Source organism: Tenacibaculum aiptasiae, assembly GCF_008806755.1.
Classification (GTDB): domain Bacteria; phylum Bacteroidota; class Bacteroidia; order Flavobacteriales; family Flavobacteriaceae; genus Polaribacter; species Polaribacter aiptasiae.
Map to the genome: position 1 here is coordinate 1 of NZ_WAAU01000031.1, position 57162 is coordinate 57162.

62 protein-coding genes (1 of these 62 only partly in view) are annotated in these 57162 nt (G+C 29.7%); 30 read left to right on the plus strand and 32 right to left on the minus strand.

Features of this window, described 5'->3' with window-relative positions:
* From F7018_RS16100 to F7018_RS16125, 6 genes are all read left to right on the plus strand, one after another.
* A partial coding sequence (locus tag F7018_RS16100) for a PorP/SprF family type IX secretion system membrane protein (protein ID WP_150901131.1) occupies positions 1-820 on the plus strand: 820 nt, incomplete at its 5' end.
* 66 nt (positions 821-886) lie between these two features.
* The gene (rluF, locus tag F7018_RS16105) at positions 887-1774 is read left to right on the plus strand and encodes a 23S rRNA pseudouridine(2604) synthase RluF (RefSeq protein WP_150901132.1); all 888 of its coding nucleotides are present in this window, start codon (positions 887-889) and stop codon (positions 1772-1774) included.
* A gap of 56 nt (positions 1775-1830) precedes the next feature.
* Positions 1831-2961, plus strand: coding sequence for a tRNA guanosine(34) transglycosylase Tgt (tgt, locus tag F7018_RS16110; RefSeq protein ID WP_150901133.1), 1131 nt, complete (start codon positions 1831-1833; stop codon positions 2959-2961).
* A gap of 15 nt (positions 2962-2976) precedes the next feature.
* Complete coding sequence (locus F7018_RS16115; protein WP_150901134.1) at positions 2977-4062, plus strand: LptF/LptG family permease; 1086 nt, start codon at positions 2977-2979, stop codon at positions 4060-4062.
* Complete coding sequence (locus tag F7018_RS16120; protein WP_150901135.1) at positions 4049-4948, plus strand: DMT family transporter; 900 nt, start codon at positions 4049-4051, stop codon at positions 4946-4948. Before F7018_RS16115 ends, F7018_RS16120 begins: the two co-directional genes overlap by 14 nt.
* 99 nt (positions 4949-5047) lie before the next feature.
* Complete coding sequence (locus F7018_RS16125; RefSeq protein ID WP_150901136.1) at positions 5048-6001, plus strand: acetyl-CoA carboxylase carboxyltransferase subunit alpha; 954 nt, start codon at positions 5048-5050, stop codon at positions 5999-6001.
* Positions 6002-6131: 130 nt separating this feature from the next.
* On the opposite strand, the gene F7018_RS16130 is transcribed toward F7018_RS16125, so the two are convergent.
* Positions 6132-6761, minus strand: coding sequence for a 7-carboxy-7-deazaguanine synthase QueE (locus tag F7018_RS16130; RefSeq protein WP_150901137.1), 630 nt, complete (start codon positions 6759-6761; stop codon positions 6132-6134).
* On the minus strand, positions 6733-7212 hold the full coding sequence (locus F7018_RS16135) for a RidA family protein (RefSeq protein ID WP_150901138.1): 480 nt from the start codon (positions 7210-7212) through the stop codon (positions 6733-6735). Before F7018_RS16135 ends, F7018_RS16130 begins: the two co-directional genes overlap by 29 nt.
* A gap of 116 nt (positions 7213-7328) precedes the next feature.
* On the opposite strand from F7018_RS16135, the gene F7018_RS16140 reads away from it, so the two are divergent.
* Genes F7018_RS16140 through F7018_RS16150 form a run of 3 tightly spaced genes read left to right on the plus strand, consistent with a single transcriptional unit; the run spans position 7329 to position 9872 of the window.
* Complete coding sequence (locus tag F7018_RS16140) at positions 7329-8852, plus strand: helicase HerA-like domain-containing protein (protein WP_150901139.1); 1524 nt, start codon at positions 7329-7331, stop codon at positions 8850-8852.
* A gap of 43 nt (positions 8853-8895) precedes the next feature.
* A complete protein-coding gene (locus F7018_RS16145) occupies positions 8896-9456 on the plus strand; it encodes a hypothetical protein (RefSeq protein ID WP_150901140.1) in 561 nt (186 codons plus the stop codon).
* Between the two features lie 47 nt (positions 9457-9503).
* Positions 9504-9872: a cupin domain-containing protein gene (locus tag F7018_RS16150; RefSeq protein ID WP_150901141.1), complete on the plus strand. Its 369-nt coding sequence runs from the start codon at positions 9504-9506 to the stop codon at positions 9870-9872.
* Here F7018_RS16150 and F7018_RS16155 read toward each other — a convergent pair.
* From F7018_RS16155 to F7018_RS16180, 6 genes are all read right to left on the minus strand, one after another.
* Positions 9869-10510, minus strand: a complete 642-nt coding sequence (locus F7018_RS16155; RefSeq protein WP_175578761.1) for a response regulator — start codon at positions 10508-10510, stop codon at positions 9869-9871. The genes F7018_RS16150 and F7018_RS16155 overlap by 4 nt on opposite strands.
* A 2-nt stretch (positions 10511-10512) precedes the next feature.
* Positions 10513-11103 carry a hypothetical protein gene (locus tag F7018_RS16160; protein WP_150901142.1) on the minus strand — a complete coding sequence of 197 codons (591 nt, stop codon included), beginning with the start codon at positions 11101-11103 and terminating at the stop codon, positions 10513-10515.
* Positions 11104-11164: 61 nt separating this feature from the next.
* Positions 11165-12850, minus strand: coding sequence for a tetratricopeptide repeat-containing sensor histidine kinase (locus tag F7018_RS16165; RefSeq protein WP_150901143.1), 1686 nt, complete (start codon positions 12848-12850; stop codon positions 11165-11167).
* A 1-nt stretch (position 12851) separates the two neighbouring features.
* Entirely contained in the window at positions 12852-13313 is a 462-nt protein-coding gene (locus tag F7018_RS16170; protein WP_150901144.1) for a hypothetical protein, read from the minus strand.
* A 105-nt stretch (positions 13314-13418) separates the two neighbouring features.
* A complete protein-coding gene (locus F7018_RS16175; protein WP_150901145.1) occupies positions 13419-14105 on the minus strand; it encodes a ZIP family metal transporter in 687 nt (228 codons plus the stop codon).
* Positions 14102-14827: a class I SAM-dependent methyltransferase gene (locus tag F7018_RS16180; protein WP_150901146.1), complete on the minus strand. Its 726-nt coding sequence runs from the start codon at positions 14825-14827 to the stop codon at positions 14102-14104. The genes F7018_RS16175 and F7018_RS16180 overlap by 4 nt, the downstream gene beginning before the upstream one ends.
* 111 nt (positions 14828-14938) lie before the next feature.
* On the opposite strand from F7018_RS16180, the gene F7018_RS16185 reads away from it, so the two are divergent.
* Positions 14939-16111, plus strand: coding sequence for a THUMP domain-containing class I SAM-dependent RNA methyltransferase (locus tag F7018_RS16185; protein WP_150901147.1), 1173 nt, complete (start codon positions 14939-14941; stop codon positions 16109-16111).
* A gap of 40 nt (positions 16112-16151) precedes the next feature.
* On the opposite strand, the gene F7018_RS16190 is transcribed toward F7018_RS16185, so the two are convergent.
* From F7018_RS16190 to F7018_RS16215, 6 genes are all read right to left on the minus strand, one after another.
* On the minus strand, positions 16152-16766 hold the full coding sequence (locus tag F7018_RS16190; protein WP_175578762.1) for an HAD family hydrolase: 615 nt from the start codon (positions 16764-16766) through the stop codon (positions 16152-16154).
* A gap of 112 nt (positions 16767-16878) precedes the next feature.
* On the minus strand, positions 16879-17652 hold the full coding sequence (locus F7018_RS16195) for a pentapeptide repeat-containing protein (protein ID WP_150901149.1): 774 nt from the start codon (positions 17650-17652) through the stop codon (positions 16879-16881).
* Between the two features lie 122 nt (positions 17653-17774).
* Complete coding sequence (locus F7018_RS16200; RefSeq protein ID WP_150901150.1) at positions 17775-18047, minus strand: HU family DNA-binding protein; 273 nt, start codon at positions 18045-18047, stop codon at positions 17775-17777.
* Positions 18048-18233: 186 nt separating this feature from the next.
* Positions 18234-19178 carry a methionyl-tRNA formyltransferase gene (fmt, locus tag F7018_RS16205; protein WP_175578763.1) on the minus strand — a complete coding sequence of 315 codons (945 nt, stop codon included), beginning with the start codon at positions 19176-19178 and terminating at the stop codon, positions 18234-18236.
* Between the two features lies 1 nt (position 19179).
* The gene (locus F7018_RS16210; RefSeq protein ID WP_150901151.1) at positions 19180-21066 is read right to left on the minus strand and encodes a RecQ family ATP-dependent DNA helicase; all 1887 of its coding nucleotides are present in this window, start codon (positions 21064-21066) and stop codon (positions 19180-19182) included.
* Positions 21059-21601, minus strand: a complete 543-nt coding sequence (locus F7018_RS16215; RefSeq protein ID WP_150901152.1) for an AAA family ATPase — start codon at positions 21599-21601, stop codon at positions 21059-21061. The genes F7018_RS16210 and F7018_RS16215 overlap by 8 nt, the downstream gene beginning before the upstream one ends.
* A 108-nt stretch (positions 21602-21709) precedes the next feature.
* On the opposite strand from F7018_RS16215, the gene F7018_RS16220 reads away from it, so the two are divergent.
* The 5 genes from F7018_RS16220 (at position 21710) to F7018_RS16240 (ending at position 26863) form a co-directional block, all read left to right on the plus strand.
* Positions 21710-21991 carry a DUF493 family protein gene (locus F7018_RS16220; protein ID WP_150901153.1) on the plus strand — a complete coding sequence of 94 codons (282 nt, stop codon included), beginning with the start codon at positions 21710-21712 and terminating at the stop codon, positions 21989-21991.
* Position 21992: 1 nt separating this feature from the next.
* Positions 21993-23600 carry a peptidylprolyl isomerase gene (locus F7018_RS16225; RefSeq protein ID WP_150901154.1) on the plus strand — a complete coding sequence of 536 codons (1608 nt, stop codon included), beginning with the start codon at positions 21993-21995 and terminating at the stop codon, positions 23598-23600.
* A gap of 3 nt (positions 23601-23603) precedes the next feature.
* Entirely contained in the window at positions 23604-24461 is an 858-nt protein-coding gene (locus F7018_RS16230) for a peptidylprolyl isomerase (RefSeq protein WP_150901155.1), read from the plus strand.
* Positions 24424-25806 carry a peptidylprolyl isomerase gene (locus tag F7018_RS16235; RefSeq protein ID WP_246175228.1) on the plus strand — a complete coding sequence of 461 codons (1383 nt, stop codon included), beginning with the start codon at positions 24424-24426 and terminating at the stop codon, positions 25804-25806. Before F7018_RS16230 ends, F7018_RS16235 begins: the two co-directional genes overlap by 38 nt.
* Positions 25807-25909: 103 nt before the next feature.
* Complete coding sequence (locus tag F7018_RS16240) at positions 25910-26863, plus strand: AAA family ATPase (RefSeq protein WP_150901156.1); 954 nt, start codon at positions 25910-25912, stop codon at positions 26861-26863.
* 63 nt (positions 26864-26926) lie between these two features.
* On the opposite strand, the gene F7018_RS16245 is transcribed toward F7018_RS16240, so the two are convergent.
* Together F7018_RS16245 and F7018_RS16250 are read right to left on the minus strand one after the other, a co-directional pair.
* Positions 26927-27814, minus strand: a complete 888-nt coding sequence (locus tag F7018_RS16245) for a 3-hydroxyacyl-CoA dehydrogenase family protein (protein ID WP_150901157.1) — start codon at positions 27812-27814, stop codon at positions 26927-26929.
* A 37-nt stretch (positions 27815-27851) separates the two neighbouring features.
* Positions 27852-28811 (minus strand): Gfo/Idh/MocA family oxidoreductase, encoded by a 960-nt coding sequence (locus F7018_RS16250; RefSeq protein WP_150901158.1) that lies wholly within the window; start codon positions 28809-28811, stop codon positions 27852-27854.
* A gap of 130 nt (positions 28812-28941) precedes the next feature.
* On the opposite strand from F7018_RS16250, the gene F7018_RS16255 reads away from it, so the two are divergent.
* On the plus strand, positions 28942-29583 hold the full coding sequence (locus F7018_RS16255) for a protein-L-isoaspartate(D-aspartate) O-methyltransferase (protein ID WP_150901159.1): 642 nt from the start codon (positions 28942-28944) through the stop codon (positions 29581-29583).
* A 53-nt stretch (positions 29584-29636) separates the two neighbouring features.
* On the opposite strand, the gene F7018_RS18570 is transcribed toward F7018_RS16255, so the two are convergent.
* The 9 genes from F7018_RS18570 to rlmD form a co-directional block, all read right to left on the minus strand.
* On the minus strand, positions 29637-29798 hold the full coding sequence (locus F7018_RS18570) for a hypothetical protein (protein ID WP_175578764.1): 162 nt from the start codon (positions 29796-29798) through the stop codon (positions 29637-29639).
* Positions 29799-29816: 18 nt separating this feature from the next.
* The gene (locus F7018_RS16260; RefSeq protein ID WP_150901160.1) at positions 29817-30677 is read right to left on the minus strand and encodes a substrate-binding domain-containing protein; all 861 of its coding nucleotides are present in this window, start codon (positions 30675-30677) and stop codon (positions 29817-29819) included.
* Positions 30678-31547 (minus strand): nucleoside phosphorylase, encoded by an 870-nt coding sequence (locus F7018_RS16265; protein WP_150901161.1) that lies wholly within the window; start codon positions 31545-31547, stop codon positions 30678-30680.
* The gene (locus tag F7018_RS16270) at positions 31548-32492 is read right to left on the minus strand and encodes a DUF1835 domain-containing protein (RefSeq protein ID WP_150901162.1); all 945 of its coding nucleotides are present in this window, start codon (positions 32490-32492) and stop codon (positions 31548-31550) included.
* Between the two features lie 149 nt (positions 32493-32641).
* Positions 32642-32965 (minus strand): translation initiation factor, encoded by a 324-nt coding sequence (locus tag F7018_RS16275; protein WP_150901163.1) that lies wholly within the window; start codon positions 32963-32965, stop codon positions 32642-32644.
* Positions 32966-32969: 4 nt separating this feature from the next.
* Positions 32970-33917, minus strand: coding sequence for an isopenicillin N synthase family dioxygenase (locus F7018_RS16280; protein ID WP_150901164.1), 948 nt, complete (start codon positions 33915-33917; stop codon positions 32970-32972).
* A gap of 60 nt (positions 33918-33977) precedes the next feature.
* On the minus strand, positions 33978-34676 hold the full coding sequence (locus F7018_RS16285; protein ID WP_150901165.1) for a DUF6048 family protein: 699 nt from the start codon (positions 34674-34676) through the stop codon (positions 33978-33980).
* Complete coding sequence (locus tag F7018_RS16290) at positions 34657-35151, minus strand: DUF6452 family protein (protein WP_150901166.1); 495 nt, start codon at positions 35149-35151, stop codon at positions 34657-34659. Before F7018_RS16290 ends, F7018_RS16285 begins: the two co-directional genes overlap by 20 nt.
* Positions 35152-35157: 6 nt before the next feature.
* Positions 35158-36609 carry a 23S rRNA (uracil(1939)-C(5))-methyltransferase RlmD gene (gene rlmD / locus F7018_RS16295; protein WP_150901167.1) on the minus strand — a complete coding sequence of 484 codons (1452 nt, stop codon included), beginning with the start codon at positions 36607-36609 and terminating at the stop codon, positions 35158-35160.
* A gap of 137 nt (positions 36610-36746) precedes the next feature.
* Here rlmD and F7018_RS16300 point away from each other — a divergent pair, with 137 nt between their 5' ends.
* From F7018_RS16300 to rocD, 3 genes are all read left to right on the plus strand, one after another.
* Positions 36747-37292: an RNA polymerase sigma factor gene (locus F7018_RS16300; RefSeq protein WP_150901168.1), complete on the plus strand. Its 546-nt coding sequence runs from the start codon at positions 36747-36749 to the stop codon at positions 37290-37292.
* 4 nt (positions 37293-37296) lie between these two features.
* Positions 37297-37680, plus strand: coding sequence for a DUF6768 family protein (locus F7018_RS16305; RefSeq protein ID WP_150901169.1), 384 nt, complete (start codon positions 37297-37299; stop codon positions 37678-37680).
* A 140-nt stretch (positions 37681-37820) separates the two neighbouring features.
* A complete protein-coding gene (gene rocD, locus F7018_RS16310) occupies positions 37821-39065 on the plus strand; it encodes an ornithine--oxo-acid transaminase (RefSeq protein WP_150901170.1) in 1245 nt (414 codons plus the stop codon).
* 60 nt (positions 39066-39125) lie between these two features.
* Here the strand turns inward: rocD and F7018_RS16315 are convergent, their stop codons facing one another.
* Together F7018_RS16315 and F7018_RS16320 are read right to left on the minus strand one after the other, a co-directional pair.
* Positions 39126-42098: a DEAD/DEAH box helicase gene (locus tag F7018_RS16315; protein ID WP_150901171.1), complete on the minus strand. Its 2973-nt coding sequence runs from the start codon at positions 42096-42098 to the stop codon at positions 39126-39128.
* 173 nt (positions 42099-42271) lie between these two features.
* Complete coding sequence (locus tag F7018_RS16320) at positions 42272-42988, minus strand: RDD family protein (protein WP_150901172.1); 717 nt, start codon at positions 42986-42988, stop codon at positions 42272-42274.
* A gap of 119 nt (positions 42989-43107) precedes the next feature.
* On the opposite strand from F7018_RS16320, the gene F7018_RS16325 reads away from it, so the two are divergent.
* Genes F7018_RS16325 through F7018_RS16350 form a run of 6 tightly spaced genes read left to right on the plus strand, consistent with a single transcriptional unit; the run spans position 43108 to position 49261 of the window.
* Positions 43108-44073 (plus strand): stage II sporulation protein M, encoded by a 966-nt coding sequence (locus tag F7018_RS16325; protein ID WP_150901173.1) that lies wholly within the window; start codon positions 43108-43110, stop codon positions 44071-44073.
* Positions 44066-44950 carry a hypothetical protein gene (locus F7018_RS16330; RefSeq protein WP_150901174.1) on the plus strand — a complete coding sequence of 295 codons (885 nt, stop codon included), beginning with the start codon at positions 44066-44068 and terminating at the stop codon, positions 44948-44950. The genes F7018_RS16325 and F7018_RS16330 overlap by 8 nt, the downstream gene beginning before the upstream one ends.
* A gap of 4 nt (positions 44951-44954) precedes the next feature.
* Positions 44955-45686: a DUF4129 domain-containing protein gene (locus tag F7018_RS16335; RefSeq protein ID WP_150901175.1), complete on the plus strand. Its 732-nt coding sequence runs from the start codon at positions 44955-44957 to the stop codon at positions 45684-45686.
* A 4-nt stretch (positions 45687-45690) separates the two neighbouring features.
* Entirely contained in the window at positions 45691-46914 is a 1224-nt protein-coding gene (locus F7018_RS16340; RefSeq protein ID WP_175578765.1) for a DUF4350 domain-containing protein, read from the plus strand.
* Positions 46915-46925: 11 nt separating this feature from the next.
* Complete coding sequence (locus F7018_RS16345) at positions 46926-47927, plus strand: AAA family ATPase (protein WP_150901177.1); 1002 nt, start codon at positions 46926-46928, stop codon at positions 47925-47927.
* 2 nt (positions 47928-47929) lie between these two features.
* The gene (locus tag F7018_RS16350; protein ID WP_150901203.1) at positions 47930-49261 is read left to right on the plus strand and encodes a DUF58 domain-containing protein; all 1332 of its coding nucleotides are present in this window, start codon (positions 47930-47932) and stop codon (positions 49259-49261) included.
* A gap of 44 nt (positions 49262-49305) precedes the next feature.
* On the opposite strand, the gene F7018_RS16355 is transcribed toward F7018_RS16350, so the two are convergent.
* The 5 genes from F7018_RS16355 to F7018_RS16375 form a co-directional block, all read right to left on the minus strand.
* Positions 49306-50034 carry a YggS family pyridoxal phosphate-dependent enzyme gene (locus F7018_RS16355; RefSeq protein WP_150901178.1) on the minus strand — a complete coding sequence of 243 codons (729 nt, stop codon included), beginning with the start codon at positions 50032-50034 and terminating at the stop codon, positions 49306-49308.
* 46 nt (positions 50035-50080) lie between these two features.
* Positions 50081-50797, minus strand: coding sequence for an AAA family ATPase (locus F7018_RS16360; protein WP_150901179.1), 717 nt, complete (start codon positions 50795-50797; stop codon positions 50081-50083).
* Between the two features lie 163 nt (positions 50798-50960).
* Positions 50961-51275, minus strand: a complete 315-nt coding sequence (locus tag F7018_RS16365; RefSeq protein ID WP_150901180.1) for a CCC motif membrane protein — start codon at positions 51273-51275, stop codon at positions 50961-50963.
* A gap of 15 nt (positions 51276-51290) precedes the next feature.
* The gene (locus F7018_RS16370; RefSeq protein ID WP_175578766.1) at positions 51291-51584 is read right to left on the minus strand and encodes a DUF2752 domain-containing protein; all 294 of its coding nucleotides are present in this window, start codon (positions 51582-51584) and stop codon (positions 51291-51293) included.
* An 8-nt stretch (positions 51585-51592) separates the two neighbouring features.
* Complete coding sequence (locus tag F7018_RS16375) at positions 51593-51916, minus strand: YbaB/EbfC family nucleoid-associated protein (protein WP_150901181.1); 324 nt, start codon at positions 51914-51916, stop codon at positions 51593-51595.
* A gap of 140 nt (positions 51917-52056) precedes the next feature.
* Between F7018_RS16375 and F7018_RS16380 the strand changes: the two genes are divergently transcribed.
* The 5 genes from F7018_RS16380 to F7018_RS16400 all read left to right on the plus strand — a co-directional run.
* Positions 52057-54153: a S9 family peptidase gene (locus F7018_RS16380; protein WP_150901182.1), complete on the plus strand. Its 2097-nt coding sequence runs from the start codon at positions 52057-52059 to the stop codon at positions 54151-54153.
* Between the two features lie 120 nt (positions 54154-54273).
* A complete protein-coding gene (locus F7018_RS16385; protein WP_150901183.1) occupies positions 54274-55272 on the plus strand; it encodes a PLP-dependent cysteine synthase family protein in 999 nt (332 codons plus the stop codon).
* 19 nt (positions 55273-55291) lie between these two features.
* Positions 55292-56131 carry a helix-turn-helix domain-containing protein gene (locus F7018_RS16390; protein WP_317132399.1) on the plus strand — a complete coding sequence of 280 codons (840 nt, stop codon included), beginning with the start codon at positions 55292-55294 and terminating at the stop codon, positions 56129-56131.
* A 95-nt stretch (positions 56132-56226) separates the two neighbouring features.
* Positions 56227-56625 carry a GlcG/HbpS family heme-binding protein gene (locus tag F7018_RS16395; protein ID WP_150901184.1) on the plus strand — a complete coding sequence of 133 codons (399 nt, stop codon included), beginning with the start codon at positions 56227-56229 and terminating at the stop codon, positions 56623-56625.
* Between the two features lie 69 nt (positions 56626-56694).
* A protein-coding gene (locus F7018_RS16400; RefSeq protein WP_150901185.1) for an MIP/aquaporin family protein crosses the window boundary here: on the plus strand, positions 56695-57162 show its 5' portion. It continues 174 nt past the right edge of the window; 468 of the gene's 642 nt are visible here — the first part of the coding sequence; the start codon lies at positions 56695-56697; the stop codon falls past the right edge of the window.

Sequence of the window (57162 nt, forward strand, 5' to 3'; positions counted from 1 at the left end):
GGGTATTGGTGCGGGGTTGCAGGTGAGATTGAATGGAGTTAGTCAATGGATTGGTGTAAAAGGAGCACCTGATACGCAGTCTATAACCGTTGAGGCAAGATTAGCAGATAGATTTGGTGGAGGTTTAACCATTTTTAATGATAAAAATGGTTTTACAACACAACAAGGAGCTAAATTATCTTTTGCAAGTCACTTAACGTTAAGTAATTTCCATGATAGTTTTTTATCATTTGCATTGAGTTATAATTTTGTTCAGTTTGGTATTGATACATCTCAAAATAATACGAATCAAACATTACCCAATAGATCAATAACGAATTCAAACTTTGATGTAGGTTTATTATATCGTTACGAACGTTTCAGTATTAGTGCTAATATTAATAATTTATTAGATAAAAAAATAGATAACTTTACATTAGACGAGCCTAAAACTTTAAGACGATATACAATCTATTCATCTTTTGTAATGGCTAGAATTAGTAATCGATTTGAATTAGAACCATCAGTTCTTGTAGAATATTATGAAGCAGATAAAAGATCTAGAACAGATTTAAATGTTAAGGCAAGAAAAGGAATTAGAGATGGATATGTTTGGGCAGGTCTAAGTTATACTTTTTTAAACGATCAATTCTTTCAACCAAATGCTATAGCGCCTTTATTTGGTCTTAAAAAGAACAACTTATATATGTCATATGGATTTAGTATAAACGTTAATAAAACACAAGATTTTAACTATGGTACGCATATGATAACATTAGGTTTTGATTACGACAGAAGGCCAAGTTTGGCAAGATGTACTCAAAAAATGATTATATTTTAAAGAAATCTAATAATATAATAGAAATCCTCAAGCTAAAACTTGAGGATTTTCTTTTTCTTTGCATTAATGGAAAATAGGAATCAAAATTCAATAAATCTCAATAAATTCATAAGTAGTACAGGTATTTGTTCTCGTAGAGATGCAGAAAAATTTATTGTGGCTGGTAGAGTAACCATAAATAAAGAGGTAGCTCAATTAGGTAATAGAGTATTTGAAGGGGATGAAGTTAGAGTAGATGGACGATTACTACAAGCAAAACCAAAAACGCTGTATATAGCCTTAAATAAGCCTGTAGGGATAGTTTGTACTACCGATAGTAAAGAGAAAAAAAATATTGTAAAGTTTGTAGGACATCCAGAAAGATTATTTCCAATAGGACGTTTAGATAAACCATCGCAAGGATTAATCTTTTTAACAAACGATGGAGATATTGTAAATAAAATATTACGAGCGGGAAACAATCACGAAAAAGAATATATTGTTTCAGTAAATAAAAAAATAACTGACAATTTTATAACAAAAATGAGTAATGGAATTCCAATTTTAGGAACCGTAACTCAAAAATGTAAAGTAAAAAAGTTAGGCGATTTTACTTTTCAAATTATTTTAACACAAGGATTGAATAGACAAATACGTCGAATGTGTGAATATTTAGATTATGAAGTAACTAAATTGAAAAGAGAACGTATTATGAATGTTTCCTTAGGAAATTTGAAAGTAGGAGATTGGAGAGAATTGACATCAGAAGAGATGAAAGAAATCAATAAAATGATTGCAACTTCATCTAAAACAGAAGAAGCTTCTATAGATGTTGAAAAAAAGAAGCCAAAACAACCTAAGAAAAAGGAAGAAGTAAAAGTGACAAACTTCAATAAAAAAAGTGCTACATTTAGAAAAAAATCATCTACATCAAGAAGAAATTCAAAACAATCAAATAGAAGAAAGAGAAGGTAAAAACTTTATAATTCTTTTAATTTTTCAATTATTAAATAAGCGTATCTTTGCCACTTATGCAATTTGATTTAAAAACAAAAGATCCAAAGAGTAAAGCCCGCGCAGGTGTTATTACAACAGATCACGGAACAATAGAAACTCCTATATTCATGCCAGTAGGTACGGTAGGAACAGTAAAAGGAGTTCATCAATCAGAATTAAAAAATGAAATTAACCCTGATATTATTTTAGGGAATACATATCACTTATACTTACGCCCTAAATTAGAAACACTTGAAGCCGCAGGAGGTTTGCATAAGTTTATGAATTGGGATCGTAATATTCTAACTGATAGTGGAGGATATCAAGTATATTCACTTTCTGGAAGAAGAAAAATTAATGAAGAAGGGGTTAAGTTTAAAAGCCATATTGATGGTTCAATGCACTTTTTTACTCCAGAAAATGTAATGGAAACCCAACGTACCATTGGAGCTGATATTATTATGGCTTTTGATGAGTGTACACCTTATCCATGTGATTATAACTATGCAAAACGTTCAATGCATATGACACATAGATGGTTAAAGCGTTGTGTAAATCATTTAGAGAAATTACCTTATAAGTATGGTTATGAACAAACACTTTTTCCAATTGTTCAAGGAAGTACTTATAAAGATTTAAGAAAACAATCTGCAGAATTTATTGCTTCTGTAGAAGCAGATGGAAATGCAATTGGAGGGCTTTCTGTAGGAGAACCAGCAGAAGAACTATATGCAATGACAGAGATTGTAACAGAAATTTTACCGGAAGATAAACCACGCTACTTAATGGGGGTTGGAACTCCAATTAATATTTTAGAAAATATTGCTTTAGGAGTAGATATGTTCGATTGTGTAATGCCAACTCGTAATGCACGTAACGGTATGTTATTTACGGCTCATGGAACCATAAACATAAAGAATAAGAAGTGGGAACAAGATTTTTCTCCTATTGATGAAATGGGGATTACCTACGTAGATACAATGTATTCAAAAGCTTATTTACGTCACTTATTTGCAGCAAAAGAGATGTTAGGAAAACAAATAGCCTCTATTCATAATTTAGGATTCTATTTATGGTTAACTAGAGAAGCTAGAAAGCATATTTTAGCTGGAGATTTTGCAGAGTGGAAAGATAAAATGGTAAAACAAATGGATAAGCGTTTATAAAACTAGATAAGGCTTTTGAAAAAACTTGATTGGTACATATTAAAACGATATTTAGTAACTTTTCTTTTTACGTTACTGATATTGATTCCTATTGCAGTAGCTATAGATATTGCTGAGAAAATTGATAAGTTTTTGCAACATGAAAATTTAACCTTTTTTCAAGTTGTTGATGATTATTATATAAACTTTATTATTTATTATGCCAATACATTTATGCCTTTGGCATTATTTATAGCAGTAATTTTATTTACTTCAAGGTTAGCTAATAATACAGAAATTGTAGCTATTAATGGAGCGCAGATATCATTTACACGATTTTTATATCCATATTTTATAGGAGCCACTATTGTGTGTATTGTAGCATTATTAATGAATCACTTTTTCGTACCTTCAAGTAGTAAAACAAGAAAAGCGTTTGAAAAAGAGTATTTAAAGAAAAAGAGATATACAGACACTACTGTTCGAGAGTTTAGTTTACAATTGAACGATAGTACTTATATTTTTGCTCAAAGTTTCGATTTAAAAAGAAATTCAGGCTATTATTTTTCTACAGAAATTTATGATGGAATTCAGTTAAAAGAAAAGCTAACAGCTGAGAATATTAATTGGGTAGAGAAGGATAGCGTATTTAAGCTGTATAGGTGGAAAAGAAGGAAGATCTATAAAGACAGAGACAGTATATTTTCAGGAAATAGTTTAGATACAGCGTTTGCTTTTACTCCAAAAGATTTTAATTATAAAAATGTAATGGCTCAAGAAATGGCTTCACCAGAGCTTATAAAATTTATAGAAATTTCTAAGAAAAGAGGGATTAAAAATTTAAATGCTTATTTGGTTGAATTATATAAACGTACTAGTTTACCAATAGCAAGTTATATTTTATCTTTAATAGCAGTAGCTTTAGCTCATAAAAAGAGAAGAGGAGGTATTGGGTTAAATTTAGCATTAGGTATATCAATAATGTTTGCATATGTATTTTTCTTAAAAGTAGCAGAGGTTTTAGGAGCAGTTGCAGGAGCTAATGCCTTATTAAATGTATGGATACCTAATATCGTTTTTGGCTTATATGCTATTTATTTATACTTAAATGCAAGGAAATAAACTAAAAAACTATCTTCATTTACATTTTATCGTTTTTATATGGGGATTTACGGCAATTTTAGGAGCTTTAATATCAATTGATGCAGTTCCATTAGTTTGGTATAGAATGTTATTAGCTGTGGGCTTTATAGCTGTTTATTTTTTGATACGAAAAATATCATTTAAAGTAGATAAAAAAGCGTTACTAAAATTTGCAATTTCAGGTATTATTATTGCAGTACACTGGATAACTTTTTTTAAAGCAATAAAAGTATCTAATGTTTCAGTAGCATTGGTAACTATGAGTACGGGAGCTTTTTTCGCTTCGTTGATTGAACCATTCTTTTTCAAAAGAAAAATAAAGTCAATTGAAATTTTACTAGGATTATTAGTAATCGTAGGATTATACATTATTTTCAATTTTGAAAGTCAATATACATTAGGAATAATATATGCGTTGATTTCTGCTTTTTTATCAGCCTTGTTTGCTGTTTTAAATGGCTTGTTTATAAAGAAATACAATGCAAATGTTATATCCTTTTATCAGTTGTTATTTGGAGTTTTAGGAGTAACATTATATTTATTGGTAACAGAAAAGTTTTCGATGGAGTTTTTTACTTTATCTACAAACGATTGGTTGTATTTAATGATTTTAAGTAGTATTTGTACTGCATATGCATTTATAGCTTCTGTACAAGTAATGAAATATTTAACGCCGTATACAGTAATGCTAACTATTAATTTAGAACCAATTTATGCAATTGTATTAGCGTTAATTGTTTTTGGAGAAAAAGAACAAATGAATACAGAGTTTTATTACGGGGCATTTATTGTATTATTAGTAGTATTACTCAATGGTATTCTTAAGAATTCAGCTTCAATAAAAAAGAAAATTAGAAAAAAATAGAACTTTAAAAAAAGTACCAAGGTAAACTGTACATTTTTTTAGTATGTTTGCCTTTACAAACGACTAACTATAAAAATAGAAAATCAAACTATATACACAATGGAATATTTAGATTTTGAAATGCCAATAAAAGAACTAGAGGATCAATTGGCAAAATGTTTTGATATAGGAAAAGAAAGCGACGTAGATGTAACAGAAACTTGCAAGAAGATTGAGCAAAAATTAGAAAAGGCAAGAAAAGATATATATAAAAACTTAACTCCATGGCAACGTGTACAATTATCACGTCACCCAAACAGACCTTATACATTAGATTATATTAAGGCTATTTGTGGAGATTCTTTCATGGAATTACACGGAGATCGTAGCGTAAAAGATGATAAGGCTATGATTGGTGGTTTAGGAAAAATAGGCGATCAATCGTTTATGTTTATAGGTCAGCAAAAAGGATATAATACTAAAACACGTCAATATCGTAATTTTGGTATGGCAAATCCAGAAGGATACCGTAAAGCTTTACGTTTAATGCGTATGGCAGAAAAATTTGGTATTCCTGTAGTTACCTTATTAGATACACCAGGAGCTTATCCGGGATTAGAAGCTGAGGAACGTGGACAAGGGGAAGCTATTGCTCGTAATATTTTAGAAATGACTCGTTTAAAAACTCCTATTATTACTATAGTTATTGGTGAAGGAGCTTCTGGAGGAGCATTAGGAATTGGAGTAGGAGATAAAGTATACATGATGGAAAATACATGGTATACGGTGATTTCACCAGAATCATGTTCATCTATTTTATGGCGTAGCTGGGAGTATAAAGAGCAAGCAGCTGAAGCTTTAAAATTAACAGGGGAAGATATGAAGAAGTTAAAGTTAATTGACGGAATCATTGAAGAACCAATTGGAGGAGCTCATACAGATAGAGAAGGAGCTTTTAAAGCAGTACAAGAGCAAATTTTAAAAGCTTTTGCTGAGTTAAAAGATTTAAATGATGTAGATTTAGTAGCTCAACGTATGGACAAATACGCAAATATGGGAGTTTATAAAGAATAGAACTTCTATAAAATATAGAATTAAGAACTCGCTTCAATACTATTGTAGCGAGTTTTTAATTTTTTAATCAATTAGATCCTTTATAAAATCTTATGATAATAAAAAAGCAACCAATTTGGTTGCTTTTTTATTAAGGTATATTTAAATATTTATGAGTTTGTAAAGAAACGCGCCACTTAGGGTTATTCATTACATAATCTACTATAAGAGGTGTCATCTTTTCTTTTTTACTCCATTCAGGTTGTAAAAAAAGTTGACATTTCTTACCTACTTTTTCAGCTTGTTCTTCAGCAAATTTAAAATCACTTTTATTATGAATAATCATTTTTAATTCATCCGCTTCTTTATAACATCTCTTTGTAGGTAGCTTTGTTTTTTTAGGAGATAAGCAAAACCAATCCCATTGCCCAGAAAAATCATAAGCTCCGGAAGTTTCGATATGAGTTTTCATTCCTTTATCCTGAAGTTCTTTAGTAATATAATCTAAATTCCACATTAAAGGCTCTCCACCTGTAATAACAACAGTTTTGGCATATTTTTTAGCATTCTCTACAATAATGTCAGTTTTTGTTGGAGGATGAAGTTTAGCATTCCAACTTTCTTTAACATCACACCAATGACAACCAACATCACAACCACCAATTCTAATAAAATAAGCAGCAGTTCCTGTATGAGAACCTTCTCCTTGTATTGTATAAAACTCTTCCATTAAAGGAAGCATTTCACCTTTGTCAATTAACTCTTGCGTCTTTAAATCCATCTACTTTTACAGCTATTACGTCAATTTCAATCTTTGCACCTACTAATAAATCGGCTGCAAAGGTAGTTCTTGCAGGCTTATTTTTAGGAAAATATTTACGAAAAATTGCATTAAAGTCGTTAAAATCATTAATATCTGCTAAAATTACAGTGCATTTTACTACATGTTCAAGGTCGGAACCATGAAGTTCCAATACACTTTTAATATTTTCTAAGGTTTGAATCGTTTGTCCAGTGATACCACCTTCAGCCAATTTATTAGATTCAGGATTAATACCAACTTGTCCTGCTAAATATAAAGTATTACCAGCTTGAACAGCATCAGAGAATGGAGCGTTTTTCTTACGTTCTAATTTCGATTTATAAAAGACTAAATCAGTTTTTTTTTCAGAATTATTACAAGAAATAAATAATGAAAATAGTATACAAGAAATAAAATAATAAGACTTCATAATTAATTGTTTAACCAGTGTTTATGGTAAAGTTAACAAAATACTTAACAAATAAGAGTTAACGAGTTTTTGAAATGCTAATTTTAATAGTATTTTTATCGAAATTTTACAGAATAATGGGCAATAAAGAAACTTTTTTTGATTACATAAACGAAGGTTATAAATGTAAAGGCGACTTTATTACATTAGGAGCTGGTATGCTGGGAGAAGAAACAGTAACCAATGCTTTGGTTAATATTCCTTTAAAAACTTTAAACCGTCACGGATTAATTGCAGGAGCAACAGGTACTGGTAAGACTAAAACTTTACAAGTACTGGCAGAAAACATGTCGGAAAAAGGTATTCCAGTTTTATTAATGGATGTTAAAGGTGATTTAAGTGGATTAGCACAACCTAGCCCAGGACATGTAAAAATAGATGAGCGTCACGAAAAAATTGGTGTTCCTTTTAATGCAACTAAATTTCCAATAGAAATTTTATCAATTTCAGAGCAAGAAGGAGTACGTTTAAGAGCAACAGTTTCTGAATTTGGTCCAGTTTTATTATCTAGAATATTAGATTTAACAGAGACACAATCAGGTATTGTAGCAATTATTTTTAAGTATTGTGACGATAACAAATTACCTTTATTAGATTTAAAAGACTTTAAAAAAATACTTCAATTCATAACTAATGAAGGGAAGAAGGAAATTCAAGAAGAATATGGACGAATTTCTACGGCTAGTACTGGTGCTATTTTAAGAAAAATAGTAGAGATTGAACAGCAAGGAGGAAACCTTTTCTTTGGAGAGAAGTCTTTTGATATTGACGATTTAACTAGAATTGATGAAAATGGCAGAGGAGTAATTTCTGTTTTACGATTAACAGATATTCAAGACAGACCTAAGTTGTTTTCAACATTTATGTTACAGTTACTAGCTGAAGTATATGAAACATTTCCAGAACAAGGTGATAGCGGTAGACCAGAATTAGTAATTTTTATAGATGAAGCACATTTGGTGTTTGATGAGGCATCGAAAGCATTATTAAGCCAAATAGAAAGTATCGTTAAATTAATTAGATCGAAAGGGGTAGGATTATATTTCGTTACTCAAAACCCTAAAGATGTCCCAGAAGATGTTTTGGCACAGTTGGGAATGAAAGTACAACATGCTTTAAGAGCTTTTACTGCTAAAGATAGAAAAGCGATTAAATTAGCGGCAGAAAACTATCCAGATTCAGAATATTACGACACCAAAGAAGTATTAACTCAATTAGGAATTGGTGAGGCTTTAGTTTCTGTATTAAATGAAAAAGGAATACCAACTCCTTTAGCAAGAACAATGTTACGCGCACCTATGAGTAGAATGGATGTACTTACGGAGAAAGAAATTAAACAAGTTATAGATAACTCTAAATTAGTTCCAAAGTACAATGAGACACTTGATAGAGAAAGTGCTTATGAAATGTTAAATGAGAAGATTGAAGAGATAAATAAGGAGAAAACTGAGGAAGCTAGAAGAAAAGAAGAGGAAAAAACAAGAAGTAGATCCAGATCAACTGGAGCTAGAAGTACGAGACAAAACCCAATAGTAAAAGTATTAACCAGTGCTACGTTTATAAGAAGCGTATTTGGGATCCTAAAAAAAGTATTGAAGTAGAAAACAAATCATAAAATTAGACGTTTTAATAAAAAAGAAACAAATGAAGAACCAAATTAAACCACTTATTATCGCTTTAATGTCAGTGCTATTTATTCAATGCGGAAATAGTAAATATGATATTTCAAAAGGTAAAGTAGGTAAGTTAACAACTAAAACTACAATGCAGGAAGTTGAGAAAATTTTTGAAAATGATTCTGTAGTAAAAGTATTGAGTGAAGGAGCAAAGGGAAATAATATGTTTAATGAAGATGATAAGTATATGATTTATGAAAAAGGTGGGAAACATTTATTAACTATAATTCCTCAAGAACAATTAGATTCAACTTCAACAATAAAAAGTATTGAGTTTTTTGATAGTAGATTTAAAACAAAATCAGGTTTAAATATTAGTTCAACTTTTCAAGAAATAAATGCTAATAATACTGTGAATAAGGTAGAATCATCCTTTTCTTCAGCAACGTTGTTTATAGACGATTTAAACGCGACAATCGCTATAGATAAAGAAGATTTAGGTTTAAAAGAATTTAGTACACAAAGAGTAACAAAAGAACAAATACCAGATTTAGCAAAAATAAAATCATTTACAATTTGGTTTAATTAAAAAACAGAAATCGGAACAATTAGTTTCGATTTTTTTATTTTTATAAAATGAATAAAAAATACACGATTCAAAAAAGTCCATTTGTAGTACCAACAACAGATGGTAAATTGATAGAAGAACATTTCGGTAACGCTTCTAATCAAAATTCAAAAGTAAGCATAGCACATATGATTGCGCCTCCTGGATGGAGTGAGCCTTTTCAAACACCAGAATTTGAAGAGTATACATATGTAATAAAAGGAAAGAAACAATTTAATATAGATGGAGACATTATTGTGTTAAGCGAAGGAGAGTCTATAAAAATAGAAAAAAACGTTCGTATTCAATATTCTAATCCTTTTGAAGAAGCATGTGAATATTTGGCTGTATGTTTACCAGCATTTTCTATTGATTTAGTAAATAGAGAAACTGATTAAAACTGATATTTTTTATCTATAGCATATTTTACTAATTCATTACCGCCTTTTAAATTAAGTTTACGGATCATATTTTTTCTATGGGTATCAACAGTAGTTTTAGCTATAAATAATGCTTCAGCGATCTCCTTAGAGGTATTTCCATTGGCGATTAGTTGTAATATTTCCTTTTCTCTATTTGATAAAACAATTTTTTCAGATTTACCTATGGTAACATTCTCATTTATGTAGTCGTTCATAAAATTGAAAGCTACATTAGGATCGAAAAAAGTTTCACCGTTAGCTACAGTAACAATAGCTTTAGAAAGCATTTTAATTCCAGAATTTTTAAGTAAATATCCAGAAGCGCCTGAATCTAACATTTGTTTGATAGCTTCTGGTTGATCAAACATAGTTAAAGCCAATACTTTGATATGAGGAAACTGTTTTTTTATACGTTTGGTTGCTTCTATACCATCCATTCTAGGCATACGAATATCTGTAATAACAAGCTTGGGTTGTTTTAAGCTAACTAGTTTCACAAGGTCCTCACCGTTATTTACTGTGCCAATAATGTTTATATCATCATCGTATTCAAAAAAAGACTTTACACCATCAATCAGCATTTGATGGTCTTCTGCCATAGCTATAGTAATCATATTTATTGGGTAGTATTTTGTTTCTTCTTTTTAAAATGAGCTAATCGTTGTTTTAATCTTAAGATTCCTTCTATTTTTTGTGCTATTTCTTCAATTGTATTTTGTGTTTCATCAATGATTTCATCCAACTCTTTATCAACTTGTATTTTATGTTCATTTAGCTCTGTATGAACTCCTTTTAATTTGGCTTCTGCAATACGCAAACGTTGTTTAATGTTTTTTGATCTATTGATCTTTTTAGGAGAAACAATTCCAAAAGCATATAAGAAGTAAAAAAGAATAGCAATAAAAAAACAACTTGCAATTATCAACATCGCTAAAACAGCAATAGCAATATCGCTGGTTCCTTTATCGAATTCTTCTCCTGCATCATTGAAATAAGCTTCTTTGCAATGATTTTCACCATCAATAGGGTAAAAGGTGAAATTTATAATGTTCCTTAGAATTTTCCATTTTAAAGGAACTTTATCAGGAAGGTAATATCGTTCAGTATAATATCCTACTCTGGAGGAAATTGTATTATCTGGATTGCCGCCGGTAAGTACGTTACCAAGTTGGTCAATGGATATTAAAAAGTTAACAAAAAAGTTCATTTTAGTAAGTTTGGTGTTTACCAAAGATACTAAACTAATATCTTGTTTATTATACTTATAATTAGGTATTTATTATAGGGATATCTATAATTATAGAAGTTCCTTTATTTATGGTTGAATCAATTTCAAAAGTACCTTTTAAGTGTTTTATTCTGGTTTGAATAGAGTTGAGGCCCATTCCATTTTTAAGTTCGATAGTACTCATATTAAAACCTTGACCATTGTCTTCAATAATAATATTTAGATTACTATCAAATTGAGAAATATTAATAGTAGCATGAGTGGCATTGGCATGTTTAATAATATTGGTGGTGAGTTCTTGTACTATTCTAAAAACAACTATTTCTAAACTATTTTCCATAGGCTTATCCAAACCAAAATCTAATACTTCAATAGTTATTTTATTAGCATCAGATATTTTTTCAGCCATCATTTTTACTGCAACTAGTAAACCTTTGTTAGCAATAACTCCAGCATTTTTAGCATGAGCAATATTTCGAACTTTTAAGTAAGTTTCATCTATTAGTTTTTCGGTTTTTGCATAAAGTTCATCTTGGTTGAAATGTTCTTTTTCTCTATTTAATTTTAAATTTTCAAAGTGTAATTTCAAAGTAGCTAATACACTACCAATATTGTCATGAAGATCTTCTGCAATACGAACACGTTCTTTTTCTTGTCCATCTATCATAGCATTGATAGTATTAATTTCTTGCTCCTTTAATAAAGTAAGATTTTTCTGTTTTTCGAGCTCTTTTTGTTGCTCAGCTAACAAACGCTTTTTTTTGGAATTTTTAAGGTTGAGGTATGTAATGATACCACCAAACAGAACAAAAATGGCTCCTATTAAAAGAATTAGTTTGTCTTGTTTTCTTTTTGCTTTTAACTCAATGTTTTCTTTTTCTTTTTCAGCGGTTTTATATTTTTTATCTAAATCTGATATAGCTATGTTTTGTTGAGTGTTATTCAAACTATCTCTATATGAGTTATATATGGCATAGTTTTTATAAGCGTTTTCAAAATTATTTATTTCTTTATAACAGTTTGCTAATTTTCCAAATAGAATTTTCTTATATTCTAATTTATAATTCTTTGGCTCAATTTTCTCAGCTTTTTTTAGTTGATGTATGGCCTTGTTATAAAGTTTTTTTTGTTGAAGAAAATTAGCATAATTAATGTAGGTAGAGAATAATTGATCTTTATCTTCTTTAGAATATAAATTCAATGTTTTATCAAAAAATATTTGAGCTGAATCGGGGAATTTTTTAGAATATAAAAGAGCTAGATTAGCATAAGTATTAGCTTTAGTCTTCTTATTAATGGTTAATCTTAGAACTTTTTTATAATATGAAGAAGATTTTTGAACACTATCTGAGTTAAAATAGTATTGAGCATATCTAAAAAAGGAAGTTAATATTGCTTGAGAGTCTTTTATTTTTAAAGCATAGTTGTAATAAGAATCTAGGTAAGGTTTTGAATCTACTTGTAAATTATTTTGAGAATTGGTTAAACTAAATAACTGGATATTACATTTAGCTACATCATCATATAGCTTTAATTCTTGATAAATTTTTTTTGACTTTAAATAGAACTTATAAGCTTCATAATTTTTATTAATTTTATAAGAATATTGAGCTTTTTCAAAATAATAATTAGCAGAATCTAAATACTTGTTTTGTGAATAAGAAAAACCACAAATCATTAAAAAAATGATTTGTAGTCTTGATTTTTTTATACTTATACTTAACATTTTAAGGTCCTTCAATAATTATTCCACCTTCTTTTTGGGCTGGAGCAGGTGGTGAAAAGAACATACTTTTCCATCTACTTTTCCATTTTGTTGAAAATCTATTATCATTATAAATATTAATTGTTATTTTTTCTAAATCTGATGGTAGTCTGACGTTGTCTAAAGCTGGTAATTCACTTTCCTTAAATATAATATCTAGAATCATGTTTTTTCCAGCATTTCGAGCTGTATGTGGTGTTCTGTCGGATATCATAATCCAAACTTCCTTATTGATTGAAAATATCTGATAAACTTTAAAATTTGGGTTAGGGATACAGGCCCTAATAATAAAAACCCGTTCATTATTAACTTTTTGAAAATAACTTTGTTTTACTGCTGGTTCTGCTAATTGTAATTCAAATTTATTAGTATAGAAATCTTTTTCATCTTGATTTATAAATGGTCGGCATTTAAATTTTTTCATGATAAATTTTTATTTGGTTAATACTTTTCCAAATTTCAATAAAAAGCAATAGATATAGGTACCTACAATTAGGTATTTTAAACTTTCTAAATATAGGTAAAACTATTATAAAGTAAAAACAGTCAGTAAGATACCCAACAAAATAGCAGTAAACTTTTGAAAGTTGAATTTGTGATTTTCTGAACTTTCAAATAAAATAATAGTAGAAATATGAAGAAAAATACCAATAGTTACGGCAATAATTTCAGCGTGATATTTATGTAAAAAAGTAACCTTTTCTGAAACATACATTCCTAAAGGACTCATTAAAGCGAAAAAAACTAAAAACAACGCTACCGTTTTTTTATCATATTTGGCCTTAATTAAAAAAGTAGTAAGTACAATAGCAATAGGGATTTTATGTATGAAAATAGCCCATAAAAGATTGTGTTGGTGATCACCATGATCATGAATAGGTAAACCTTCCGTAAAAGCATGAATACTTAAACTAACAAAAAGTAACCAAGGAAATTGGTTTTTCTCAGAGTGAATATGTACATGTCCATGTTCTGCTCCTTTTGAAAAAGATTCTAAAATAGACTGTATAAGAATTCCCAGAATTATAAGAATACCAATTTTTTTTGAATCCGAAGTTTCTATATACACTTCTGGTATCAAATGAAGTATGGTAACTGATAATAGGTAAGCACCACTAAAGGCTAGTAGTAAACGAACAAATTTTGTGTTTGGCTTTAAATACAATACAATTAAAGCTCCTATTAATACAGATATTATAAGAATCAAAGAACTCATTCAGCAACTAAAATTAATCTATCAGAAGTGGTAGGATTAAACTTATTTAAACTATAATCACCAAATACATGTTTTATTTTCAACCCAGCTTTTTCAAAATATGATTGCATTTTGTCTAAAGTTAAAAATTTTACCTGTTCAGTATAAGAATGCTGTTTATCATTGTCAGAAAAAGAAATATGTTTTAATATAAAACCATCTTTAATTTCCTTTTTTATATTGAATTCAATACCATCTATAGTTTTAGTTTCTTCTTTAACTAAAGAACTTTTTACTTTCTGAACATTTAAAAAGTCAAGAACTAGTACACCCTTTTCTTTTAAACCATTTTTTAAACTTTTTAAAATAGTGATGTCCTCGTTATCGTCATCAAAATAACCAAAGCTTGTAAATAGGTTAAAAACAGCATCGTACTTGTTTTCTAAAGGAGTACGCATATCCCAAACCTCAAAATGAAGAGTGTCGTTTTCAAATTGTTTGGCGTGTTTTATACTATTGCTACTTAAATCACCACCAGTAACTTTATATCCTAAAGAATTTAAATAAACCGAATGACGTCCTTTTCCACAAGGTAAATCAGCTATATGGCTTGATTTAGGCAAGTTTAAAAAAGAGGTAATATTTCGCATAAAGAATTGAGCATCGGCATCATTTCTATGCTTGTATAATATATGGTAGTATGGTGTATCGAACCAAGAAGTAAACCAGTCTGTTGTATTCATAACTATAAGGTCTGCAAAAATACATAAATCTTACGTTTTTTATCATGAAAAAAAAAAGATTCTCGCTAAGAGAAAATTAACTGTATTTTTGCATTGAAATTTTACATTTAGATGGAGAACGATTTTAAAATGACAGCCATAACAATGGCTGGTTTAGAAGGAGTATTAGCAGATGAGTTAAGGCAACTTGGAGCTCAAGATGTTAAAGAAGGAATACGTAGTGTTTCCTTTAGAGGAGATAAAGGATTTATGTACAAAGCAAATATTGCTTTACGTACTGCAATTCGTATTTTAAAACCAATAAAGAGAAGTAAAATTTTTGATGAAGAAGATTTATATGAAGCAATTCAACGTGTAAAGTGGGAACGTTTTTTAGATGTAGAAGGAACTTTCGCTATTGGAGCTGTTGTAAATTCTAGAAACTTCACAACAAATTCACACTATATCAGTTTAAAATCTAAAGATGCCATTGCAGATTATTTTATGCATAAGTATAATAAACGTCCGAATGTAGATTTAAAATATCCTGATGTTAAGGTTCATATTCACATTCACAAGGAATGGTTGACTATTTCTTTAGATTCTTCGGGAGATTCTTTACATAAAAGAGGATATAGAAGCGCTACGAATATTGCGCCAATTAACGAGGTTTTAGCTGCAGGTTTGGTATTATTATCAGGATACAAAGGAGAAGAAAACTTTATAGATCCTATGTGTGGTTCAGGAACTATATTGATTGAAGCGGCTATGATTGCTAATAGGATTCCAGCTAATATAAACCGTAAACATTTCGGTTTTGAAAACTGGAGAGATTATGATGAAGATTTATATTTTGTAATTCAAGATTCCTTATTAAAAAAGATAACAAGCTCTCATTTTAAAATAATGGGATTTGATAAGGCTCCTTCGGCGGTAAATAAAGCAAAACAAAATATTGTTAACGCCAATTTAGAAGAATTCATAGGAGTTCACCATGTGAATTTCTTTAACTCTAAAAAAGAAGTATTTGGAAAAACAACAATTTTGTTTAATCCACCTTATGGAGAGCGTTTAAATATTAATGTAGAAGAGTTTTATAGAAAAATAGGGGATACTCTAAAGCATAGTTATTCTAATTCTACAGCGTGGTTAATTACTTCAGATATTCAAGCATTAAAGCATGTTGGACTTCGTACATCTAAAAGAATTCCTATTAAAAATGCCGATTTAGATTGTCGTTTTGTAAAATACGAGTTGTATGAAGGAAGTAAAAAAATGAAAAAACAATTTCAAATTGAAGAATAAAAAAAAGCCGTTGAACATATCAACGGCTTTTTTGTATGTTTTATATTTTTATGTGTTGTTCTATTTCTTTCAAATTAGTTATTTCATAATCCTTTAAACTAGAGCTATGACGATTAACCTTTAAATAATTCCAATTCATTTTTTTTGCACCGAGAATATCTGATTTAAAAGAATCTCCAATCATTAATATTTCATTAGGAGTATTATTTGTTAATTTTTCTATTTCATTAAAAATAAAACGATCAGGCTTTAAATAACCTATATCACAAGAAAAAAGCATTTCTTCAAAATAAGAGTCTAAATTATATTCGTAAAAAGGATGTTTGTATGGTGAAGCCAAGTTTGAAATTAAGAAAATTCGAAAATTTTGTTTTAAACTTTCAAGCACATCAAAAACTTCTTCATATACAATAACAGAATTTAATTCCTCTTCTAAACTAGCTATGTTTTTATTATATAATTGATTGAATTCTATTGGTAAGACACTTTTTAATTGATTAATATCCTTAGTCATTACAAGTTTAAGATATGATGAAAAATCTATATCAAAACCATTTTTAGAAATTTTAAATAATTTCAAAAAGAAATGATTCGGTTTCTTGATTTCAATTAATGTATTATATAAATCGAAAACCATTGTTTTTATAGTATTCATTTTTAATTTAAGATAAAGAATTAGTGAGCAAGTTAAAGGAATTAATAACGACGAATATATCATAAAAAAACTCGCAATAATTATTGCGAGTTTTTAATTTATGTTTTCTTAATTAATTTTTACTTTTTAACAGATGCTTACTAAAGCTTCTTCCATTTATTTTAGTGTATTTAGAGTCAATTTCATAGGCAACTTCCATATTGGTTATATCAAATTGACCATGAACTTTGGTGTATTTAATATTTAAATCTTCTTGAAACTTTACATTTCTAAAAGAAACCCCATCATTAAATTCAGAGTACTTAAAAGTAGCACTTTCATTAAAAGTAGAGTTAGCAAAGCTCACAAATTGCTTAAATTCTGCATATTTGAAAGTAGCTGGTTCGTCAAAAAAAGTGTTTTCAAAAGTTATGTCTCTATCAAATTTCGCATATTTAAAAGTAGAGTCGTTATTGAATTTTGTATTGGAAAAATCAGTATTACTTTCAAAGTCAGAGTATTTAAACATTGCTTTTTGTTCAAAAATACAATCTCTAAAAGTTACAACATCTTCAAAGTTTGCAATAAAAGTATATCCGCTTTTTTCGTGAGGAATATATGCCAATACATCATCAGTAAAAGTACAGTTAACAAAAGAAACCTTATTAGTAATTTGTTTTTCAATGGTGTTAGAACCACCGTTATTCCACCAACGTTTTCTTTTAGGTAATTTAGGTAACGCTTCATTCATAAAAGTAAAGTCTAAAACACCTGTAATAGTTGCGTTTGAAATATTAACTGCTTTACCATTTTTTACATCTCTAATAATATCTGAAGCATTTACTTTTGTTTGAGCAAAACTTGTTAAGCAAAATAGAAAAGCGGCTAACGTTATTATATTTTTCATTTTAAGAGTTTTTTATGTTTATACCTAATAGACTAGAGACAAAACTATTTTGTGACACTTTTATATAGAAAAACAGCATTTAGTTACCTAAATGCTGTTTTTAATATGTTTAGAAATAAGTCTTAGTTTACAGAGTCAGCTAAACCAGCTCCAGCTTTAAACTTAACTACATTTTTAGCAGCGATTTGAATTTCTTTTCCAGTTTGAGGGTTTCTACCAGTTCTAGCAGCTCTCTCAGAAACAGACCAAGTTCCCCATCCTACTAAAGCAACTTTGTTTCCTTCCTTTAAAGACTTAGTTACGTTAGAAGTTAAAGAATCTAATGCAGCTTTAGCAGCAGCTTTTGAAATTCCTGCGTCAGCAGCCATAGCATCGATTAAATCTGATTTGTTCATAATTTTAATAAGTTTTAAAAAATTAATTAATGTTTTATTGCTTAATAGCTCAACAAATATAGACGGAATGCGGGATTGTGCAAGAAATCATACCGAAAAAACAAAGTTTTGTTAATAAATAGAGGGTAATTGTTAATAACCCCAGTTGTTTTTTACCGAAAAAGCTAAAAGCCTATAAATAAAGGGCTACAGCGCTTTTGAATTTTCTTCAAACTGAAAACCGTTTAATAAACTCTTAGAATCCATTAATTTTTTACCTGAAATTTTTATTTGATCTATAATAAGGTAACCACCTTTCGTTGCTACTTTTAGCTCTTTTTTTGAAGTAACAATTGTACCATATCCTAATTCATGAGCAACAACTTCTTTAGAAACACCATATATTTTAGCCGAAATTTCATTTTCTCCATTTAATATAGTTGTCCAAGCAGCAGGATACGGATTTAATCCACGTATATGATTGTATATTTCATCTAAAGATTTAGACCAATCAATTTTACAATTATGAGGATAAAGTTTTGGTGCTGATTTTTCTTCCAATTCTGGTTGTTTTGTAGTGTTTACATCACCTTTAGCAATTAAATCAACAGTTTCTGCTACCAAACCTGCTCCTAAGTGCATTAGTTTATCGTGTAATTGACCTAAAATTTCATCACTTTCAATTGAAACTTCTTTTTGTAATATGATTTCTCCAGTATCTATTTTATCATCTATAAAGAAAGTTGTAACCCCTGTTTTAGTTTCTCCATTCATAATAGCCCAGTTAATCGGTGCTGCACCTCGATATTCAGGAAGTAATGAAGCGTGTAAATTAAACGTACCATAAGTTGGCATAGCCCATACAGCTTTAGGAAGCATTCTAAAGGCTACTACAACTTGTAAATTAGCATTCCATTTTTTTAAATCTTCTTGGAATTCTTCACTTTTCAAGTTTTTAGGTTGAAGAATAGGTAGGTTTTGTGAAAGAGCATACTTTTTTACTGCCGATTGATTTAGTTTACGACCTCTACCAGCTGGTTTATCAACCGCAGTAATTACTCCAACTACATTATAATCATTTTCAACTAAGTGCTTTAATATGGTAACAGCAAACTCTGGCGTACCCATAAAAACGATGCGTAAATCTTTCATTTTATATTAAAAAGTATTTATTGTTTGAACTACTAATTTTTTCTTCCGATAACAACTCGCGCAAAAGTATTAAAATGTTTGCTTCTTTTTGATTTAACAATACACTCATTTCTTCAACTGTAGCTTCTTTTCTTTCCTTTAATAAAGAAATAATTTCATTTGTTGTGATAGAAATTTTATTGTTTTTGTTTAAACAAACATCACAAATACCACACTCTGTGCTAAAGTCTTCATCAAAATAAGAGAGTAATTGTTGACTTCTACAAATAATATTGTTTTTTATAAAGAAAATTAAGTCTTTAATTTTTTGTTCTTTCTGAGCTAAATAAACCTTAATGCTTTTTGATACATTATTAATTGTTCTGTCATCTTCTCTAGGATGGAGAAAAAATAATTCGGAATCGTTGGTAGCTTTATTGTATTCAATAAAACCATTCTCAGCCATACGTTCTAATTCTTGAATAACAAACCAAGAAGTAACGCCTGTTTTTTTTGCAATATAAAACTCATCAATTTTTATTTGAGTTTCAAAAATACCACCATACAATCTCAATAAACTCTGTATAAAATTTTTGGAAGTAGAATTTTGTTTATAATGCAATAATACTTGATTACTCGAAACAATAAATTGAACAGTAGATTTTTGATTAAAATTATTGTTTAATTCAATAATCCCATTACTATTTAGGATTTGTAATGCATTGTATGTTTTGTTAGGAGCTAATTTATATTTATTAGAAAACTCTAAAAGATTAAAGTTGAAACTAGTTTCTATAAGTTCTCCTTTAGCTATTTGAAAGTGTTGATATAGTTTTTGATGAACGATTTTAATATCATCAATAGTTGGTAAAGATTTTTTTAATAACTCTTTACTAAGTTTTATATCACTTTCATTAGTTAATACTACAGAAAAAGCTTTGTTTCCGTTTCTTCCACCACGTCCAGCTTCCTGAATATAATTTTCTATAGAAGAAGGTAAATTCAAATGTATAACTACGCGTACATTTGGTTTGTCTATTCCCATTCCAAAGGCATTTGTAGCTACAATAATTGGAGTTTTTTCACTCATCCAATTATCAAAAGCTATCTTTTTCTCTAGAGCTGTTAAACCTCCATGATAAAAAGAGCTTTTAAAGTTATTTGCATTTAAATAAGCACTAATTTCTTTAGTTTTTGCTCTTGAATTTACATAAACAATAGCTGGTGCTTTTGTTTTAGTGAAAATTTTACGAAGCTTTCCAAGCTTATCGTCAGTTTTAAAAATTTGATATGCTAAATTTTCTCGATAAAAAGATTTTTTAAAAACTTGAGAAGATTCTATTGCTAGAGAAGCTATAATATCGTTAATAACCTTATTGGTAGCAGTAGCTGTTAAGGCTATGATATTAGTTTCAGGCTGTAGTTCTTTTAGTATTTTAATGTTTTGATATGAAGGCCGAAAATCATGTCCCCATTCAGAAATACAATGCGCTTCATCTATTGCAATTAAGTTAACATGAAGTTGCTTAATTTTTTCTTGGATAAAACGGGATTGAAGTCTTTCAGGTGATAGGTATAAAAACTTGGTTCTTCCAAATTTAATATTATCAAACAAAGTAATAATATCATCTTGTGAACTTCCAGAAGGAATTATAGTAGCCTTTATACCTTTATCATTTAAATTGCTTACTTGGTCTTGCATTAAAGCAACCAATGGAGAAATAACTATACAAACACCTTCTTTTAATAAAGCAGGTACTTGAAAACAAATAGATTTACCACCACCAGTAGGTAATAAAGCAATAGTATCTTTGCCTTCTAAAACAGAAGAAATTATTTCTTGTTGGGGAGTTCTAAAAGAAGAATATCCCCAATAATGTTTTAATATTTTTAAAGCTTCATCATACATCGTTTTTTAACGAGTGTAAAATAAAATCGCATCGCTCATTTACAGTTCCAAAAGGAACATTGATAATTTCGTAACCTATTTCTTCGTAAGCTTCCTTTAAAAAGGTATCAATTTTTACAGATTGCTCGTAGGTTTCGTAGCGTTCATTGTCGGATTTGTATATAGCTTCCCAAGGAGCACACATATATACTTTATTATATAAGTATTTATTACTTTTTTCTTTATAAACAGGAGGGTAGTCGTTACCTAAATAATTCATATACGCATGAACATCAGGAATACCTCTATCAAAAAAGATAATTGAACTATCACTTTTTTGAGCGTCTAAATATTGTTGTTCTCTTCCTTCTAATAATAGTTGACTAAATAATAAAGGTTGTTCTAAGAATAATTGATCTATACCTTCTTTTTGAGCTTTTAGGGTTACTTCTCTTGATATTTCTGGCATACATTCGTAACCACGTTTTATAAGCTCTCTTAAAATTGAAGACTTTCCAGTACCTGGACCTCCTATAATTACTATTTTTTGTTGCATTTTGCAAAAATAAAAGTTTCAATTTATAAATGTAATAAATAGTGTAATTTTGTTCTCCATCATTTTTTAGGACAATTTATGATGGAAAATTTTTAAAAGAATAAAAATATGTCAGATAGAGAAGCGTTTTATATTAAGTTAAAAGCACAATTAGAGGATACTACTAAGTTTCCAGCCAAATATTTATATAAATTTATAGTGCCAACAGATGGCAACCAAGTTGAGGAGGTAAAAGAGTTATTTAATGCAGGAGGAGCTGTTATTGATACCAAAAAATCAAGAACAGGAAAGTATGTTAGTGTTTCTATACATATTAAAGTAAAAGGAGCTGATGAAGTAATATCGTACTATAAAAAAGCCGAAGCTATTAAAGGAATAATATCGTTATAAGATGAGAAAACAGTTTTTATATTTTTTTGTATGTTTTGTAAGTTCAATGTCTTTTGCTCAAAAAGATAAAGAGCTATTTAGAATAAATAATGAACCAGTTATGGTATCGGAATTTAAACAAGTATATGAGAAAAATTTAGCTGTTTTAGAAGATGAAGCATCTAAAGATATTGATAACTATCTTGAACTGTACATAAACTATAAATTAAAAGTAAAAGAAGCCTATAAATTAAAATTAGATACTTTAAAGACTTATAAAAGAGAGTTAGAAGGTTACAAAAACCAGTTAATAGCTCCTTATTTACAGGATAATGATTATTTAAAAAAATTAATAAAAGAAGCTTACGATAGAACTAAGAATGAAGTAAGAGCTAGTCATATCTTAATCAAGTATCCTAAGAAGATGGAAGAAAAGGATTCACTGGTTCTTTACAAGAAGATATCAGATATAAGAAATAGAATTTTGTCTGGTGAATCTTTTGAAAAAGTAGCTAAGGAAGTATCTGAAGATCCTTCTGCTCAAATTAATGGTGGAGACTTGGGATATTTTAAAGCTTTTACTATGGTATATCCTTTTGAAGAGGCCGCATACAAAACAAAAGTAGGAGAAGTTTCTAAACCGTTTAAAACAAGGTTTGGATATCATATTTTAAAAACTACAGGAAAGAGAGAATCCAAAGGAGAGTTTGAAGTTGCTCATATTTTGATAAAAGCTTCTAAAGGAGATAAGGAGAAAATTAACTCAATTTATAAAAAGTTAAAATCAGGAGCGTCTTTTGAGAAGTTGGCTCAAGAATATTCAGAAGATAAAGGAACAGCAACTTTGGGAGGAAAATTACCAAAATTCGGTACAGGAAAGATGGTAGAAAGTTTTGAGGAAGCGGTTAGAAAATTAAAAGAAGAAGGAAGTTATAGTAAACCATTCAAAACTAGGTATGGATGGCATATTGTAAAATTGTTGAAAAAATATCCAGTTGGTTCATTTGAAGAAATTAAAAGTGAATTAACTAGAAAAATGAAAAAATCTAATAGAGCAGGTTTATCAAAACAAGCCGTATTAAATAAACTTAAAAGAGAGTATAAAATAAAAGAGAATAAAAATGCTTTAAAAGTTTTTTTTAATACTAATACACATGTCTTAGAAACTCAAGATTTAAAAGAGGTTTTATTTACAATAAATAAGAATAAAAAGATTTTACAAAAAGATTTTATGAACTTTATTGGACATAGACACAGTCATGATGTAAATGATTTGTATGAAAAATTTAAAGACATTGAAATTATAACCTACTTTAAAGATGATTTAGTTCATAAAGAACCAGCATACAGAAATGTACTGTTAGAGTATAAAGAAGGGTTGTTGTTGTTTGATTTAATGCAAAAAAAGATTTGGAATAGAGCATCAAAAGATACTTTAGAGTTGAAAAAGATGTATGAATTGAATAAAGAAAAATATAAAAACAAAAAATTTGAAGAAGTAAGAGGTCATATTATGAATGACTATCAAAAAAAGCTAGAAAAAGAATGGGTTGAAAATTTAAGAGAAAATAATAAAATTATAGTAAAAGAAAGGGAGTTAAAGAAGTTTAAAAAAATATTTAATCAATAAAAAATGAAGAGGGGATTCTTTTTTATAGTATTACTACTTATAGTTTCTTGTGATTTAATTAGTTTAAAAACTGAAAAGTTTAGAGAAGACAAACCTATTGCAACCGTTTATAATAAAAATTTATACAAAAAAGATATAGAAGGTTTATTACCTAAGGGGATAACTGCAAAAGATAGTTTGGTAATTGTAAAAGGTCTAATAAATTCATGGGCAAAGCAGCAATTGTTATTAGCTAAAGCGGAAGAAAATATATCTGAAGTTAATAGTGAAAAAATAGAAAGCTTAGTAAATGATTACAAAAAAAGTCTATATATCAATGGTTATAAAGAACGTTTGATAAAACAACAATTAGATACCATTGTAACAGAAGAAGAAATAGATTTATACTATCAGAAAAATAAAGAGAATTTCAAATTGAATGAAGAATTATTGCAATTTGAGTATGTTCATTTTGGTAAAGATTTCTTAGATAAGGATGAGGCTATAAAAAAATTTAAATCATCTAAAGAAGAAGATAAAGAAGACTTGGAAAGTTATTTATTGAACTTTAAATCCTATAGATTGCAAGACTCAACTTGGGTTACAATTGATTATCTAAAGAAAAGTATTGCTCCTTTCCAGAGAGAAACTAAGGAAAATTTGTTAAAAATATCCAAATTCATACAAAAAGAAGATAGTTTAGGAGTATATTTGGTCGCTGTAAAAAATGTGTTACCAAGAAATGCTACGGCCCCTTTAACGTTTGTTAGTTCAAGGATTAAGCAAATTATTTTACACAAAAGAAAATTAGAATTAATAAGAGAGATAGAAAAAACGCTGATAAATGATGCAATTCAAAACAAAAACTTTAAAGAATACTAGTATTTTATTCACCTTTTTTTTAGCTAGTTTAGGAGTTGTAAATGCTCAACAAGCTAAAAAAATTGATGGAGTAGCTGTAGTAATAGGTAAAAATATTGTTTTAGATTCTGATATAGATAAATTCAAACAAGAGGTTGAAGCAAGAAGTGAAGGAAAAGTAAAAATTTCTGATTGCGAAATGTTAGAGGAGTTAATGCAGCAAAAATTATTAGCACATCATGCTGTAATAGATAGTGTTGTAGTTTCGCAGGCTGATATTGATTCTAGAGTTAAAAGGAGTGTGGCTTTTTTTATCAATCAGTATGGAAGTGAAGAAAAGGCATATAAAGCTTATGGTTTTAATGATTTAGAAGATTTTAAAAAAGAATTAACTAGAGTCCAAAAAGAAAATGCATTAATTGAAAAAGAACAGAAAAAGATAACAGAAAAAGTAGATGTAACTCCAGAAGAAGTTCGTGTTTATTTTAAAGGATTAAAAGATAAAAACGAGTTACCAGAAATACCAGCAGAAGTAGAAATAGCTCAGTTAGTACTAAAAGCTGAGCCTACCAAAGAGGAAAACGAACGTATAGTAAAGAAGCTTAATGAAATTAAAAAGCAGGTAGAAGGAGGGGCAAGCTTTAAGTTAAAAGCTATCATAAACTCTGACGATCCCACAGCTGCTCAAAATGGAGGTAATATGGGAGTTATTACTAAAGAGACTGGATTTGTAAAAGAATTCAAAGAGGTTGCGTTTTCTTTAGAAGAAGGAGAGATTTCAGAACCTTTTAAATCGCCATTTGGATATCATATAGTTTTACTTAATAAAATAAAAGGAGAAGGAAGAGATGTATCCCACATATTGTTGCAACCTGAAATAGCTGATGAAAAACTAAATGAAACGAAGAAGGAAATAGAAAAAATTAAAGCAGATTTAAAGGAAGGAAAAATAACTTTTGAAGAAGCTGTGAAAAAATATTCTGAGGATGAGGACACAAAGAGTAATGGTGGTTTAATAATTAACCCTTATACTAATGAAAGCACATTTGAACTAGCAAGAATGGCACCGGATTTATTTGGAAGAATTAGTGAGCTTAAAAAAGGAGAATTTTCAGATATATTTTATGATGAAACACGTGAAGGTGAAAAGATGTACAAATTAATCTTTTTGAAGGATAAAACTGAAACTCATAAAGCTGATTTGGTAAAAGATTATGTAAGAATGCAACAGTTTGCTTTAGCAAAAAAGAAAGAAGAAGAGATTGTTAAATGGTCTAAGGATAAAATTCAAGAAACCTATATAAAGTTAGGAAACGATTATAAATCTTGTACTTTTAAAAAAGATTGGAAAAAAGGAAATAAATAAAAATAATAATTTTATTATACTTATATTGTCATTCCCGCGAAAGCGGGAATCTCATTTTATAAAAGTTTGTAAAAAATATTGTATTAAAAATAAAAGATAATTTATGTCTGATGTAACTGCGGTAAACAATTTGGTTCAAAAATATTCTCAATTGCAACAAGAAATAGGAAAAGTTATAATAGGACAACAAGAAGCCGTTGATTATACTTTATTGTCTATTTTATGTGGAGGACATTCTCTTTTAGTTGGTGTTCCAGGTTTAGCAAAAACATTATTAGTAAATACAATTTCTAATGTTTTAGGCTTACAATTTAATCGTATACAGTTTACTCCAGATTTAATGCCTTCTGATATTTTGGGAAGTGAAATATTAGATGAAAATCGAAATTTTAAGTTCATTAAAGGACCAATATTTTCTAACATAATTTTGGCCGATGAGATTAACCGTACACCTCCTAAAACACAAGCTGCTTTATTAGAAGCAATGCAAGAGAAATCTGTAACAGTAGCAGGACATCAATATAAATTAGATTTACCTTTTTTTGTATTAGCAACTCAAAACCCAATTGAGCAAGAAGGAACATATCCTTTGCCAGAAGCACAGTTAGATAGATTTATGTTTTCTATTAATTTGGAGTATCCTTCATTTGAGGAAGAAGTTCAAGTTGTAAAAAACACTACTTCAATAATTAATCAGAATGTACAATCAATTTTTTCAGCTCAAGAAATTATAGAGGTACAAAAATTAATAAGAAAAATTCCAGTAGCAGATAATGTGATAGAATATGCAGTAGGTTTAGTAGGTAAAACAAGACCTAAGTCTGATAGAGCTACTAGTTTTGTAAAAAAATACATTGACTGGGGAGCTGGACCAAGAGCTTCGCAAAACTTAATATTAGCAGCTAAAGCGCATGCAGCTGTTAAAGGAAAATATTCGCCAGATATTGAAGATGTTCAAGCTGTAGCTATCCCTATTTTATCGCATAGGGTTGTTAAAAATTATAAAGCGGAAGCAGAAGGAATTACTATAAAAGAAATTATAGGTTCGTTATTTTAAAATAAAAAAGGAAGTTTCAAATCAGAAACTTCCTTTTTTATTATTGTTAAGCTTATAAAGCGATTAAGAGAACATTTTAGCTACTTTTTCAGCTTTTCTACTTTCACTATAATCGTAAAAACCTTCACCAGATTTAACACCTAATTTACCAGCCATAACCATATTAACTAATAATGGACATGGAGCATACTTAGGATTTTTAAATCCATCATACATTACATTTAAAATAGATAAACAAACATCTAAACCAATAAAGTCGGCTAATTGTAAAGGCCCCATTGGATGTGCCATACCTAATTTCATTACAGTGTCAATTTCTGCAACACCAGCAACTCCATTGTATAATGTCTCTATAGATTCATTAATCATAGGCATTAAGATACGATTTGCAACAAAACCAGGATAGTCATTAACCTCTACAGGAACTTTGTTTATTTTCTTCGTTAAATCAACTGTAAAGTCCATTACTTCATCAGAAGTGTTGTATCCTCTAATAATTTCAACTAACTTCATAATTGGCACTGGATTCATAAAGTGCATTCCAATTACTTTCTCAGGTCTTTTAGTTGCCGCAGCAATTTGAGTTATTGAAATAGAAGAAGTATTAGTTGCTAGAATTGTTTCTTCAGGGCAAACTTCATCTAAATCTTTAAAAATCTTTAATTTTAAGTCAACATTTTCTGTAGCAGCTTCTACTACTAAGCTAGCTTGTTGTACACCTTCTTTTATAGAAGTAAAAGTGGTAATATTATTTAAAGTATTGTCTTTATCTTCAGAACTAATTTTTTCTTTAGCTACCATTCTGTCTAAGTTCTTAGTAATGGTTGCAATACCTCTATCTAAAGCATCTTGTGATATATCAATAAGTTGAACGTTATATCCAAATTGAGCAAATGTATGAGCGATTCCATTCCCCATAGTTCCAGCTCCAATTACTGCGATATTTTCCATGTTGTATGTATAGTTTTATTTTTTATTTAAAGTTTGATTAGAAACAATCAATAATCATTTGCGCAACTCTTAAAGCCTCTGTTCCTTGAGTTAAAGAAACAACAGGAGTTGTGTCAGTATTAATTGCATTAGCAAAAGATTCTAATTCATCTAGAATTGCATTGTTAGGTGTTACTTCTGGATTGTCAAAATAAATTTGCTTTTTTACACCTTCAGCATTTTGTAAAATCATAGCAAATTCATCTGGATTTTCAGGAACATCTTTCATTTTTACTACTTCCGATTTTTTCTCTAAGAAATCTACAGAGATGTATGCATCTTTCTGGAAAAAACGACTTTTACGCATGTTTTTCATTGAAATTCTGCTAGATGTTAAGTTAGCAACACATCCATTTTCAAATTCAATACGAGCGTTGGCAATATCAGGAGTTTCAGAAATAACAGAAACACCACTAGCATGAACATTTTTTACTTTCGATTTTACTACCGATAGAATAATGTCAATATCATGAATCATTAAATCTAATACTACAGGAACATCAGTTCCTCTAGGGTTAAATTCTGCTAATCTATGAGTCTCAATAAACATTGGAGTGTCAATAACATCTTTTACAGCTGTAAATGCTGGGTTAAAACGTTCAACATGCCCAACTTGACCTCTAACGTGATTTTGGCTTGCAAGTGTTCTAATACCTTCCGCTTCTTGCAAAGTATTAGTAATTGGTTTTTCTATAAAAATATGTTTTCCTTTTTCAATGGCTTGTTTAGCGCAATCAAAATGAGATAAGGTTGGTGTAACAATATCAACTACATCTACGGCATCTATAAGTTCTTCTATAGAGTTAAATAATTTGTAACCAAACTCTTTAGCTACTTTTTGTGCATTTTCGGTAAAAGGATCGTAAAATCCTACTAATTCATATTTTTCTGATTGTTGTAACAAACGCAAGTGTATTTTACCTAAATGTCCTGCGCCTAAAACTCCGGCTTTTAGCATAAGTGAAAGATTATTAGTTATTTGAATATTTATATAAAAAGAAATGATTTATACAAAAAATCAACGCTAACAAAGATACACTTTTGTAGAGATTTATTACTACTTTTAGCCCGTCGAAATTTTACTATTTGTGAGAGATACTACCAAACATCAAGGGCTTAGAAATCAATTAGCAAAGGTTTTAGAAGCTAAAGGGATATATGATATAAAAGTGTTAAGTGCTGTACGAAAAATTCCAAGGCACTTGTTTATTGATAGTAGTTTTGAATCACATGCTTACCAAGATAAGGCATTTCCTATTGCTGCAGATCAAACAATTTCACATCCCTTTACTGTCGCATTTCAATCGCAAGTATTAGAAGTTAAACCAGGAGAAAAAGTTTTAGAAATCGGTACTGGTTCTGGATATCAAACAGCTGTTTTGTTAGAGTTAAATGCTGAGGTGTACTCAATAGAGCGTCAGCATGAATTATTTAAAAAAACATCGATGTTTTTACCTAAGTTAGGGTATAGGCCTAAGCGTTTTATTTTTGGTGATGGTTACAAAGGTTTACCTGAAGAGGCTCCGTTTGATAAAATTATAGTAACAGCAGGTGCTCCATATGTGCCAAAAGCTTTATTAGGACAGTTAAAAATAGGAGGAAGGTTATTAATTCCAGTAGGAGATAAAGAGCAAGTTATGACTCTATTTCTTCGAAAATCACCTAAGGAATTTGAAAAACATGAATTGGGAGATTTCAAATTTGTTCCAATGTTAAAAAAGAAGAACTAAAAAATCCGCCTAAAAAAGCGGATTTATTGAATTTGAATAAAAGAAACATCAACTTATTCAGCTATCTCAGTAGCATCAGCTACTATGATTTCTTGTTGATGTTGGTTTTGTTTGGTTTGATTAGTTTTTGCTAAACCGCATGGGCTTGTGCTTCCGCAAGAAGAAAAACCTACTAAACTAACTACACAAATTGCAATAAATACTATTTTTTTCATTTTTTGGGTTTTAAAAAATCAAATATACATATTTCTGATTAACTCACCAGAATCTTTCTTCTCATCAATAACGTTAAACTCAATCATTTTATTTTGTATGCTAGTGATTAAATTTTCAGTTACTGGCTCTCCATCACTCCATTCTGTAATAGATAGCCATTCTTGAATATCATTTAATTGTTGTTCGTATCTGATAGCTAGTGTTTTATCGATATTTTTGATTTCCTTAAAGTCAGAAGTACAGCTATTGATTATGTCTAAAACTTTTTTTACTTCATCAAAATTATTTTCTAAAACTTCATTTCGAACTGCTACTACAAAACAAGGCCAAGGTGTAGGACAATCTCCTAAACGTCTAAATGTATTGTTGTCAACTAAAGGTTTGGTGGTAAAATGTTCCCACATAAAGTAGTCAGCTTCACCATTGGTTAAGGCATCAATTCCTCCCTGTAAATTGCCAACAACTTTAAATTTTAGTTTCTCAACATCCCAACCATTATTATGTGCGTTTACAATAGCCATTAAATGAGATCCAGAGCCAAATCGACTAATAGCTACAGTTGCATGTTCTAAATCTTCAATTTTTTTGAAAGAAGATTTAGCTCCAACATGTATTCCCCAAATTAAAGGACTTTTTACAAAGGTTTGTGTAATTTTTGAAGGATTTCCATTGATTATATCTTTGATAATTCCTTCAGTAAGTACAATTGCAATGTCGATTTCTCCTGAACGTAATGCTTTGCACATAGCACCAGTACCTCCAGGGAAGTCTTGCCAACGTAAATTTATGTTGTTGTTGGTGTATTCTTTATTTTTTAAGGTAATGTACCATGGATAGTTAAAATGCTCTGGTACACCACCTACTTTTAAATTTAGCATCTATTCAACTAATTTGTCTAAGGTATATTGAATTAAATCAGCAACAACTTTACCAGGGTTTTCGCTAAATGTTCCATTAGCTCTATTAGCAATTAAAGCATTCATTGAGGCTGCATTATGACCTAGTAATTTTGATAAACCATAAATGGCAGAAGTTTCCATTTCTAAATTTGTAATTCTATTACCATTGTGGTTAAAACTATCAATTTTAGCGTTTAATTGAGCGTCTTGCAGTCCTAAACGTAAAACACGTCCTTGAGGCCCATAGAAACCACCTGCAGTAGCTGTAATACCTTTATGTACCTTATCTGAAAGTAATTTTTCTTCTAAAGTTTTTCCGTTTGCTACTACTAAAGGATACGATTTTTTAGAGCTCCAATCTGTATGTTTAATAAAAGCTTGTTCTAATTCTGGATTAGCAATTTCTTCTACTTGATAAGACTGTAACATACCGTTTAAATCCAATCCATGAGAGCTTAATAAAAAGCTGTTTACTGGAATGTCGGCTTGCAAAGATCCAGAAGTACCAATTCTAGTAATATTTAACTGTGTATGAGTTTCTTTTACTTGACGTGTTTCTAAATCAATATTTACTAAAGCATCAAGTTCGTTTAAAACGATATCAATATTATCAGGACCTATTCCTGTAGAGATTACAGTTAATCTTTTGCCTTTATAAGTTCCGGTAGTAGTTTTAAATTCTCTTTTTTGAGTTGTAAATTCAATAGAGTCAAAATGTTGTGTTACTTTATCAACGCGATATTGATCTCCAACGAAAATAATATCGGTAGCTATATGCTCAGGTCTTAAATTTAGATGATAAATACTTCCATCAGGATTTAAGATGAGTTCAGAATGTTGTATGTTCATTTATGATGTAATTTTTAACAGCTTGTTTGTAGAGTTTACATATAAATAGCTGTATTTTTTTGCGCCTCCAAGATACGAAAAATCGGAACGCATTTTTGCATAATAGTTCGTTTGATTATGCAGTACTTTTTTACCTATTTTATTTAATTTAACTGGGTTAAATGAAGAAAATAAGCTTTTTAATTGATTTGTTTTGTTAACATATTGAATATCACCATATCCATAAACCTCTTGATTTGATAATAAGTGACCAATAAACTTATTTTTTGTTTCAAATTTATTGCTCTTAGCGGCTTTTAAAATATTGTTTTCAATATGGTTTAACCCATTTTCTATAGATGGAAAACGAAGTAAATGTGCTTTTATAGCTTCTTCTAAATATACAAATGGTGATTTAGGATTTAACTTTGAAGCATTTTCAAGTTGCAAAGGACTATCTGAGCAATAAAGTTGCCATATATAATCAGCATACTCAATATCGTCTTGGGTAAGTGTTATCCTGTTTTTAAAATGTTCTTTTAATTGAGTAGGAGATAGTTCACCTAAACCTAACATCTTTTCACTGTTTGCTATTTTACCACTACAAACTAACGATATTTTTTGATTTTTTCTATAACGTTTAAGCCAGCTAATAACAGCTAGCATGTTTATTTGACAAAATAAATCATATTCAAACCAAAGAACAATTTCGTCTTGTTTTTTTTGATTACAAAGGTTTCTGTACTCTTTTAAAGTGTAATCAATAAACTTCCTTTTTGTAACTTTATATGACGATTTAAGAAAATCAAAACGGGTTTTCCAAAAGTTTTCACTTCCTACATCAACAGATGTTTTTCCTTCGCACAACATTTCTCTCCATGTAATAATATCTCCTTTAAAATTTAAGTTTTTTAACTGTAGAGTTGTAGTGTCTCCGTTGGTAATGTGTAATAATGAGGATGTCATAATATTGAGGAATTCTTTTTTGATTTCTTCTGTTGGTATATAATAAACGCTGATTTTTCTACGTTATTATTAATTACCTATATTTTAACACTTTAAAGTTATTTGAAGGAAAAGTGTCAAGAAAAAATATTCTTGACACTTCAATAATATTAGCCTCCAACGCGTTTTACTTTGAAGCCTTTATCTTTTAATATTTCCATTATTTGATCGCGGTAATCACCTTGAATAATAATAGTGTCATCTTTAAAGCTACCACCAACACTTAGTTTGGTTTTTATTTCTTTAGCAAGCTTTTTAAAATCTTGAGTAGCACCATTGTACCCGTCTAAAATTGTAACAGGTTTTCCTTTGCGTTTTTCATATTTGCAAAGAATAGGATCATCTTGAAGCCAAATATCAGGTTTTTCTTCAATTGGTTTTTCTTCAAATTGATGATCTGGAAATAAGTTTTTTAATTGATCTTGTAAATCCATTAAATTACTTTTTCAATCCTAACTCGCGTAAACGTTCGTCTAAGAATTCACCAGCAGTTATGTCTTCAAACTGCTTTGGATTATTGTCGTCAATACAGTTTTCTAAAACATCTAATTTCATGTCAGAAACTGGATGCATAAAAAATGGAATAGAATAACGAGAAGTTCCCCATAATTCTTTAGGAGGGTTTGTTACTCTATGAATAGTTGATTTTAATTTATTATTACTGTGACGAGATAACATATCACCAACGTTAATCATTAATTCGTCTGGTTGAGCAATGGCATCATGCCAAACTCCATCATGATCTTGTACTTGTAATCCTTTTCCTTGAGCTCCCATTAACAAAGTAATTAGGTTAATGTCTCCATGAGCAGCAGCTCTTACAGCCCCTTTTGGTTCAGTTTCAATTGGAGGGTAGTGGATTGGACGTAAAATACTATTTCCGTTTTTGATATATTGATCAAAGTAAGTTTCTTCTAATCCTAAGTGTAATGCTAATGAACGTAAAACATATTTAGCTGTTTTTTCTAACATTTGATATGTTTGCTTTCCTATTCTATTGAATTCTGGAAGCTCTTCAACTTCTACATTAGCTGGATATTCTTTTGCATATTTAGAATCAGCATCTACATACTGACCAAAATGCCAAAACTCTTTTAAATCTCCTTCTTTTTTCCCTTTTGCAGACTCTTTTCCGAAAGAAACATATCCTCTTTGTCCTCCAATTCCAGGTATCTCATATTTCTCTTTTACTTCAGTAGGTAATTCGAAAAAGTTTTTAATTTCTTTATATAGATTGTCTACTAGTTCATCATCTAAAAAATGACCTTTTAATGCAACAAAACCAATAGTTTCATAAGCATTACCTATTTCGTTTATAAATTTTTGTTTTCTGCTTTCATCGCCCGATAAAAAGTCAGCTAAATTTACGCTTGGGACTTTACTCATTGTTAATAACTTTTATAAAAATGACTGTAAAGGTATTAAAAACAAGGGAAACATCTAAAATTACTTATTAACAAAAGGTATTAGGTATGATATTGTATAGTTAAACCCAAAACCAGTATTACTTTCAAAAACCCTATTAAATCCTGGTGCGTATAGCGTTTTGAAGTTTGTTTGGTCGTCTACACTGATCATTATTTTATAGGAAAAGCCAGCACTTACAAAAAGGTTTTTCAAAGTTTCAACTTTTATACCTAGTTGAAATTCAGTCCAATGTGCAGTTAGTCCAGTTTCTGTTATAGGAGTTGTAATTGTATTTGAAGGAAAATAAATATTTCCAACATTAGGTTTGTAACTATCTAAAGTTTGGTCAAAAAGAGCAAATCCATAACGCATTCCAACATAAATTTCATTATTCATGTCTAACCAGTTTTGATATGCATTATAATTAGCTCCTAATCTAATATAACTTCCTTTAGAGGTTGAAGTAGTAAAATCTTCAAAGGTTGTTTCTTTTTCGTATCCTAATTCTGTAGCGATATACCATTTTTTTGAAACACGATAATCTCCCACAATTTCCAATCCACTATAACTCTTGTCAAATATGGATAATCCAGGTTTACTAATATCTATTCCTAAACGAAGTCCGTAACCTGTCTTGTAAGTTATCGTATCTTTTTTCGCTTCGGAATTCTTTGTTTTTTGAGCGTATCCTTGTAAAAAACTAAGTGTAAGACAAAGACTAATGATATACTTGTACATGTGCTTTTGCTTGATTGTCAATATTAGTAATTAATGAAGTAGATAAATTATCAATCCAACCAGTGTGTGTTAAATTAACATCTTTATAGATAATTCTATATCCACATGAACGAGAAACATAATCCTCTTCAGGAACATATTTTATTGTAAGTGTAGCTATTTGGTTGTTGGCTATAGTATTATCAACATTATTCATCTTAAGTGTATACACTGTTTCTGTGGTCAATGAGTTTAATGATTTCAATGAGTTCAATGGGATAGCAATACTATCAGTTGTTTGATTGGTAAATAAACTATCAGTTTTTCCTTGAGCTATAATGGATAAACGTTGTACTGCTTTTGTTTGACTATTATCATCTTTATCGTAAAAACGTAAAACTAAATTTGGTGTTACTGGATTTTGTACGCAAAAATCATCTCTCTCACAAGAAAGTAATCCTGCTATTAAGACAAAAAATAAAATATACTTTTTCATTAAAAATTATTTTTCAAATAATACTACTGTTTCAATATGCGCTGTATGCGGAAATTGATCTACCAAGCTAATCTTTTTTAATTGATAGCCATTTTTAATTAACTCTTCTGTATCTCTAGCTTGAGTTGCTGGGTTACAAGATACATAAACCATTCTATCTGCATTTAGATTTATGATTTTTTTAAGTGTTTTTGGAGCAATACCAGCACGTGCAGGATCTAAAATAATAGTTCTTATTTTGTTTTTAAACTGTGGGTGTTCATTTAAGAATTTACCAACATCGGCTGCATAAAACTCTAACCCTTTTATATTATTTCTCTCAGCGTTTTTCTTAGCATCTTCAATGGCTGAGGCTACAATATCTACACCTACAATTTTGGTGTTATTGGCTTTTGAAGCTATTATTTGACCTATAGTTCCAGTTCCACAAAACAAATCCATAACAACGGTATTATCTACTGCATCCTTGTTCTCTAACGCATAATCAACAACTTTGGTATATAATTTTTCTGCAGATTTTGGGTTGGTTTGAAAAAAGCTTTTCATGCTTATTTCAAAATTTAAACCTAATAATTCTTCTACAATTTTATCTTTTCCAGTAACAAGACTAATACTTCCAGAAGTAGCAATAGTTCTATCTCCAATTTCATCGTTAATAGTATGTAATAATCCTGCTAAACGATTTCCAAAAATGTCTTTTAATAAATTAGCGAAAGCTTGTAAGTCAAATTTAGGTAAATCATAAGAAGTTGTTACCAAATTAAATAATAGTTCATTTGTTTTATAAGATTTTCTAACAACAAAATATCTGAAGAATCCTTCTTTTTTTGGTCCGTGCCAAGGAGCTAAACCAGTTTTTTCACAGTATTCTCTAATTACTTTTAAGTTATCTTCAACTTGAGCATCAAATAATCCAGAGTCTTTATCTAAATTATCTCCCATCCACCAAACACCACGGCGTTTAAAACCTAGGGTGAAAAAATCATCATCTTTCTTATTAATTCTATCGTAACCAATAGCTGAAAATCCATATTCCATTTTGTTTCGATAATGAAATACATTAGGAGAAGCAACGAATTCGTCAAATAAATCTTCTATATTTTCAACTTTACCAATTCGTTTAAATAAAGAAAGTGTACTTTCTTTTTTATATTGATGTTGAAGATCAATAGGTAACTGAATATATGGAGCACCTGGGATATCTTGATATGGAACTTCTATTTCGTCTTCTGAATGTTTTATAACCTCTACTAGTTTACATTCAGCATATTTCTTTTTCGACTTAACTACACGAGCTTTTACCAACTGTCCTGGTAAAGTGTTGGGAACAAAAACAACAAAAACTCCTTCTTCTGAGCGAATTCTTCCAATTCCTTTTCCTCCAAAGGCATAATCTTCAATTAAAATTTCTATTGTTTCGTTTCTTTTAACAAACTTATTTCGTTCTCTACGTGGCATTGTAAACTATAATTTATGGTTTGCAAAATTAGGAAAAGATATGGTTTCAAATACTTTTAACTCAAACTTAAATTTCTATTTTTAAAAAGAAAATTGAACCTTTTAACTTTTCATACGTCTATGAGATGTAATTGATAATGAAAAAATTGAATAATATTACTGATAAAGATTTGATTTTAGCCTATAAAGAAGGAAATCAAAAAGCGTTAACAGCCTTAGTAAAAAAATGGCATGTTCAATTTTGTAAGCTTGCTTTTTGGTATGTAAAAGACCGTGATATAGCTAAAGATGTAGCTCAAGAAAGTTGGCAGGTTATTATAAGAAAGTTGGGAGAACTTGAAAATCCTAATCGGTTTAAAAGTTGGGCAATTAGTATTGTAAATAGAAAGGCGATTGATTGGTTAAGAGCAGATAAAAGAGTATTGGATAAATACCAAAAATATTACAATGAGCATAGAAAAGAAGTTATTTCAATTGAGGTTAGTGAAGAAGAAAAGTTGAAAAGTAGTTTGTTAAAAGCAATTCAGAAATTATCAATAGAACAACAGATGGTTGTTAAGTTATTTTATACTGAGTCGTATTCACTTAAAGAAATAAGTAAACTTTTAGATATATCGGTTGGAACAGCAAAGTCAAGGTTGTTTCATGCAAGAGAAAAATTAAAGAAAATAATAAAAACATAAAATTATGGAGAAATCAGAAGATATTGACAAATTAATAAAGGAAACCTTAACCGAAGAAGAGGCAAGATTTTATGAGGAATTAGATGAACAGAATGTTTTTCAAATGATTGGTGGGTTGTTTCAAGGGAAGAATAAATGGATTATGGTTTTAATGAATATTATGACTTTAGTTTTCTTTGGACTTTTTATTTACTGTATTGTTCAGTTTTTTAATTCGGAAGCAACTAAAGATTTAATAAAATGGGGGGTAGGAACTATGATTTTCTTGTTAGGAGTAAGTATGTTAAAAATATTTGCTTGGATGCAAATGGATAAAAATGCATTATTAAGAGAGATTAAAAGATTGGAGTTGCAGGTTTCTTCATTAGCTGGAAAAATATCGGAATAAGATTTTAAATGCTCTGAATATTTAGTAAATTGCAGAACTTTTTAGGGATGATTTCTTTCCCACGCTGAATTTTCGAAACTTCTTCGAAAGGATAAAGGTAGATAAGGAATGGTTATTTTATAAATTTAAAATTATTAAAAATGGCTGTTTTAGACCAATTAACTTCGCAACAAGCGATCGATTTAGAAAACAAACACGGAGCACATAACTATCACCCATTACCAGTGGTTTTAAGTAAAGGTGAAGGAGTGTACGTATGGGATGTTGAAGGTAAGAAGTATTATGACTTTTTATCTGCTTATTCTGCAGTAAACCAAGGGCATTGTCATCCAAAAATTGTTGGAGCAATGGTAAATCAAGCGCAAACATTAACATTAACTTCTCGTGCATTTTACAATGACATGCTAGGAAGGTATGAAAAATTTGCAACTGAACTTTTTGGTTTTGACAAATTATTACCAATGAATACTGGTGCTGAAGCTGTTGAAACTGCTTTAAAGTTATGTAGAAAATGGGCTTATGAAGTAAAAGGAATTGATGAAAATGATGCACAAATTGTAGTTTGTGAAAATAATTTCCACGGACGTACAACTACAATTATTTCGTTTTCTAATGATCCTGTTGCTCGTAAGAACTTTGGACCTTATACAAATGGGTTTATTAAAATAGAGTATAATAACTTAAAAGCTTTAGAAGAGGCTTTAGAAAGTGATAAAAATATAGCTGGTTTCTTAGTTGAACCTATTCAAGGAGAAGCTGGAGTATATGTGCCATCTGAAGGATATTTAGCAGCTGCTAAGGCGTTATGTGAAAAGTATAATGTATTATTTATAGCTGATGAAGTTCAAACAGGTATTGCACGTACGGGAAAAATGTTAGCGGTAGATCATGAAAATGTAAAACCAGACATTTTAATCTTAGGTAAAGCATTAAGTGGTGGAGCTTATCCGGTTTCTGGAGTATTAGCAAATGATAATATTATGAATGTTATTAAGCCAGGTAACCACGGTTCTACTTTTGGAGGAAATCCAGTTGCAGCAGCAGTTGCTATTGCAGCTTTAGAAGTTGTTAAAGAAGAAAGTTTAGCTGAAAATGCTGAGCGTTTAGGAAAGATTTTTAGAGAGGAAATAGGAGCATTTACTGAGCAAACAGATTTAGTAAATTCAGTAAGAGGTAAAGGATTGTTAAATGCAATTTTAATTAACGATACTGAAGAAAGCTCAACAGCTTGGGATATTTGTATTAAATTACGTGATAATGGTTTATTAGCTAAGCCAACTCACGGAAATATTATCCGTTTTGCACCACCATTAGTAATGAATGAGGAGCAATTACGTGATTGTATTTCTATTATAAAGAAAACAATTTCTGAGTTTAAGAAATAATAAACTTAGAAATGATTGAAATAAAAAAGAGCGATTTTAAATCGCTCTTTTTTATTTGTTTTAACTTACCATTTCATGCACATGTAAATGCTTTTTTAATACTCCCGAAGGTGTGTTTTTTGTTTCGTCAAAAATTCGAGTGTCACCAAATAGTATAAAACTTTCTTTTGCTCTTGAAACAGCAACATTTAACATGTTAGGCTTGTTATCTTTTTCAAAGAACATGGTGCCTTCATCTTCATTAGAGTATACAGAACTGAATAATATGATATTACGTTCAGCACCTTGTAATGCGTGCACTGTTCCTAGTTTAATATCGTTAACTTTATAACCAGCTTCACTTAAAGCTTTTGAAAGTTCTCCTTTTTGACTTGCGAATGGCGTGATAATTCCTAATTGCTTTTCAATAGTATCTACACCATAAGCTTTTTGGATAGTTTCCTTATTTTGTTGTAACCAAGTTATGATAGCGTTTACTTCTTTTATGTTACGACGGCTATTGTATTTACGTTCACTAACTCCTTCAACATGATAAGCAACCATAGGAGGAAAGGCTTGAGTATCTTTTGTTTTTCCTTTCATAGGTTTTAAAATACCATTGTAAGCTAATTCGTTACAGAAATCAATAATTTCATCGTTACATCTTCTGTGTTCTAATAAAACTAATCCTTGTTCTTTTTCTTCCTTTAAAGGAGTTTCATACTCACAAGCATTTTGAGCCATTCTCATAATACTTCCACTTGAAGCTAAAAAACCAATATCACTTAAATAGTTAGTGTCGTTTTTATTTTCAAGCATATTTAGGCTAGTTAAGTTTCCTACATCAATTCTTTCAGGAATAGACCATATGGGTTCAATTTGCTTTAAGTCGCCAACAACAAAGGCTTTTTTAGCTAAAGAAAACATAGGGATACTAACCTCAGGAGTTACTTGCCCAGCTTCATCAATAATTAATAAATCTAAAAAATTATATAACGGTAGGTATTCAAAAACAGGTTTTCCGTATTCGTTTTCTCCTTGGAATTGACTAAATAAGAAATGCGTTGGAGCCATATAAAAAGTGGCCACAAAACAAGGTGTTAACATAGCTCTACGTTTCCATTTTGCTTGAATAGCCAATTCTCCAGTACCTCTTTCTGTATCGTTTTCTATAGCATCTTGAGTTTCTAATAGCCAACGAGCTTCCCAATAATGGGTTGCTAAAAGAAAAGCTTTATGACGTAAGTTAACGTCTAATTCATCGTAATAAAAACGATTGCTTTTATCAGTCGAATTTAACTTCTCATATTCATTATCCCACATCAGTGTTTCATTAGTAGAAGGAAAGCCTTGAATATTGTTTTCATACTTCCAATTCTTTAGTTTTAGGTGAGATTGAAGAATTAAATTAAAGTTGTTAATACTTTCTTTTAAAAATGAAACAGTTCTATTTTGATTGTTAAATGTAAATTCATCCATTTTAAAGATGCAGTCTTCAGTATTTGAAGAACTACCAATACTAAAGTACTGCTGTACTTTAGCTTTGAAATCGATGTCTTTCGATGCATTTTTTAAATTGGTTATAATGGTTCTCCATTCTTGAATTTTCCCAATTTTAAAATCATCTTTATCTATAAAATCACTTTCATTTAAAAGGATACTGTTTATACTTTCTATAGAATTGATATAGTTTTCAGAAAATTCAACTCCATCAATTAGAATGTCTTCTATAGCTATAATTTCATCTTGTAAATGATTACAAGCATCTTCAAGAGAATTTGAAGATACATCAAAGTAATTACAGTAATTAGTAAGGAAATAGTAAGCTGCTTCTTGTATATAATCTTCATTTTCTAAATTACACAAGGTACCTTCATGTTTGAAAAGATTTCCTTTTAAGAAATTAATTCCTTTTAAAGTTTTTTCACTTTTAGAATTAGAAGGTAGGTAGGTGGCATATCCATTAAAATCTGGAATCCAGCGTTCAGATAAACCTTCCATAGTACTTTTTGAATTGATAAAACTATCAATAATGTTAGTTACTGCTTGGTTATTGTTAGAACAAGCCACAATAACAGGCGCATCTTCACCTCTAATGGCTGCTTTTACAAATTCCGTAGCAACTAAACTTTGTAGTAATGTAGTTTTACCAGTTCCAGGAGGTCCGTTTACTGCTGTAACAGCATTTTCCTCAGCTACTAAATATGAAAGTAATGTTTTACGCTGACTAATAGATAAAGGAAATTCATTAGACATTTGACCTAAATGTAAATGATTATAACTTAAATACTCTTTATCTGTAATAGCTTGTCTTCTTTCTCTTACATAAGGACTAATTATTTTTGAAAGAGCTGGAAGTTCTTCTTCATCTTTTAGTAAGTTTTCATAAAGAAAAAGAATACTTTTAGCAGTGGCAATTTTAGAACTTACAGCAAAGTAAGTAAGTTGATGTACAGTATTATAGCCTTCTGTTTTATAACTGTATAAATTATGACCTGTAACATCTAAAAAAACCTCATTGATATAATCCCAATATTCATTCCATGCAACTGGTTCATCTTCATATTCAGGTTCTGGTTCTTCAATATTTTTAGCATCTAAAATGGTGTCTATTGATGAAAAAATAAAATCATTTTTTACATCAGCCATTGGAGTTAAATAGTTACGAACAATTAAAGGGAATATCTCTTTTGGAGCAGATAATTGTCCAGATCTATTAGCAACAACCGTTATCCAAAAAGGATGTATGGTTCTATTTTTATATTTGGGATTTTCTGTTTGATATGTTAAATGAAAAGGAGCTATAAGTATTTTAGTTTCTTCTACTTGATGCCATTTTGGGTCGTCTTTTTTGGTAACTCCTCTTAATCTGTTAATTCTTCTTTCTTCAACATCTAACAATTCATTTACTTGTTTTGAATTGATTAGAGCATTACTCAAATCAGATGAGTTTTGATGAAAAAGATTTTTAATTTTAGCAATATCTATTGCTAAGTTTTCACTATCAAATAAACTGTTTTTATAGTATTGTAACCAGTTTTTTTCGTTTGCCATGCTTATTTCTTATCGGTCAGAAATTTGTGTTTTTTTGGATAAGGGGAGGGCGAAAATAAAAGATTAAAATTGTTAAATCTGCTTTTTTAAAAGCTTTTTATTAACGAAAAAAAGGGAGTCTTTTTAGTCGTTTAATTTCCAGTGAAATAAATTAAAAGAATTTATTCTGTAATTTATTGTTGTGCATAATAATGATAATCTTTAATAACAGTATTAATAAAATCCATAGGCTTCTGCTCAGTATGAATACCTGTTAATTCAATTATTTTTTGATGTAATTTTAGAATTACCTTATGGTTTCTTTTTCTTCTAGCATCATTAAATACACTTTTAATAGTATGTATGTCGCTATCTTTTAATAAAGAAACTTGTGTGTATGTAGGAGTGTAATTATTGTCAATATCACTAGCAATAGTATCTTTTAAACTAATCCTTTTCTTTTCAGAAATTACTGTAGTTGCAGCAGCTAAATCGCCCAAGCGTTGTCCCTTCCCATTTAAAAGAATAGTTAAAACAGCGACAGAACCACTAGCCAAGGTAAAATCAATAACACGTAATAACCAACGTATCAAATAACTTCCAAATGTAGGTTTAGAACCATCTAGTTTTACCACACGAATTTGATTAAAATATTTACCAGGTGTTTGTCCATTCATTAAAACTTCAAAAATTAAACTATAGAAAAAGACAGGTAAACTAATAAGTGCCCATAAACTCATGTATTCCATACTTGGGGCTATGTCTAACATTCCCATAATAAGTATGATAATTATATAATAACCAATTATAAATAAAGCATCGATTAAGTACGAACCTATTCTAGTGGTTATGTGAGCTACATTTTGATTTATAGAAATATTTTGTGCAGTTTCTATTTGAAAATTATCCATTGATTAGTTTTTCAATTTTTTTTATTGTTGTTTCTTTAACTTTTTTTAGCTTAGCGAAGATAAAAAGATTCTATGATTAAAGAAATTGCACGAAAGAAAACTACTATTTTTCTTAAAAAATGAGAGAAGCCGCTTTTGTAAATATGAACAAAGAAAAATGGCAACTTTTTGAAGATGTTTTATACAACAAAGCAGTTGTGTCCCCTGATAAATTATCTGATTTATATGTTGAATTGACTGACGATTTAAGTTACGCTAAAACCTTTTATCCTAAAGGAAATACTGTAGTGTACTTGAATTCGATTGCTTCAGTAGCACATCAAAAAATATATAAAACCAAGAAGGAGAGTAAGAATAGATTCTTTAGTTTTTTTAAAACTGAATTTCCATTAATGTTTTATAAGCATCAAAAGCAACTATTGATTGCTTTTGTAGTATTTGCTTTTTTTACTCTGTGTGGAGCTTTTTCATCAGCAAACGATATTGATTTTGTACGACTTATTTTAGGTGATAACTATGTAAATATGACGTTAGAAAACATAGAAAAAGGCGATCCTATGGCGGTTTACAAAAAAGCAAATGAATTAGATATGTTTATAGGTATTACAGTAAACAACATAAGAGTGGCAATGTATGCTTTTGTTTTAGGAATGTTATTTTCTGTAGGAACTTTATATATAATGATGCAAAACGGAATTATGCTAGGTTCGTTTTTGTATTTCTTTTACGATAAAGGTTTATTATGGGAGTCTTCAAGAACCATTTGGATTCATGGAACTATAGAAATATCAGTAATTGTAATAGCAGGTTGTGCAGGTCTAGTTTTGGGTAACGGATTGTTATTTCCTAAAACATATTCTCGATTAGAATCTTTTAAAAGAAGTATGAAAGACGGATTGAAAATTATGGTAAGTACCATTCCTTTCTTCATCATAGCTGGTTTTTTAGAAGGTTTTGTAACGAGACATACTGAAATGCCAGACTGGTTAGCAGTTTTGATAATCTTGTCATCTTTGGCAATCATTATATTTTATTACATAATCTATCCAATACAAGTACATAAAAATCAATTAACAAATGACTAAAGAATATATAGAATTTAAAAAAGAAAGAGATTTAGGAAGTATTATTACTGATGCTTTTAAATTCATAAGGTTAGAAGGAAAGCCTTTTTTTAAAACAATAATGAAAGTATCTATTATTCCTATATTATTAGCAATTGCATCTTTAATTTTTTACATGTATTCTGCTTCGAGTATGTTTTCAGGTTTAGATTTAGAAACACATTCTAATCCTACCCCTAACTTAGGCTTTGCAGGGGGAATGTTTTTATCAGCTATACTAATGTCTATTTTTTACTTAATAGCACTGGTTTATGTTAATTTGGCTGGTATGTATTATATAAAATCTTATATAGACAATGAAGGAGTTGTAAAAGAAGATTATATTAAAGAGGAAATTAAATCGAAATTTTGGTCTTTTACAGGAATGCTTTTTTTAATGGGAATAATCTTTGTAGTTAGTGCTATGCTATGTTTTTTTCCGATTTTTTATACCATACCTGTTTTGTCTTTAACTGCTTCTATATTTGTATATGAAAATGTTTCTGCGACAGATGCAGTTGGAAAAAGCTTTAACTTTATAAATGGTCATTTTTGGGAAACATTAGGAGTTGTAATTGTTGTTGGATTATTAGTTATGGTTTTAGGTTATATATTCCAAATACCAGCTGCAATATATCAATTGATACAAGTAGGAATAGGGATTAGAGATCAAGATCCAACTCAGATTTTTAATATTTTTATGGACCCTATCTTTTTAATTTTAACAATTGTAGCTTATATAGGTAGATTCTTTTTTTATTCTATAACATTAATAACAAACGTATTTATATACTTTGATATTAATGAGCAAAAAAACTTAACAGGAACAATTGAAAAAATAGATGGTTTAGGTCAATAATATTTTGAAACAGTTTCTTTTTTACATAACATTTTTATTGTTTTCTATTTGTGTTTTTTCACAAGAAGAAAAAAAGCTAGTTCAGTTTGACGATTCTAAAATCGAGCAAAAGAAATTTGATGCTGAAAAAATAGAAGAGTATAAAAAACAAAAGGAGTTTATATATGTTGTTCAAAAAAGTGAACCAACAGTTTTTGATAAATTTTGGGATTGGTTAAAAAGGAATGTAAAAAATATATTGTCTTATTTCTTTGAAGATATTACTCCAGCTGTAGGTTTTTTATGGAATGTTTTAAGAGCCTTACCATATATAATTGCTGGATTAGTATTGTTTTTTATTATAAAGTTCTTTCTAAAAGTAAAAGCGAGAAGCATTATAGAAGGCAAAAACGCAAAGTCTGTTGTAAATCTTTCAGAAGATGAAGCATTGATAAGAGATAAGGATTTACCAAGTTTAATTCAAAAAGCAATTAATCAAGGAAATTATCAACTAGCAGTACGTTATTATTATTTGTTATTGTTGAAAAACCTATCGGAAAAAGAATTGATTTCTTGGCAACAAGAAAAAACAAACGAAGATTATATAAAAGAGTTATCGTTAAACAAAAGTTTGTACTCAGAGTTTAAAAAACTGACTTATTTATATGATTATGTTTGGTATGGAGACTTTTTAATAGATAAAGAAAAGTTTTTACAAGCCGAAACAAACTTTAAAAGTGTGATTGCTAAAATTTAAGGAATTGGATAAAAAACTAAAAATATATATTGGTTTATTGATATTTATAATACTTGGTATTGTTTATATTGAATCAGTAAAACCAAAAGAAATAAATTGGTTTCCAAGTTATGCTGCAAATCACAAGATACCTTATGGAACTTATATTTTACACGAAGAGTTGCCATCTCTTTTTTCAGAAAAGAAAGTAAAAGATGTATATCAAAACCCGTATCTATTTTTAAAAGATTCTACACGTAAAGGAACTTATTTGTTTATAGATAATGCTCTTAATTTTGGAGATGATGAGTTTGAAGAATTATTAGATTTTGTCGAACGAGGAAATAATGTTTTTATAGCAACAAACGGTATTTATATAGATACTTTAAATGTAAGAACAAAGCAATTAAGTACATCTGCATTTGAAGAAAAGGCATACCAAAAAATGAGTAATCCACAATTTGGAGACAAAGAGTATTATTTTGATAGAGACTTTCCGAAACGATACTTTTCAGAAATTGATACATTAAATACAACCATTTTAGGAGAGATAATTATTAAAGATGGGGATGGTGTAGTTGAAAGTACTGAAGCTAATTATATTAGAACAAAGTATGGGAAAGGGTATTTTTATTTACATACTTTTCCCCAAGCATTTACTAATTATAGTATGTTGCTAAAAGATAATTATGAATATGTAGGAAATGTATTGTCATATTTAGACAAAAATAATTCAGGTGTTGACGATGGAAAAAGTTATAGTGATAATATAATTTTATGGGACACATATTATAAGACAGGGAAGAGTAGAATAGCCTCGCCAATGCATTATGTATTAAGTTCAAAACATTTAAAATGGGCTTATTATGTGGCTTTAATAGGTGTATTGTTTTTTATCGTTTTTAAAGGGAAAAGAAAACAGCGATTTATTCCAGTAATTACACCTTTAAAGAATCAAACCTTAGCTTTTACAAGAACAATAGCTAATATGTATTATGAAAAATCAGATCATAAAAATATAGCATCACATAAAATAAATTACTTTTTAGAGTATATAAGAACTACTTATCGATTGTCAACATTAAAAATAGATGAAGCTTTCTATGAGAAACTATCAAGTAGGAGTGGAAAACCATATGACGATGTAGTCAATTTGTTTAAAAAGATAGATGCAATAGCGTCAAAAGAACATATAAAAGAAGAAGAATTAACAGCATTAAATAAAGCTATAGAAGCGTTTAAAGAATAAAAAAGAATAGGATGAGTGTAGAGAATCCAACAACCGAATCAAATGAATTGTTTTCAAATAGAATAGATTTATCTAAACTAAAGGAAGCAGTAGTAAAAATAAAAGAAGAGCTAGCTAAAGTTATAGTTGGACAAGAAGATTTTATAGAGTTATTATTAGTTTCATTGTTAGCAGATGGACATGTTTTAATAGAAGGTGTACCAGGAGTAGCAAAAACAGTAACAGCTAAGTTGTTAGCAAAAACAATTGCTACAGATTTTAGTAGAATTCAATTTACACCAGATTTAATGCCTTCTGATGTATTAGGAACTTCTGTTTTGAATATGAAAACTTCTGATTTTGAATTTAAAAAAGGACCTATATTCTCTAACATTGTTCTAATTGATGAGATAAATAGAGCACCTGCAAAAACGCAAGCTGCTTTATTTGAGGTAATGGAAGAGAAACAAATTACTATGGATGGAACTCGTTATGAAATGAAACCACCGTTTATGGTATTGGCAACACAAAATCCTATAGAACAAGAAGGAACATATGCATTACCAGAAGCTCAATTAGATCGTTTCTTGTTTAAGATAAATGTAGGTTATCCAAATTTAGATGAAGAGATTAAAATTTTAACAGCTCATAACGAACGTAAAGGAGCGCTGCCTCAAACAAAAGTGTCAACTGTTTTAACAGAGACAGAACTGTTAGAATATAGAAGTAAAGTATTTGATGTTTTAGTAGAGGAGAAAATTATAAAATATATCGCTGAATTAATTTCAAATACACGTAATAATTCGCATTTATATTTAGGAGGATCACCAAGAGCAAGTATTGCAGTATTAATGGCAGCAAAAGCATTTGCAGCAATTAACGGACGTGATTTTGTAATTCCAGAAGATGTAAAGAAAAGTATCTATCCAGTATTACGCCACAGAATAATGTTAACTCCAGAAAGAGAAATGGAAGGAATGACTGCAGATAAAGTCATAGAAATAATTGTACAATCAGTAGAAGTACCAAGATAGTGATTCAGTTTTTTAAATCTATATACATACATAATCGTTTTTTTATATACATAAGCATTATATCAGGATTATTTTTATTGTCGTTCTGGTTACCTGTATTATATTCACTTACGTGGATGCTTGTTTGGTTGTTTTTAATAACCATGTGTATTGATTTAATAGTTTTATATCGATTTAAAAAAGGCTTTTCAGCTCAACGTATTGTTTCTGATAAATTGTCTAATTCAGATGAAAATGAAATAGCCATTACGTTAGAAAATAGATATCCATTTCAGGTTTTTGTTTCAGTTATCGATGAATTGCCAGAACAATTTCAAAAAAGAGATTTTGACTATCAAACATCACTCCAAGTAGCCGATAAAAAAACGTTTTCCTATAATGTTCGTCCAGTAGAAAGAGGAGAGTATAAGTTTGGAAATTTGCATGTATTTGTTTCAACATTGTTGCAGATTTTTTCAAGAAGATATGTTTTTGCAAATGATAAAGATGTAAAAGTATATCCTTCTTATGTTCAAATGAAGAAGTATGAATTCTTAGCAATGCATAATAATTTGACAGAGTTTGGAATGAAGAAAATTAGACGTATTGGACATACCATGGAGTTTGAGCAAATAAAAAACTATATTCCTGGTGACGATGTCAGAACTATAAATTGGAAGGCTACAGCAAAAAGAGGAGAGTTGATGGTGAATCAATACCAAGATGAAAAATCTCAACCCATATATTCTATTATTGATGTAGGACGTGTTATGAAAATGCCTTTTGAAGGATTGAAGTTGTTAGATTACGCAATTAATTCAACATTAGCTTTTTCAAATATAGCATTGTTAAAGAATGATAAAGCAGGGATGCTTACGTTTTCTAAAAATGTAGAAAAAATAATAGCAGCAAGTAATAAGAAAACGAATTTATCGGTAATCAATGAAGAATTATATAAAATAACAACCGATTTTTCAGATGCTAATTTTGCTTTATTATATGCTACTATAAAGCGAAAAATAAATCAACGAAGTTTATTGATTTTATATACAAACTTTGAGCATATTTCAGCTTTAAAAAGACAGTTGCCTTATTTGAAAATGATTGCTAAAAAACATTTATTAGTTACAGTGTTTTTTGAAAATACAGAGCTGGATAAGTTAATCACAGAAAATTCAGAAGATTTACAAAGTATATATCACAAAACAATAGCCGAAAAATATGCCTACGAAAAAAGGTTGATAGTTAAAGAACTAGAAAAAAATAGAGTGCATGCAATTTTAACAAAACCAGCACAATTATCGGTAAATGTCATAAACAAATACTTAGAATTTAAGGCAAAAGGTATGATTTAAGTTATGTTTTAAGTAAGTTCTAAGAATGTAAGTTTAAGTGTGTTTTACTTTTGTTCGTTCCAATAAAAACTATCAGGGTAAATTCTTTCTCCAAATATGGCAGTTCCCACTCTAACAATAGTAGCACCTTCTTCAATAGCTATTTCTAAATCATTACTCATACCCATTGATAATTCATCCATAGATACATTAGGAATATTTAATTGAATAGCTTCTTTTTGAATAGCTTTTAATAGTTTAAAACACTTTCGTACTTCGTTTGACTCAGAACTTAATAAACCAATGGTCATTAAGCCTTTTATATGAATGTTTTTAAGTTTCGAAACTTGTTTAATTAATTCAATTGCATTTTCAGGACTAACACCAAACTTACTTTCTTCATTAGATGTATTTACTTGAATGTATACATCTATTTCTTTATTTTCAAACGAGAGTCTTTGCTGAAGTTTTTCGGCTAGAGAAAGTCTGTCTATGGACTGAATACAACTACACCATTTTAATACTTCTTTTATTTTATTGGATTGTAAATGACCAATAAAATGAATTTCAGGATTCCATTCAGCGACAGCATTGCATTTATCTTTAAACTCTTGAGCTTTATTTTCTCCCATTAAAGTAACACCTTCTTGCATAGCAATGCTGATTTTTTCGGGACTAACAGTTTTAGAAGCTAATAAAAGACGAACTTCTTTTGTAGGTCTTCCTGAATTATTACAAGCATTATTTATTCGGTTTTGTATGATGCGTAAATTATCTACGATAGTTGTACTCATAAATCAATGTTTTTGAACTTTCTTTTTTTGTATCGTTCAATAATTATTAAATACTTAATTTTAGTTCTTCTTCTAAAATTATTTGTCGTTTTAACTCTTTAAAAACAGTGTTTTTTGCTTCCGCATAAAAAACATTATAGATTCTTTGAATGTCTCTATATTTTTCAGGGTATTGAGATAATAAGCTTGTATAATATACATCCAATAAACTGTTTGTTGGAAGTTTAAACTCTAGCTGTATTTGAAACCTCCTTAGGATTGCGGTATCTATTATTTCTTTATAGTTGGTAGCAGTAATTAAAATAACGTTGTCGGGTAAATAATCTATAAGTTGAATAATAGTATTCACTAATCTTTTCATTTCTCCAGAGTCTTTTTGATCATAGTCGCGCATTTTTGCGATTGCATCAAATTCATCAATAAACAGTATTGCATTTTGTCTAATAGCCTTGTCAAATAAGCTTTGAATATTTTTAGCAGTTTCCCCTAGTTTTGAAGAAACAATACCACCTAAATTTAGAATTACTATTGGCTTTTTAAGAACACCAGCAATAGCCTTTGCAGTCATTGTTTTACCACAACCAGTATGACCATAAAGGAGAATTTTATTATCTATTGGTAAATTAAATTCTTGTAGCGCTTTTCTATGTTTGAATTCTTTTAAGAACTGCTCAATAATTGTTTTGTTAGATTGACTAAAATGAATTTCATCTAAGCTATCAATAACTATGTTATTTGACTTAATATATAAACTGCTTTGCATTATACTTATTATTAAATATCAATTGATTTCTACTTTTTTAAAACATGAAGAAATCTTAAGGTTACAAATATAATTAGGAATCCTTACTTTGTGAAGTTTTTATTGAAATAGTTGTATAAAAAAAGCGACCCAATTGGATCGCTTTTTATTTAAGTAGAAGTTTTTATCTACTTTGTTCTATTATATCATTTATTTGTTCCATCATTTCATCCCAACCAGTAGCTAACCTGTAACCGGTAAGAGCTAAATAAACAGCATTAATAATTAATGCAATCAGAGCAACTGTTTTAGCAGTTTTTATAGCTTTCAAAGATGCAGCATCATATTGTTCTGGGTTTGCTTCAGCGTCTTTCATTTTGTTGTTAGCAATAATAAAGGCAGGTGCAGCTAAAAAAACACCTAAACCACCAAAACAGCAGCATAAAAAACTTATAATTGACAATACATAAATAATAGTTGGGTTAAATTGTTTTTCCATAGTAGATTTATAAAATTAAGTTAATAGATTCATTTTTATAATATAGCTTATCACGATAATAAGCACATTAAGTATAGCTAAAATACTGATTATTTTTTGAGCGTGTTTAATTTTGTAAAAGAAGTTAAGAATGATAACAAAAGCTAAAAGAAGTAGTGTGTATATCCCTGGATACATTTTAAAAGCTTCTATAAATTCACCTTTTAAAACTAGAGCTAAAGCACGTTGAATACCACATCCTAAACAATCAACTCCAAAGAGCTTTTTGTTTAAACAAGGCAACATATAATCTTCTAGCTGTACAAACATCTTAGCTGTTATTTAAACATATCCATTCCAGGAATATTAGGCATACCAGCTTTGGCAGCAATAGCTAATTCCTGTTCATTAATATCGCCAGCTCTTTTTAAAGCTTTATTTAAAGTCAAAATTAAATAGTCTTCTAATTCTTCTTTGTCTTCTAATAAAGACTCATCTATTGTGATTGCTTTTACTTCTCTATTGGCAGTAACCGTAACTTTTATAGCACCACTGGCAGCAGATTCGTCAATTAAAACAGTGTTTAAACGTTTTTTAGTCTCTTCAACTTTTTGCTGAGCTTCTTTTATTTTGCCCATCATACCAGAAATATCTCCAAACATTAATCGTCGTTTTTATTATTTATATACAAGCAAAAATAGTATTTTCACAAGGAAATTGTTTAATTTAAATAAAAATGAAAAAAATTATGTTCCCCGCTATCGCATTTAGCCTTATTTTTGCGTCCTGCAAAAAACAAGAAATGAAGAAAGATATCAAAGCTCCAGTTGCTGATAAGCAGCCAACTACCTTAGAGAAACACGGAGATGTGCGTACAGATAATTACTTTTGGATGCGTTTAACCGACGAGCAAAAAAATGCCGAAATTAAAGACGAACAAACCCAAAAAGTATACGATTATTTAAATGCTGAAAATGCATATTACGATGAAGTAACAAAAGAGACGAAAGAGTTTCAAGAGAAGTTATTTCAGGAAATGAAAGGTCGTATTAAAGAAGATGATGAATCAGTACCTTACAAGAAGAGTGGGTATTTCTATATTACTCGTTATGAAAAGGGACAGCAATACCCAATTTATAGTCGTAAGAAAAGTAGTTTAGAGGCTGAGGAAGAAGTAATGTTTAATGTTAATGATGAAGCAGAAGGGCACGAGTATTTCCAATTAGGAGGTTTAAGTATATCACCTGATAATAAATTAACAACTTTTGCAACCGATACAGTAAGTCGTCGTCAGTATTTTATTAAGGTTAAAAACTTAGAAACTGGTGAAATTTATCCAGATAAGATTGAAAATACTACAGGAGGATCCGTTTGGGCAAATGATAATAAAACAATTTTCTACACAAAGAAAGATCCAAAAACTTTGAGAAGTTCACAAATATATAAACATGTTTTAGGAACAGATTCATCTGAAGATGTATTGGTTTTTGAAGAAAAAGATGAAACATTTGGAACTTTTGTAACGAAAACAAAATCGAAAAAATACTTAGTAATCGGTTCGTATAACACGGTTTCAACAGAGTACCAAGTATTAGAAGCTGATAATCCTGATGGAGATTTTAGAGTTGTTCAACCACGTGAGCGTGATTTAGAATATGATATTGCGCACTATGGTGATCATTTCTATATCAAAACAAATAAAGATGGAGCAACTAACTTTAAGTTAATGAAAACTCCTGAAGATAAAACTACTAAAGAGAACTGGGTAGATGTTATTCCTCATAGAGAAGATACATTATTCGAAGACTTTTCAATTTTTAAAGACTATTTAGTTTTAGAAGAAAGAAACAACGGATTAAACAAAATTAGAATTAAACGTTGGGATGGATCGGAAGATTATTACTTACCTTTTGATGAAGAAACTTATTCAGCAGGAGTGTATTCAAATCCAGAGTTTGATACAGATATCATCCGTTATTCGTACAATTCTATGACAACTCCAAGTTCGGTAATTGATTTCAATATGAAAGATAAATCAAAAGAAATCAAAAAAGAGCAGGAAGTATTAGGTGGAAAGTTTGATAAAACAAATTATGTAAGTAAGCGTATTTGGGTACCAGCTAGAGATGGTAAAAAAGTAGCTTTATCAATTGTACATCATAAAGACACTAAGATTGATAAAAACACACCAGTATTACAATATGCATATGGTTCATATGGATACACTATTTCTGATGGATTCTCAACAACGCGTTTAAGTTTATTAGACAGAGGTTTTGTGTATGCATTAGCACATATTAGAGGAAGTCAGTATTTAGGAAGAGAATGGTATGAAGATGGTAAAATGTTGAATAAGAAAAATACATTTACCGATTTTATTGATTGTTCTAAATATTTAATTGATAATGGATATACATCGCCAGAGCATTTGTATGCAATGGGAGGATCAGCAGGAGGATTGCTAATGGGAGCAGTTATCAATATGAATCCAGAATTATATAATGGAATCATATCTGCGGTACCATTTGTAGATGTAATTTCAACCATGTTGGATGATAGTATTCCATTAACTACTGGTGAGTATGACGAATGGGGGAATCCTAATGATAAAGAATACTACGATTACATCAAATCGTATTCTCCATATGATCAGGTAGAGGCAAAAGCCTATCCAAATATGTTAATTACTACAGGTTTACACGATAGTCAAGTACAATACTGGGAGCCTGCAAAATGGATAGCAAAGCTTAGAGATTTAAAAACTGATGATAACATGTTGTTCTTACATACAAATATGGATGCAGGACACGGAGGTGCTTCAGGTAGGTTTGATGCATTAAAAGAAACAGCTGAAGAATATACATTCTTTTTAATGTTAGAAGATAAGTTAGAAAAATAGTTATATTTTTGCGCTCGATTGAGTGTAAGCGTCATTGCGAGAGCAACGAAGATTAGCAATCTCAATAAAAAAGATTACTTCGTTATTCACCCTCGTAATGACGTTTTTTTATTAAATATAATGGATAGAAATCAACAAATAGCCGATAATATACTAGCACTAGTAGGACAAACCCCTTTAATTAAACTACATAGAATTACAAAAGGCTTACCGGGTAAATTTTACGCGAAAGTTGAGGCATTCAATCCAGGGCAATCGGCAAAAGATAGAATAGCTTTGCATATTGTTGAAAATGCAGAGAAAAAAGGTATTCTGAAACCAGGAGATACTATTGTAGAAACTACCTCAGGAAATACAGGTTTTAGCTTAGCAATGATAGCTATGGTAAAAGGTTATAAATGTATTTTGGCAGTAAGCGATAAATCATCTCAAAACAAAATTGATGTTTTAAAAACAATGGGAGCTGAGGTTCATGTATGTCCAGCAAATGTAGCTGCAGACGATCCTCGTTCGTATTATGAAACAGCGAAAAGAATTCATAAAGAAACTCCAAATTCAATTTACATCAATCAATATTTCAATGAACTAAATATTGAAGCGCATTACCATACTACAGGTCCTGAAATTTGGGAACAAACCGAAGGAAAAGTGACACATGTTGTGGTAGCAAGTGGAACAGGAGGAACTATTTCTGGAACTGGACGTTACTTAAAAGAACAAAATTCTAATGTTCAAATTTTAGGAGTAGACGCTATTGGATCGGTAATTAAAAAATATCATGAAACTCGTGAGTTTGATTCAAATGAAATCTCTCCTTATAAAATAGAAGGTTTAGGGAAAAACTTAATTCCTTCATCAACAGATTTTGACGTTGTAGATATCTATGAAAAAGTAGCTGATAAAGAAGCAGCTTTGAAATCGAGAGAGTTGGTAAAAACTGAAGGATTATTTTGCGGGTACACTTCTGGAGCAGTAATGCAAGCAGTACAACAGTATGCCGATAAAAATATGTTTGATGAGCATAGTGTAGTGGTAGTAATCTTACCAGATCACGGAATAAGATACATGGACAAAATTTATTCTGACTCTTGGATGCAAGAGCAAGGTTTCTTAAATTAACAGTTTAAGAAATAACTTAGTGAGTAAAATACCTATAGATAACATACCTGAATCTTATATAGAAAGTACAAAACTTCCTGAGCTTTTTGTGTATGACCTCAAGATGAATGAGGATGCTATTAAAACCAAAGTAAATCTGAACATGCATATGTTTAGTTTTTTACAGAAGGGGAAAAAGCAGGTTCATTTTGCTGAAGACGCTTTTTTAGTAGATAATTCACAGTCAATTTTAATTAAAAAAGGGAATTGCCTTTGGAGTGAGTTATTAGATGCTGAAGAAACTTATTATTGTAAATTGCTATTCTTTTCGGAAGAAAAACTAAAAGAGTTTTTTCAAAAGCATGGTCGTAGTAAAGAAAAAGATATACAAGCTAATTCATGCTATGTAATAGAAAATGACGATTATATAGAGTCTTATTTAAACTCACTGAATACCATTAAGAACACAAAGTCAGAGTTAGTAGAAAGTTTATTAGCTATTAAGTTTGATGAGTTATTGGTGTATTTAATTACCAAGTATGGCGAATCGTTTGAAGATTATTTGTTTTCGTTAATATCTAAAGAAACTTCTCCTTTAAAAAAGACTATTGAGAAAAACCTTTATACATCACTTACCTTAGATGAAATAGCTTTCTTATGTAATATGAGTCTTTCAACATTTAAAAGACACTTTATAAAAGAGTATAAGGAATCTCCAGGAAAATGGTTTAGAAATAAACGATTGGATAAAGCTAAAGAGCTTTTGGAAAAAGGAAACAAGAGTCCTTCAGATGTATACTTAGATTTAGGATATAATAATCTGTCAAACTTTAGTGCAGCTTTTAAAAATCAGTTTGGAATCAATCCATCAGAAATTTAATTTGACCTTTTTTCATAACAAGATGAACCTATCTTGTAACTATTAAGCTTTGAAGCTACTGTAATTTTGCATCAGAAATATTAATAAATAAGAAGATGAATATTACATTAGAACAAGCAGAAAAAATAATTATTGCAGCAAAAGAAAAGTCTGAAGCAATACATACTAAAATGAACATAGCAGTAGTAGATGCAGGAGCAAACCTAGTAGCTTTTTCTCGTATGGATGGAGCATGGTTAGGTTCATTAGATATCTCAATTAAAAAAGCAAAAACATCGCGTTTTTTCGATATGAATACAGGACTAATTGGAGAGTTATCACAGCCAGGAGCTCCTTTGTTTAATATAGAGAATTCTAACAACGGACTGATTACATTTCCAGGAGGTGTGCCAGTAAAGGATGCAGACGGAACTATTATTGGTGCTGTTGGAGTAAGTGGTAGCTCAGTAGAAAATGATCATATAGTAGCAGAAGCAGGAGCAAACGCAATTTAAAAGAGGAAAAGGTGAAAGAGAGGGGGTAGCCATGGCTATCCTTTTTTTATTGAATATAGGTAAGTAATTATGAGAAAATATATAGCTGAGTTTATTGGGACATTTGCATTGGTTTTTTGCGGTACAGGTGCTGTAATTGTAAATTCTTTATCAGAAGGAAGTTTAGGGTTGTTAGGAATCTCAGCAGTTTTTGGAATTGTTATAATGGGAATTATTTATGTCTTTGGAGCCTTTTCTGGAGTGCATATCAATCCAGCGGTTACCATTGCTTTAGTTGTTGGTAAGTTAATGCCTAAAAGAGAAGTCATACATTATGTGATTGCTCAAGTACTTGGGGCTTTTTTAGCAAGTGTGTTATTATACTTAATCTTTCCAGAAACACAAACTTTAGGAGAAACCTTACCTAGTGAAGGTATAATATCTTCATTTGCGTTAGAAACAGTGTTAACGTTCTTTTTGATGCTAACAATTCTGGGGGTAACAAGTCAAAAAGAGTACAGTCATTTAGCAGGAATTGTTATAGGTGTTTTTGTAACT

What these genes read in the sequence shown, in the direction of transcription:
- rluF (WP_150901132.1), top strand. Translation starts at nt 887, where the DNA reads ATGGAAAATAGGAATCAAAATTCAATAAATCTCAATAAATTCATAAGT.
- tgt (WP_150901133.1), top strand. Translation starts at nt 1,831, where the DNA reads ATGCAATTTGATTTAAAAACAAAAGATCCAAAGAGTAAAGCCCGCGCA.
- F7018_RS16120 (WP_150901135.1), top strand. Translation starts at nt 4,049, where the DNA reads ATGCAAGGAAATAAACTAAAAAACTATCTTCATTTACATTTTATCGTT.
- F7018_RS16125 (WP_150901136.1), top strand. Translation starts at nt 5,048, where the DNA reads ATGGAATATTTAGATTTTGAAATGCCAATAAAAGAACTAGAGGATCAA.
- F7018_RS16130 (WP_150901137.1), bottom strand. Translation starts at nt 6,761, where the DNA reads ATGGATTTAAAGACGCAAGAGTTAATTGACAAAGGTGAAATGCTTCCT.
- F7018_RS16135 (WP_150901138.1), bottom strand. Translation starts at nt 7,212, where the DNA reads ATGAAGTCTTATTATTTTATTTCTTGTATACTATTTTCATTATTTATT.
- F7018_RS16140 (WP_150901139.1), top strand. Translation starts at nt 7,329, where the DNA reads ATGGGCAATAAAGAAACTTTTTTTGATTACATAAACGAAGGTTATAAA.
- F7018_RS16145 (WP_150901140.1), top strand. Translation starts at nt 8,896, where the DNA reads ATGAAGAACCAAATTAAACCACTTATTATCGCTTTAATGTCAGTGCTA.
- F7018_RS16150 (WP_150901141.1), top strand. Translation starts at nt 9,504, where the DNA reads ATGAATAAAAAATACACGATTCAAAAAAGTCCATTTGTAGTACCAACA.
- F7018_RS16155 (WP_175578761.1), bottom strand. Translation starts at nt 10,510, where the DNA reads ATGATTACTATAGCTATGGCAGAAGACCATCAAATGCTGATTGATGGT.
- F7018_RS16160 (WP_150901142.1), bottom strand. Translation starts at nt 11,103, where the DNA reads ATGAACTTTTTTGTTAACTTTTTAATATCCATTGACCAACTTGGTAAC.
- F7018_RS16165 (WP_150901143.1), bottom strand. Translation starts at nt 12,850, where the DNA reads ATGTTAAGTATAAGTATAAAAAAATCAAGACTACAAATCATTTTTTTA.
- F7018_RS16170 (WP_150901144.1), bottom strand. Translation starts at nt 13,313, where the DNA reads ATGAAAAAATTTAAATGCCGACCATTTATAAATCAAGATGAAAAAGAT.
- F7018_RS16175 (WP_150901145.1), bottom strand. Translation starts at nt 14,105, where the DNA reads ATGAGTTCTTTGATTCTTATAATATCTGTATTAATAGGAGCTTTAATT.
- F7018_RS16180 (WP_150901146.1), bottom strand. Translation starts at nt 14,827, where the DNA reads ATGAATACAACAGACTGGTTTACTTCTTGGTTCGATACACCATACTAC.
- F7018_RS16185 (WP_150901147.1), top strand. Translation starts at nt 14,939, where the DNA reads ATGGAGAACGATTTTAAAATGACAGCCATAACAATGGCTGGTTTAGAA.
- F7018_RS16190 (WP_175578762.1), bottom strand. Translation starts at nt 16,766, where the DNA reads ATGAATACTATAAAAACAATGGTTTTCGATTTATATAATACATTAATT.
- F7018_RS16195 (WP_150901149.1), bottom strand. Translation starts at nt 17,652, where the DNA reads ATGAAAAATATAATAACGTTAGCCGCTTTTCTATTTTGCTTAACAAGT.
- F7018_RS16200 (WP_150901150.1), bottom strand. Translation starts at nt 18,047, where the DNA reads ATGAACAAATCAGATTTAATCGATGCTATGGCTGCTGACGCAGGAATT.
- fmt (WP_175578763.1), bottom strand. Translation starts at nt 19,178, where the DNA reads ATGAAAGATTTACGCATCGTTTTTATGGGTACGCCAGAGTTTGCTGTT.
- F7018_RS16210 (WP_150901151.1), bottom strand. Translation starts at nt 21,066, where the DNA reads ATGTATGATGAAGCTTTAAAAATATTAAAACATTATTGGGGATATTCT.
- F7018_RS16215 (WP_150901152.1), bottom strand. Translation starts at nt 21,601, where the DNA reads ATGCAACAAAAAATAGTAATTATAGGAGGTCCAGGTACTGGAAAGTCT.
- F7018_RS16220 (WP_150901153.1), top strand. Translation starts at nt 21,710, where the DNA reads ATGTCAGATAGAGAAGCGTTTTATATTAAGTTAAAAGCACAATTAGAG.
- F7018_RS16225 (WP_150901154.1), top strand. Translation starts at nt 21,993, where the DNA reads ATGAGAAAACAGTTTTTATATTTTTTTGTATGTTTTGTAAGTTCAATG.
- F7018_RS16230 (WP_150901155.1), top strand. Translation starts at nt 23,604, where the DNA reads ATGAAGAGGGGATTCTTTTTTATAGTATTACTACTTATAGTTTCTTGT.
- F7018_RS16235 (WP_246175228.1), top strand. Translation starts at nt 24,424, where the DNA reads ATGATGCAATTCAAAACAAAAACTTTAAAGAATACTAGTATTTTATTC.
- F7018_RS16240 (WP_150901156.1), top strand. Translation starts at nt 25,910, where the DNA reads ATGTCTGATGTAACTGCGGTAAACAATTTGGTTCAAAAATATTCTCAA.
- F7018_RS16245 (WP_150901157.1), bottom strand. Translation starts at nt 27,814, where the DNA reads ATGGAAAATATCGCAGTAATTGGAGCTGGAACTATGGGGAATGGAATC.
- F7018_RS16250 (WP_150901158.1), bottom strand. Translation starts at nt 28,811, where the DNA reads ATGCTAAAAGCCGGAGTTTTAGGCGCAGGACATTTAGGTAAAATACAC.
- F7018_RS18570 (WP_175578764.1), bottom strand. Translation starts at nt 29,798, where the DNA reads ATGAAAAAAATAGTATTTATTGCAATTTGTGTAGTTAGTTTAGTAGGT.
- F7018_RS16260 (WP_150901160.1), bottom strand. Translation starts at nt 30,677, where the DNA reads ATGCTAAATTTAAAAGTAGGTGGTGTACCAGAGCATTTTAACTATCCA.
- F7018_RS16265 (WP_150901161.1), bottom strand. Translation starts at nt 31,547, where the DNA reads ATGAACATACAACATTCTGAACTCATCTTAAATCCTGATGGAAGTATT.
- F7018_RS16270 (WP_150901162.1), bottom strand. Translation starts at nt 32,492, where the DNA reads ATGACATCCTCATTATTACACATTACCAACGGAGACACTACAACTCTA.
- F7018_RS16275 (WP_150901163.1), bottom strand. Translation starts at nt 32,965, where the DNA reads ATGGATTTACAAGATCAATTAAAAAACTTATTTCCAGATCATCAATTT.
- F7018_RS16280 (WP_150901164.1), bottom strand. Translation starts at nt 33,917, where the DNA reads ATGAGTAAAGTCCCAAGCGTAAATTTAGCTGACTTTTTATCGGGCGAT.
- F7018_RS16285 (WP_150901165.1), bottom strand. Translation starts at nt 34,676, where the DNA reads ATGTACAAGTATATCATTAGTCTTTGTCTTACACTTAGTTTTTTACAA.
- F7018_RS16290 (WP_150901166.1), bottom strand. Translation starts at nt 35,151, where the DNA reads ATGAAAAAGTATATTTTATTTTTTGTCTTAATAGCAGGATTACTTTCT.
- rlmD (WP_150901167.1), bottom strand. Translation starts at nt 36,609, where the DNA reads ATGCCACGTAGAGAACGAAATAAGTTTGTTAAAAGAAACGAAACAATA.
- F7018_RS16300 (WP_150901168.1), top strand. Translation starts at nt 36,747, where the DNA reads ATGAAAAAATTGAATAATATTACTGATAAAGATTTGATTTTAGCCTAT.
- F7018_RS16305 (WP_150901169.1), top strand. Translation starts at nt 37,297, where the DNA reads ATGGAGAAATCAGAAGATATTGACAAATTAATAAAGGAAACCTTAACC.
- rocD (WP_150901170.1), top strand. Translation starts at nt 37,821, where the DNA reads ATGGCTGTTTTAGACCAATTAACTTCGCAACAAGCGATCGATTTAGAA.
- F7018_RS16315 (WP_150901171.1), bottom strand. Translation starts at nt 42,098, where the DNA reads ATGGCAAACGAAAAAAACTGGTTACAATACTATAAAAACAGTTTATTT.
- F7018_RS16320 (WP_150901172.1), bottom strand. Translation starts at nt 42,988, where the DNA reads ATGGATAATTTTCAAATAGAAACTGCACAAAATATTTCTATAAATCAA.
- F7018_RS16325 (WP_150901173.1), top strand. Translation starts at nt 43,108, where the DNA reads ATGAGAGAAGCCGCTTTTGTAAATATGAACAAAGAAAAATGGCAACTT.
- F7018_RS16330 (WP_150901174.1), top strand. Translation starts at nt 44,066, where the DNA reads ATGACTAAAGAATATATAGAATTTAAAAAAGAAAGAGATTTAGGAAGT.
- F7018_RS16345 (WP_150901177.1), top strand. Translation starts at nt 46,926, where the DNA reads ATGAGTGTAGAGAATCCAACAACCGAATCAAATGAATTGTTTTCAAAT.
- F7018_RS16355 (WP_150901178.1), bottom strand. Translation starts at nt 50,034, where the DNA reads ATGAGTACAACTATCGTAGATAATTTACGCATCATACAAAACCGAATA.
- F7018_RS16360 (WP_150901179.1), bottom strand. Translation starts at nt 50,797, where the DNA reads ATGCAAAGCAGTTTATATATTAAGTCAAATAACATAGTTATTGATAGC.
- F7018_RS16365 (WP_150901180.1), bottom strand. Translation starts at nt 51,275, where the DNA reads ATGGAAAAACAATTTAACCCAACTATTATTTATGTATTGTCAATTATA.
- F7018_RS16370 (WP_175578766.1), bottom strand. Translation starts at nt 51,584, where the DNA reads ATGTTTGTACAGCTAGAAGATTATATGTTGCCTTGTTTAAACAAAAAG.
- F7018_RS16375 (WP_150901181.1), bottom strand. Translation starts at nt 51,916, where the DNA reads ATGTTTGGAGATATTTCTGGTATGATGGGCAAAATAAAAGAAGCTCAG.
- F7018_RS16380 (WP_150901182.1), top strand. Translation starts at nt 52,057, where the DNA reads ATGAAGAAAGATATCAAAGCTCCAGTTGCTGATAAGCAGCCAACTACC.
- F7018_RS16385 (WP_150901183.1), top strand. Translation starts at nt 54,274, where the DNA reads ATGGATAGAAATCAACAAATAGCCGATAATATACTAGCACTAGTAGGA.
- F7018_RS16395 (WP_150901184.1), top strand. Translation starts at nt 56,227, where the DNA reads ATGAATATTACATTAGAACAAGCAGAAAAAATAATTATTGCAGCAAAA.